Origin of the sequence: Streptomyces sp. NPDC052225, assembly GCF_040679615.1 — a bacterium.
In the GTDB taxonomy this organism is placed as follows: domain Bacteria; phylum Actinomycetota; class Actinomycetes; order Streptomycetales; family Streptomycetaceae; genus Streptomyces.
The window spans coordinates 385,151-433,203 of the sequence record NZ_JBFAVD010000003.1; the positions used below are offsets into that span (position 1 = coordinate 385,151).

45 protein-coding genes and 1 pseudogene (1 of these 46 cut by a window edge) are annotated in these 48,053 nt (G+C 70.5%); 33 read left to right on the forward strand and 13 right to left on the reverse strand.

The genetic code is table 11. The annotated features are described in order from the left end of the window. The 5 genes and pseudogenes from mqnC to AB0L37_RS07470 form a co-directional block, all read left to right on the forward strand. Nucleotides 1–1,100: the 3' portion of a cyclic dehypoxanthinyl futalosine synthase gene (gene mqnC / locus AB0L37_RS07450; protein ID WP_365501332.1), read on the forward strand. Its footprint begins 100 nt before the window's first position; only the last 1,100 of its 1,200 coding nucleotides appear in the window; its start codon lies beyond the left edge, outside the window; the stop codon is at nucleotides 1,098–1,100. Nucleotides 1,101–1,107: 7 nt separating this feature from the next. Then, nucleotides 1,108–1,704, forward strand: coding sequence for a hypothetical protein (locus AB0L37_RS07455; RefSeq protein ID WP_365501334.1), 597 nt, complete (start codon nucleotides 1,108–1,110; stop codon nucleotides 1,702–1,704). 33 nt (nucleotides 1,705–1,737) lie between these two features. Further along, nucleotides 1,738–2,427, forward strand: coding sequence for a demethylmenaquinone methyltransferase (locus AB0L37_RS07460; protein WP_365501336.1), 690 nt, complete (start codon nucleotides 1,738–1,740; stop codon nucleotides 2,425–2,427). A 134-nt stretch (nucleotides 2,428–2,561) separates the two neighbouring features. Then, nucleotides 2,562–2,630 (forward strand): annotated as a pseudogene (locus AB0L37_RS07465) (zinc-ribbon domain-containing protein); the annotation flags it as partial. 18 nt (nucleotides 2,631–2,648) lie between these two features. After that, on the forward strand, nucleotides 2,649–4,889 hold the full coding sequence (locus AB0L37_RS07470) for a hypothetical protein (protein WP_365501464.1): 2,241 nt from the start codon (nucleotides 2,649–2,651) through the stop codon (nucleotides 4,887–4,889). Here AB0L37_RS07470 and AB0L37_RS07475 read toward each other — a convergent pair. Next, entirely contained in the window at nucleotides 4,873–5,250 is a 378-nt protein-coding gene (locus tag AB0L37_RS07475) for a PASTA domain-containing protein (protein WP_365501338.1), read from the reverse strand. The genes AB0L37_RS07470 and AB0L37_RS07475 overlap by 17 nt on opposite strands. Before the next feature lie 60 nt (nucleotides 5,251–5,310). Continuing rightward, on the reverse strand, nucleotides 5,311–5,829 hold the full coding sequence (locus AB0L37_RS07480) for a GNAT family N-acetyltransferase (protein WP_365501340.1): 519 nt from the start codon (nucleotides 5,827–5,829) through the stop codon (nucleotides 5,311–5,313). 204 nt (nucleotides 5,830–6,033) lie between these two features. Between AB0L37_RS07480 and AB0L37_RS07485 the strand changes: the two genes are divergently transcribed. Together AB0L37_RS07485 and AB0L37_RS07490 are read left to right on the forward strand one after the other, a co-directional pair. Continuing rightward, nucleotides 6,034–7,335, forward strand: a complete 1,302-nt coding sequence (locus AB0L37_RS07485; protein WP_365501342.1) for a geranylgeranyl reductase family protein — start codon at nucleotides 6,034–6,036, stop codon at nucleotides 7,333–7,335. 58 nt (nucleotides 7,336–7,393) lie between these two features. Beyond that, the gene (locus tag AB0L37_RS07490; RefSeq protein ID WP_365501344.1) at nucleotides 7,394–7,720 is read left to right on the forward strand and encodes a putative quinol monooxygenase; all 327 of its coding nucleotides are present in this window, start codon (nucleotides 7,394–7,396) and stop codon (nucleotides 7,718–7,720) included. Nucleotides 7,721–7,825: 105 nt separating this feature from the next. Here the strand turns inward: AB0L37_RS07490 and AB0L37_RS07495 are convergent, their stop codons facing one another. Then, on the reverse strand, nucleotides 7,826–8,635 hold the full coding sequence (locus AB0L37_RS07495) for a C40 family peptidase (protein WP_365501346.1): 810 nt from the start codon (nucleotides 8,633–8,635) through the stop codon (nucleotides 7,826–7,828). Between the two features lie 684 nt (nucleotides 8,636–9,319). Here AB0L37_RS07495 and AB0L37_RS07500 point away from each other — a divergent pair. The 16 genes from AB0L37_RS07500 (at nucleotide 9,320) to AB0L37_RS07575 (ending at nucleotide 28,058) form a co-directional block, all read left to right on the forward strand. After that, entirely contained in the window at nucleotides 9,320–9,679 is a 360-nt protein-coding gene (locus AB0L37_RS07500) for an NADH-quinone oxidoreductase subunit A (RefSeq protein WP_007383963.1), read from the forward strand. 34 nt (nucleotides 9,680–9,713) lie between these two features. Then, entirely contained in the window at nucleotides 9,714–10,268 is a 555-nt protein-coding gene (locus AB0L37_RS07505; RefSeq protein WP_006133126.1) for an NADH-quinone oxidoreductase subunit B family protein, read from the forward strand. Next, nucleotides 10,265–11,005: an NADH-quinone oxidoreductase subunit C gene (locus AB0L37_RS07510; RefSeq protein WP_365501349.1), complete on the forward strand. Its 741-nt coding sequence runs from the start codon at nucleotides 10,265–10,267 to the stop codon at nucleotides 11,003–11,005. Before AB0L37_RS07505 ends, AB0L37_RS07510 begins: the two co-directional genes overlap by 4 nt. Then, complete coding sequence (locus AB0L37_RS07515) at nucleotides 11,005–12,339, forward strand: NADH-quinone oxidoreductase subunit D (protein ID WP_365501351.1); 1,335 nt, start codon at nucleotides 11,005–11,007, stop codon at nucleotides 12,337–12,339. Before AB0L37_RS07510 ends, AB0L37_RS07515 begins: the two co-directional genes overlap by 1 nt. Beyond that, the gene (gene nuoE, locus AB0L37_RS07520) at nucleotides 12,336–13,202 is read left to right on the forward strand and encodes an NADH-quinone oxidoreductase subunit NuoE (protein ID WP_365501353.1); all 867 of its coding nucleotides are present in this window, start codon (nucleotides 12,336–12,338) and stop codon (nucleotides 13,200–13,202) included. Before AB0L37_RS07515 ends, nuoE begins: the two co-directional genes overlap by 4 nt. After that, nucleotides 13,202–14,569, forward strand: a complete 1,368-nt coding sequence (gene nuoF, locus AB0L37_RS07525; protein ID WP_365501355.1) for an NADH-quinone oxidoreductase subunit NuoF — start codon at nucleotides 13,202–13,204, stop codon at nucleotides 14,567–14,569. The genes nuoE and nuoF overlap by 1 nt, the downstream gene beginning before the upstream one ends. Further along, nucleotides 14,566–17,070 carry an NADH-quinone oxidoreductase subunit G gene (locus AB0L37_RS07530; protein ID WP_365501357.1) on the forward strand — a complete coding sequence of 835 codons (2,505 nt, stop codon included), beginning with the start codon at nucleotides 14,566–14,568 and terminating at the stop codon, nucleotides 17,068–17,070. The genes nuoF and AB0L37_RS07530 overlap by 4 nt, the downstream gene beginning before the upstream one ends. Further along, nucleotides 17,067–18,440, forward strand: coding sequence for an NADH-quinone oxidoreductase subunit NuoH (gene nuoH, locus AB0L37_RS07535; RefSeq protein WP_365501359.1), 1,374 nt, complete (start codon nucleotides 17,067–17,069; stop codon nucleotides 18,438–18,440). The genes AB0L37_RS07530 and nuoH overlap by 4 nt, the downstream gene beginning before the upstream one ends. Continuing rightward, nucleotides 18,433–19,041 carry an NADH-quinone oxidoreductase subunit NuoI gene (gene nuoI / locus AB0L37_RS07540; protein WP_365501361.1) on the forward strand — a complete coding sequence of 203 codons (609 nt, stop codon included), beginning with the start codon at nucleotides 18,433–18,435 and terminating at the stop codon, nucleotides 19,039–19,041. The genes nuoH and nuoI overlap by 8 nt, the downstream gene beginning before the upstream one ends. Next, nucleotides 19,038–19,865, forward strand: coding sequence for an NADH-quinone oxidoreductase subunit J (locus tag AB0L37_RS07545; RefSeq protein WP_365501363.1), 828 nt, complete (start codon nucleotides 19,038–19,040; stop codon nucleotides 19,863–19,865). Before nuoI ends, AB0L37_RS07545 begins: the two co-directional genes overlap by 4 nt. Further along, nucleotides 19,862–20,161, forward strand: a complete 300-nt coding sequence (gene nuoK, locus AB0L37_RS07550; protein WP_004927567.1) for an NADH-quinone oxidoreductase subunit NuoK — start codon at nucleotides 19,862–19,864, stop codon at nucleotides 20,159–20,161. The genes AB0L37_RS07545 and nuoK overlap by 4 nt, the downstream gene beginning before the upstream one ends. Before the next feature lie 13 nt (nucleotides 20,162–20,174). Further along, nucleotides 20,175–22,088, forward strand: coding sequence for an NADH-quinone oxidoreductase subunit L (gene nuoL, locus AB0L37_RS07555; RefSeq protein WP_365501365.1), 1,914 nt, complete (start codon nucleotides 20,175–20,177; stop codon nucleotides 22,086–22,088). Between the two features lie 5 nt (nucleotides 22,089–22,093). Further along, nucleotides 22,094–23,692 carry an NADH-quinone oxidoreductase subunit M gene (locus AB0L37_RS07560; RefSeq protein WP_365501367.1) on the forward strand — a complete coding sequence of 533 codons (1,599 nt, stop codon included), beginning with the start codon at nucleotides 22,094–22,096 and terminating at the stop codon, nucleotides 23,690–23,692. Continuing rightward, nucleotides 23,689–25,338 (forward strand): NADH-quinone oxidoreductase subunit NuoN, encoded by a 1,650-nt coding sequence (gene nuoN / locus AB0L37_RS07565; protein ID WP_365501369.1) that lies wholly within the window; start codon nucleotides 23,689–23,691, stop codon nucleotides 25,336–25,338. The genes AB0L37_RS07560 and nuoN overlap by 4 nt, the downstream gene beginning before the upstream one ends. 173 nt (nucleotides 25,339–25,511) lie before the next feature. Beyond that, entirely contained in the window at nucleotides 25,512–27,470 is a 1,959-nt protein-coding gene (gene recQ / locus AB0L37_RS07570) for a DNA helicase RecQ (RefSeq protein ID WP_365501371.1), read from the forward strand. 18 nt (nucleotides 27,471–27,488) lie between these two features. Next, entirely contained in the window at nucleotides 27,489–28,058 is a 570-nt protein-coding gene (locus tag AB0L37_RS07575; RefSeq protein WP_365501373.1) for a TIGR03086 family metal-binding protein, read from the forward strand. A 59-nt stretch (nucleotides 28,059–28,117) separates the two neighbouring features. Here AB0L37_RS07575 and fahA read toward each other — a convergent pair whose 3' ends face one another. After that, nucleotides 28,118–29,401 (reverse strand): fumarylacetoacetase, encoded by a 1,284-nt coding sequence (gene fahA / locus AB0L37_RS07580; RefSeq protein ID WP_365501375.1) that lies wholly within the window; start codon nucleotides 29,399–29,401, stop codon nucleotides 28,118–28,120. Between the two features lie 233 nt (nucleotides 29,402–29,634). Between fahA and AB0L37_RS07585 the strand changes: the two genes are divergently transcribed. From AB0L37_RS07585 to AB0L37_RS07595, 3 genes are all read left to right on the forward strand, one after another. Further along, nucleotides 29,635–30,885: an ATP-grasp domain-containing protein gene (locus tag AB0L37_RS07585; protein WP_365501377.1), complete on the forward strand. Its 1,251-nt coding sequence runs from the start codon at nucleotides 29,635–29,637 to the stop codon at nucleotides 30,883–30,885. A gap of 55 nt (nucleotides 30,886–30,940) precedes the next feature. Further along, complete coding sequence (locus AB0L37_RS07590) at nucleotides 30,941–32,143, forward strand: FAD-dependent oxidoreductase (RefSeq protein ID WP_365501379.1); 1,203 nt, start codon at nucleotides 30,941–30,943, stop codon at nucleotides 32,141–32,143. Nucleotides 32,144–32,318: 175 nt separating this feature from the next. Beyond that, nucleotides 32,319–33,122 (forward strand): HAD family hydrolase, encoded by an 804-nt coding sequence (locus AB0L37_RS07595; RefSeq protein WP_365501381.1) that lies wholly within the window; start codon nucleotides 32,319–32,321, stop codon nucleotides 33,120–33,122. A gap of 51 nt (nucleotides 33,123–33,173) precedes the next feature. On the opposite strand, the gene AB0L37_RS07600 is transcribed toward AB0L37_RS07595, so the two are convergent. Together AB0L37_RS07600 and AB0L37_RS07605 are read right to left on the reverse strand one after the other, a co-directional pair. Further along, entirely contained in the window at nucleotides 33,174–35,183 is a 2,010-nt protein-coding gene (locus tag AB0L37_RS07600; protein WP_365501383.1) for a CocE/NonD family hydrolase, read from the reverse strand. 9 nt (nucleotides 35,184–35,192) lie between these two features. Beyond that, nucleotides 35,193–36,698: a peptide MFS transporter gene (locus AB0L37_RS07605; RefSeq protein ID WP_365501385.1), complete on the reverse strand. Its 1,506-nt coding sequence runs from the start codon at nucleotides 36,696–36,698 to the stop codon at nucleotides 35,193–35,195. Between the two features lie 224 nt (nucleotides 36,699–36,922). Here AB0L37_RS07605 and AB0L37_RS07610 point away from each other — a divergent pair, with 224 nt between their 5' ends. Then, complete coding sequence (locus tag AB0L37_RS07610; RefSeq protein ID WP_365501387.1) at nucleotides 36,923–37,933, forward strand: polyprenyl synthetase family protein; 1,011 nt, start codon at nucleotides 36,923–36,925, stop codon at nucleotides 37,931–37,933. A gap of 21 nt (nucleotides 37,934–37,954) precedes the next feature. Here AB0L37_RS07610 and AB0L37_RS07615 read toward each other — a convergent pair whose 3' ends face one another. Beyond that, nucleotides 37,955–38,485, reverse strand: coding sequence for a hypothetical protein (locus AB0L37_RS07615; RefSeq protein WP_365501389.1), 531 nt, complete (start codon nucleotides 38,483–38,485; stop codon nucleotides 37,955–37,957). Between the two features lie 339 nt (nucleotides 38,486–38,824). Between AB0L37_RS07615 and AB0L37_RS07620 the strand changes: the two genes are divergently transcribed. The 3 genes from AB0L37_RS07620 (at nucleotide 38,825) to AB0L37_RS07630 (ending at nucleotide 41,966) form a co-directional block, all read left to right on the forward strand. Then, a complete protein-coding gene (locus AB0L37_RS07620) occupies nucleotides 38,825–40,075 on the forward strand; it encodes a DUF2092 domain-containing protein (RefSeq protein WP_365501391.1) in 1,251 nt (416 codons plus the stop codon). 69 nt (nucleotides 40,076–40,144) lie between these two features. After that, the gene (locus AB0L37_RS07625; protein WP_365501393.1) at nucleotides 40,145–41,092 is read left to right on the forward strand and encodes an ABC transporter ATP-binding protein; all 948 of its coding nucleotides are present in this window, start codon (nucleotides 40,145–40,147) and stop codon (nucleotides 41,090–41,092) included. Continuing rightward, entirely contained in the window at nucleotides 41,079–41,966 is an 888-nt protein-coding gene (locus AB0L37_RS07630) for an ABC transporter permease (protein ID WP_365501395.1), read from the forward strand. Before AB0L37_RS07625 ends, AB0L37_RS07630 begins: the two co-directional genes overlap by 14 nt. Before the next feature lie 10 nt (nucleotides 41,967–41,976). On the opposite strand, the gene AB0L37_RS07635 is transcribed toward AB0L37_RS07630, so the two are convergent. From AB0L37_RS07635 to AB0L37_RS07655, 5 genes are all read right to left on the reverse strand, one after another. Then, nucleotides 41,977–42,603, reverse strand: a complete 627-nt coding sequence (locus tag AB0L37_RS07635) for an NAD(P)H-dependent oxidoreductase (RefSeq protein ID WP_365501397.1) — start codon at nucleotides 42,601–42,603, stop codon at nucleotides 41,977–41,979. A gap of 95 nt (nucleotides 42,604–42,698) precedes the next feature. Then, nucleotides 42,699–42,932, reverse strand: a complete 234-nt coding sequence (locus AB0L37_RS07640) for a hypothetical protein (protein ID WP_365501399.1) — start codon at nucleotides 42,930–42,932, stop codon at nucleotides 42,699–42,701. A gap of 69 nt (nucleotides 42,933–43,001) precedes the next feature. Next, nucleotides 43,002–43,451, reverse strand: coding sequence for a VOC family protein (locus AB0L37_RS07645; RefSeq protein ID WP_365501401.1), 450 nt, complete (start codon nucleotides 43,449–43,451; stop codon nucleotides 43,002–43,004). A gap of 68 nt (nucleotides 43,452–43,519) precedes the next feature. Then, entirely contained in the window at nucleotides 43,520–44,512 is a 993-nt protein-coding gene (rarD, locus tag AB0L37_RS07650; protein WP_365501403.1) for an EamA family transporter RarD, read from the reverse strand. 112 nt (nucleotides 44,513–44,624) lie between these two features. Next, the gene (locus tag AB0L37_RS07655; RefSeq protein WP_365501405.1) at nucleotides 44,625–45,482 is read right to left on the reverse strand and encodes an SDR family oxidoreductase; all 858 of its coding nucleotides are present in this window, start codon (nucleotides 45,480–45,482) and stop codon (nucleotides 44,625–44,627) included. Between the two features lie 90 nt (nucleotides 45,483–45,572). Between AB0L37_RS07655 and AB0L37_RS07660 the strand changes: the two genes are divergently transcribed. The 3 genes from AB0L37_RS07660 to AB0L37_RS07670 all read left to right on the forward strand — a co-directional run bounded on the left by AB0L37_RS07660 (nucleotide 45,573) and on the right by AB0L37_RS07670 (nucleotide 47,264). Beyond that, complete coding sequence (locus AB0L37_RS07660; protein ID WP_365501407.1) at nucleotides 45,573–45,974, forward strand: helix-turn-helix domain-containing protein; 402 nt, start codon at nucleotides 45,573–45,575, stop codon at nucleotides 45,972–45,974. Between the two features lie 220 nt (nucleotides 45,975–46,194). After that, entirely contained in the window at nucleotides 46,195–46,728 is a 534-nt protein-coding gene (locus tag AB0L37_RS07665; RefSeq protein WP_365501409.1) for a DUF6082 family protein, read from the forward strand. A gap of 299 nt (nucleotides 46,729–47,027) precedes the next feature. Continuing rightward, the gene (locus AB0L37_RS07670; protein ID WP_365501411.1) at nucleotides 47,028–47,264 is read left to right on the forward strand and encodes a hypothetical protein; all 237 of its coding nucleotides are present in this window, start codon (nucleotides 47,028–47,030) and stop codon (nucleotides 47,262–47,264) included. 63 nt (nucleotides 47,265–47,327) lie between these two features. On the opposite strand, the gene AB0L37_RS07675 is transcribed toward AB0L37_RS07670, so the two are convergent. After that, nucleotides 47,328–48,053: thiamine pyrophosphate-dependent enzyme (locus AB0L37_RS07675; RefSeq protein WP_365501413.1), on the reverse strand; the 726-nt coding region annotated here is incomplete at its 5' end.

Below are 48,053 nucleotides of genomic sequence, written 5' to 3' on the forward strand. Positions count from 1 at the left end.
TGCACGCCCTCGGTGCCGCCGCCGACGCCATCCGGCGCCGCAAGTACGCGGGCATCGAGCACATCGCCACGTACATCATCGAGCGGAACATCAACTACACGAACGTGTGCGTCACGGCGTGCAAGTTCTGCGCCTTCTATGCGGCCCCGAAGGACACCAAGAAGGGCTGGACCCGCGACCTCGACGACATCCTGCGCCGCTGCGCGGAGACGATCGAGCTGGGCGGCACGCAGATCATGTTCCAGGGCGGGCACCACCCGGACTACGGCGTCGAGTACTACGAGGAGCACTTCAGCGCCATCAAGTCCGCGTACCCGGAGCTGGTCATCCACTCGCTCGGCGCCTCCGAGGTCGAGCACATGGCCCGTATCTCCAAGGTCAGCGTCGAGGAAGCCATCCAGCGGATCCACGCCGCGGGCCTCGACTCCTTCGCCGGCGCCGGCGCCGAGCTGCTCCCCGAGCGGCCGCGCAAGGCCATCGCCCCGCTGAAGGAGTCCGGCGAGCGCTGGCTGGAGATCATGGAGACGGCGCACAACCTGGGGGTGGAGTCCACCTCCACCATGCTGATGGGCACCGGCGAGACCAACGCCGAGCGCATCGAGCACCTGCGCATGATCCGCGACGTACAGGACAGGACCGGGGGCTTCCGGGCCTTCATCCCGTACACGTACCAGCCGGAGAACAACCACCTCAAGGGCCGCACGCAGGCGACGCTCTTCGAGTACCTGCGGATGATCGCGATCGCCCGGATCTTCCTGGACAACGTCCAGCACATCCAGGGCTCCTGGCTGACCACGGGCAAGGAGGTCGGCCAGCTCTCCCTGCACTACGGCGCCGACGACCTCGGCTCGATCATGCTGGAGGAGAACGTGGTGTCGTCCGCCGGAGCCAAGCACCGCTCGAACCGGATGGAGATCATCGACCTCATCCGGAAGGCCGGCCGCGTCCCCGCCCAGCGCGCCACCACGTACGAGCACCTCGTCGTGCACGACGACCCGGCGAACGACCCGGTCGACGACCGTGTCTCCTCGCACATCTCGTCCACCGCGATCGAGGGCGGCACGGCCCACCCCGAGCTCAAGCTCGTCTCCTCCAACTGAGCGCGTTTTGACGACACTTCACACCACCGAGGCGGACGGTTCCGCCGTCCTCGTCGACGGTGAGCACGTCACCGCGCTCGGCCCGTACGAGGACCTGGCCGCCGCCCACCCGTCCGTACGGGTGCGGCGCTGGCCCGGCATCCTCACGCCCGGACTGCTCAACCCGTACGGCCCGGAGATCCTGGAGCACACGTACCACCCCGATCCGCGCGAGGCCGACACGTACGGGACCGTGCCGATCGGCGGCGCGCGGGCACGGGAGATCTTCCGCGCCGATCCGTCGCGGCTCGGCGCGAGTGCCCGGCGGGGCGTGCAGCGGCTGTTCGCGCACGGCACGGTGGCCCTGGCGGGGGAGTTGCGGGCCAAGCCCGTCCTTGAGGTCGCGCAGCGCTCCGGGCTCGTGTTCGCCGCCCGGCCCGACCGGCTGCCGGGGCCCGTCTCGCTCTCCCCGAAGCCGCTGGTGCTGCTGCCGGGACTCGCCGTCGGCGGGCCCGCGCGGTTCGCCGTGTTCGACGTCGCGGACCGCGCGGAACTGGTGCGGCGCGGGGCGTCGACCTGCGTCGCGACCGTGCTCGGCGGGCGGCTCGTGTACCGGGGGCGCTGACTCCGGCGGCGGCCCTGCTGCCACAATGGTCGGGTGACCCGAGCCTCCCTGGACAAGCAGCCGCACGAAGTCGCTTCGATGTTCGACGACGTCGCGGAGAAGTACGACCTCACCAACGACGTGCTGTCCCTGGGGCAGGCGCGGCTGTGGCGCAAGGAGGTCGCCAAGGCGGTCGACGCACGGCCCGCGCAGAAGGTCCTCGACCTCGCGGCCGGCACCGCCACGTCCTCGCAGCCCTTCGTGCGGGCGGGTGCGTACGTCGTGCCCTGCGACTTCTCCCTCGGCATGCTGCGCGTCGGCAAGAAGCGCCACCCGTGGATGCCGTTCACGGCGGGCGACGGGACGAAACTGCCGTTCAAGGACGACTCGTTCGACGCCGTCACCATCTCCTTCGGGCTGCGCAACATCCAGGACACCGACCAGGCGCTGCGCGAGCTGTACCGCGTCACCAAGCCGGGCGGCCGCGTCGTCATCTGCGAGTTCAGCCACCCCACGTGGGCGCCGTTCCGCACCGTCTACACCGAGTACCTGATGCGCGCCCTGCCGCCCGTCGCGCGCGCCGTCTCCTCGAACCCCGACGCGTACGTCTACCTCGCCGAGTCGATCCGCGCCTGGCCCACCCAGCCGGAGCTCGCCGCCCGCCTCCAGGGCGCCGGCTGGCGGAACGTGGCCTGGCGCGACCTGACCGGAGGGATCGTCGCCCTGCACCGCGGGACCAAGTAAGTCCCCTGCCGCACATTGCCGTTGACGGGAACCGGGCCGCGGGAAAGTGTGTCCGTTGATTACGTGTGATTACTGGGTGACCGCCGGTGACGGCGGGCCGCCCGATCGTCCCCGGATCATCACGGAGCCCGCCGATGGCGTCGAACTGCCCGCACTGTGGAGCCGAGGCTCCCGATGAGGCCCTCTTCTGCATGAGATGCGGGCGGGAACGGTCACCGGCCGTGCCCGCCGCCCCGCCGCTGCCGCCCCCTCCCGCCTACGCCCCGGGCCCCGCTCAGCCCTCGGCCGTCGGGCAGTTCCTCGGGCGTGCGCTGCGCGGCGACTGGGCCGGGGCCGCGCAGGCCGCGCTGTGGCCGGTCGGGTTCCTGCTGGTGAGCGCCTTCGCGTTCGCCATCCCCTCGTACGGGCAGGACGCGGACGACGTCGTGGTCGGCTTCACGGACCGTATGCGCATCGCCCTCGCCTCCCTGCTCCAGGGCGTCGGCGGCAGCCTGGAGATCTCGGGCTCCGCGTCCTCGTCGTCCTCCAACTCCTCCTTGTACGGCGACAGTTACGAGGCGACGGCATCCGGCAGCGCGTCGATCTCCCTCGTCCCGCTCCTCGTCACGGTGCTGTGGATCGTGCTGCTCGTGGTCGGCGTACGGATGCTGCGCGGACGGCTGTACGCGCGGGTCGTGCCCGGCGCGCCCGACGGCGCCACCGCCGGGCTCGAAGCGGCCGTGCGCGTCGCCCTGTTGGTGACCGGCGCGACCCTCGTGCTCGGCCTCATCGCGCAGCCCGAGATCCAGGGCGTCGAACTGTCCGCCGCTCCCTTCCTGACCGCCCTGTGGACGCTGCTGCTCTCCCTCGCCGTGGCCGGGGGAGTGCTGCACGCCGACGACCTGCGCTACCGGGTGGCCGGGGCGCGGCCCGGCGTACGGATGACCGTGCGTGCCTTCGGTACGGCCGTGCGCGCCATGGGCTGGGTGCTGCTCATCGCCGCCGTCCTCGGCTACGTCGGGCTCGCCCTCTTCGGCGAGGACGGCGGCAACAGCCCCTCCGACGCCGCGGACTCCGCCGACTTCGACGGGTCGGCCGCCGCGGCGCTCGGCGCGTTCCTGATGCTCCTGCCCAACCTCGCGCTCGCCGTGCTGGGCCTGAGCTGGGGCGCACCGCTCCAGGTGGAGGCCCGCGGCACGTCGTCGTTCGGCGGGGGCGGGTACGAGCGCGAGTCGTTCGGCCTGTCCCGGCTCGGCGACGAACTCGGCTCCGGCGCCGTCGTCTACGCCCTCGCCCTCGGCCTCGTCTGCGCCCTGACCGCGGGCGTGCTCATCGCCCGCCGCTCCCTCGACCGGCGCGAGCAACTCCTGTCCGCGGGGCTCTTCTTCGGCCTGTTCCTGCTGCTCGCCGGGGTCGGCGGCCTCGGCATCGACTCCACGGGCGGCCTCGACGTCCTCGGTGGCGGGAGCAGCGGCTCAAGACAGGTCGACATGGGCCTGAGCGTGCCGGACGCGCTGCTGTTCGGTCTCCTCTGGATCGGTGGGGCGGCGTTCGCCGGGCCGTATCTGTTGCAGGTGGCCGGGGTGGGTGCGGGGGCCGCGGTGGCGCCGCCGCTCCCTGGTCAACTGTCGTATCCCGGGGCCCAGTTCGCGCCTCAGCCGCCGCCCGCCCCGGCCGGCCCGTTCCCGCCGCAGCAGCCTCCGTCCCCGTACGATCCGCACACCGTCCACCTCGCACCCGCGCCGCCCGGCGGCCCGCCGCGGCCCAAGCGGCGCGTGGGGATCTGGGTCGGCACGATCGTCGGCGCCTTCGTCATCGGGGGCGGCGCCGCGGCCGGCGTACTCCTGCTCAGCGACGACGGCGACGGCGGCAAGGACGACGCCGGGAACGGCCGGCCGGCCGCCGCCCGGACGACGGAACCAGCCGCCTCCGCCTCCCCGGAGCAGCCGGCGTCCGAGCAGCCGACCGGGAGCGCGAGCCCGGACTCCGCCTCCGCCTCGGGCGAGCCCACGGACCTGCCGGACATCCCGGACGGCTACCACCAGGTCTTCGACGAGAAGGGCTTCTCCTTCGCCGTGCCGGAGGTGTGGCAGCGGCAGGGCGTCGAGAACGGCAGCCAGATCACGTACGCGGGCAGCACCGGCCAGGAGCACTTCCTCATCGGCGTCATCCCGGACGCCCCCTACACCTCGTACGACAACTTCCTCGCGATGGAGAAGCACCTCAAGGCCGACAAGAAGAAGAGCGGCTACCAGCGTCTGCGCCTGGAGAAGAACACCTTCCAGGGGCGTACGGGCGCGCTGTGGGAGTACACGTACGAGAACGAGGCCGGGCAGACCGTCCACGGCATCGACCAGGCCTACATCGCCGCGGACGGCACCGAGTTCGCGATCCTGCTGTCGGTGCAGGACGACGTGTGGAGCCAGTCCGAGGAGATCTACCGGGTCGCGCTCGACACCTGGCGGCTCACGGACACGGACTGAACGGCCCGACGGGCTCCACCGGCCCGACGGGTTCGGCCGGCTCGACGGGCTCCGGGAGTTCGCGGCGCAGGCCGCCGCCCCTGGGGCCCGGCTCGCGGGGTACGCGCACGCCCCCGCCGCCCTCGCCCTCACCGAGGTCGAACCAGACCGTGATCACGGCGTCCCTGGGCACCATGACGCCCGGATCGGGGTACTGGCGCACCACGTAGTCCACGGTGACCCGGTGGAAGTCGCGCCGGTCGGCCGCGGCGATGAGCACCCCGTGCTCATGGGCGGCCTGGCGCGCGTCGACCGCCATCAGGCCGACCAGCTTCGGTACGCGCACGTCCGGCGTCTCGGGTGTCTTGGGTGTCTTCGGCACGGATGTCACCCCCAGGCGGTACCGGAAGGGTAGCCCGGGGGCGTCGGCGCCGGAAGCGCGCTACAGCATCAACCGGAAGCAGTGGCCCTGCTTCCCGGTCGGCGTCACGAACGTCTCGGCCAGCTCCATGCCGAGGCGGCGGGTGACCGCGATCGAGCGGGCGTTCTCCGCGAGGACCATCGCGACGACGCTGCCGACGCCCGCCGCCCGTACCCGCTCGATCGTGGCGTGCGCGGCGGCCGTCGCGTACCCCTGGCCCCAGTACGCGCGGCCCAGGCGCCAGCCGATCTCGATCTCGCCGACCGGACCCCAGGTGCCCGGCCACGGCTGCGCGCCGGTGAAGCCGATGACGTCCCCCGCGGCGTCCGTCATCGTCCACAGACAGAAGCCGTGCTCCGCGTCGTGCCGCCGCTGACGCGCGGTCAGCTCCTCGTACACCGACAGCTCCGCCGAGGCGCCGCCGTGGAACTCCATGACGTCCGGGTGGTCGAACACGCGGTGCCAGGCGAAGGCGTCCTCATGGGTGGGGACCCGCAGCCGCACGGCGGGCGGCACGAACACATCGGCGACTTCGGTCATGGGCTGGCCCTTCGCTGGGAGATCGGTGCCGCTGCTGTTCCTACCCGGGGGACAACCCCCGGACCCCCGGCCGGGAAAACCCACGGCTCGGGGCGCGCGGACCGATCCGAGGGAGGCGATCGTCGGTGAATAGACTGCCCATGTCCGTGCCGGACGGCACACCGTTTTCGAGATCACCGTTTTCGAGTCTGGGGAGAACCCGCCGTGACCGAGCAGCCCAAGCCCCTCTCCGAGCACAGCGCAGATGTGATCGTCGTCGGGGCCGGGCCCGCCGGTTCGACGACCGCCTACTACCTGGCGAAGGCCGGCCTGGACGTCCTGCTCCTGGAGAAGACGGCGTTCCCCCGCGAGAAGGTCTGCGGCGACGGTCTGACCCCGCGCGCCACCAAGCAGCTCGTCTCCATGGGCATCGACATCTCCGAAGAGGCGGGCTGGCTGCGCAACAAGGGCCTGCGCATCATCGGCGGCGGCGTCCGACTCCAGCTCGACTGGCCGGATCTCGCCTCGTACCCGGACTACGGTCTCGTCCGCAAGCGCGACGACTTCGACGAGCAGCTCGCGCGCCAGGCGCAGAAGGCGGGCGCGCGCCTGTACGAGCAGTGCAACGTCGGCGCCCCCATCACCGACCCGCGCACCGGCCGCATCACCGGCGTGCACGCCAAGCTCGGCGACGCCGGCGAGAAGCGCGACGTCACCTTCCACGCCCCGCTCGTGGTCGCCGCCGACGGCAACTCGACCCGGCTCTCCCTCGCCATGGGCCTGCACCGCCGCGAGGACCGCCCGATGGGCGTCGCCGTCCGTACGTACTTCACGTCTCCCCGCCACGACGACGACTACCTGGAGTCCTGGCTGGAGCTGTGGGACAAGCGCGGGCCCGGCGAGGACCGGCTCCTCCCCGGCTACGGCTGGATCTTCGGCATGGGCGACGGCACGTCCAACGTCGGCCTCGGCATCCTCAACTCCTCCAAGGCGTTCAAGGAGTTGGACTGGCGCGAGGTCCTCAAGGCCTGGTGCGCCTCGATGCCGGAGGACTGGGGCTACACCCCCGAGAACATGACGATGCCGATCCGCGGCGCCGCCCTGCCCATGGCCTTCAACCGCCAGCCGCACTACACCAAGGGCCTGCTCCTGGTCGGTGACGCGGGCGGCCTGGTCAACCCGTTCAACGGCGAGGGCATCGCGTACGCCATGGAGTCGGGCCAGATCGCCGCCGACGTCATCGTGCAGGCCCACGCCCGCCCCACCGACGCCAGCCGTGAACTCGCCCTCCAGCGCTACCCGCAGGTCCTCAAGGACACCTACGGCGGCTACTACACGCTGGGCCGCGCCTTCGTGAAGCTCATCGGCAACCCGAAGGTCATGAAGATCGCGACGCAGCGCGGCCTGACCCACCCGGTCCTGATGAAGTTCACGCTGAAGATGCTGGCCAACCTGACCGACCCGACGGGCGGCGACGCGATGGACCGCATCATCAACGGCCTGAGCAAGGTCGCCCCGAAGGCCTGACCAGGTCTCCTACAGGCCCGGTTTTGCCGGTTTCGGCCGCTCGGGGCAGGGTGGACGCATGATTTTCATCGCCGTGAAGTTCACCGTCCGCCCCGAGCACGCCGAGTCCTGGCTGGAGAAGACCGCGGCCTTCACCGCCGCGACCCGCGCCGAGGAGGGCAACCTCTTCTTCGACTGGTCCCGCAGCGTCGAGGACCCGAACCAGTACGTCCTCATCGAGGGCTTCCGGGACGGGGACGCGGGCGCCGCACACGTCGGCTCCGCCCACTTCAAGGCGGGGCTCGACGCCATGGCCCCGCTCATCGCCACCACCCCCGAGATCATCAACGCCGAGATCCCGAACGAGGGTTGGGGCCCGATGGGGGAGCTCGCCCCGCAGGGCTGAACCGCTTGTGCACCGAAGCACAACGCTGTTCAACAGACTGCTCAACGGCGAAGGGCCGCCGCACCCGATACGGGAGCGGCGGCCCTTCGGCCGTTCACAGGTACCTCAGAGGACGCGGACCGCGCCGCTCGCCGGGTAGCCGGACAGGTCCTGGATGACAACGCCCTTGGAGGGGTTGGCGGCGTCCAGGTACTGGCCGTTACCGATGTAGACACCGACGTGGTACGCGGAGCCGGCGCCACCCCAGTACAGGAGGTCGCCCACCTGGATGTTGGAGAGGGAGACCGGGGTGCCGAAGGTCGACTGCTCCTGCGAGGTGCGCGGGAGGTCGACGCCGGCCTGCTTGAACGCGGCCTGGGTCAGACCGGAGCAGTCCCACGAGCTCGGGCCCGTGCCGCCCATCACGTACGCGTCGCCGACCTGAGCCTTCAGGAAGCTGATGACGGCCGCGACGGAGCCGCTGGCGGGCGCGGAGGCGGTGGAGGCCGTGGCGAGCGTCGTGCGCTCGCTGGAGCGGGACGCGGCGGCCTTCTCGGCGGCCTCGCGCTCGGCCTTCGCCTTGGCGGCGGCCTCGGCCTTCTTCTTGGCCTCCGCCTTCTTCTCGGCGGCGAGCTGGTCCTTCTTGGCCTGGTCGGCGGCCTTGGCGAACGCCTCTTCGCGCTCCGCCTGGAGCTGGTAGTTGGCCGCGGCCTGCTGGGTGGCGTCCGCGGACTGGGCGACCTGCGTGGACAGGTCGGCGGTGAGCGTGGGCAGCTCGATGGTCTGCGTCACCGGCTCGGCCGCGTTCGCCGCACCGGACGCACCGGCGACTGCCAGGGTGCTGAGGACGCCACCGGTAACTCCTGCGCGCAGGGCCATCTTCGAGGCGCTGCGGCGGGGCTTCCGGTGGCTGGGTATGTGAGCGGTGTGGGACATGAGTACAACCGCTATCAGGGCTTCACCGTTCCCTTCAAGAAACGTGTGGTGCGCCACAGTTGTGAAGCCGCCGCGTGAATCCCGTTACCGACGGCCCTTATTGACGCCGTAACGGGCAATACGGACACCCTTGATCAGGGCTGTGATCATGGGGTTTCAGTAATACGCCCGAATTGCCCCGGGCCTACCACTGGTTGAGGCCGTTGGCCAAGCCCGGTTTCCGGGACGTTACTTGGCGCGTGACGCAGGTCACACGGGACCCCTAGGGGTCGACCCTGGCGTCCACTTCCGTCCACACCTCTCCCTCTGATGTGTGAACGACGTCCACTATCAGCCAATGCCGTCCAGCGCCAATTTGCCTGCCGTGCAGCCCTCTTGATAGTGCGCCGAGCCTCCGACCTGCGGTAACCGGGCAAGTTGTCACCACTGGTGATCACTCAGGCGCTTCGAGTGTGAAGATCACCGCTCATCCGACTTCATGATCCTTCGTCAGGTGGTGGAGATCACAAAGTAGTTGGCGTACCCCGTGTCGCAGATCACAGAGCGGCAGGCATAGGATGCGGGGCAGTTGGGCTTGTGACCTGCTTCACATGTAAGCGATCTTCGACCGTTTGCAGGAGGGGCGGGAGCCGCGGGCCCGTGCAACCGCCAGCAGTCAGTGCCGACTGAGAGGAGCGAGGAGCGGTGAACGCGTATGCGCCCATCCTCGTACTGGGAGCCCTCGGGGCAGGCTTTGCGATCTTCTCCGTGGTCATGGCCACGCTTATCGGTCCAAAGCGGTACAACCGGGCCAAACTCGAAGCCTACGAGTGCGGTATCGAGCCGACCCCCACGCCGGCCGGCGGCGGGCGCTTCCCCATCAAGTACTACCTGACGGCGATGCTCTTCATCGTCTTCGACATCGAGATCGTCTTCCTCTACCCCTGGGCCGTCACCTTCGACGCCCTGGGGGTTTTCGGGCTCGTGGAGATGCTGCTCTTCGTGCTCACCGTCTTCGTCGCCTACGCGTACGTGTGGCGGCGCGGCGGCCTGGAATGGGACTGAGCCCCGTACAGGGGACGACAGGAGCCAGAGAGCAATGGGACTCGAAGAAAAGCTGCCGAGCGGATTCCTCCTCACCACCGTCGAGCAGGCCGCGGGCTGGGTGCGCAAGTCCTCCGTCTTTCCCGCCACGTTCGGGCTCGCGTGCTGCGCCATCGAGATGATGACGACGGGCGCGGGCCGCTACGACCTGGCGCGGTTCGGCATGGAGGTCTTCCGCGGGTCACCGCGCCAGGCGGACCTGATGATCGTCGCCGGCCGGGTGAGCCAGAAGATGGCCCCCGTCCTGCGCCAGGTCTACGACCAGATGCCCAACCCCAAGTGGGTCATCTCCATGGGGGTCTGCGCCTCGTCCGGCGGGATGTTCAACAACTACGCGATCGTGCAGGGCGTCGACCACGTCGTCCCGGTCGACATCTATCTGCCCGGCTGCCCGCCCCGGCCCGAGATGCTGATGGACGCGATTCTCAAGCTCCATCAGAAGATCCAGTCCTCCAAGCTCGGCGTGAACGCCGAGGAGGCGGCCCGTGAGGCGGAGGAGGCGGCGCTCAAGGCGCTGCCGACGATCGAGATGAAGGGGCTGCTGCGGTGAGCGACGCCCAGAGCAACGGGACCAATCCCGAGAAGGACCTCAGCGCCTCCAACCTTCCGGGGCAGCGCGGCGAGGGCGGCGAGGAGATCCGCGTCCAGCGCGGCATGTTCGGCGCCGACAACGGCGGGGACACCTCCGGCTACGGCGGCCTGGTCCGCTCGATCCGGCTGCCCGGCGAGGCCTCCCGCCCCTACGGCGGCTGGTTCGACGAGGTCGCCGACGAGCTGGAGGGCGCCCTGGAGGAACAGGGCCTCGTCCCCGAGAACGCCATCGACAAGACGGTCGTCGACCGCGGCGAGCTCACCTTCCACATCGAGCGCGAGCACCTGGTGCGCGTGGCGCAGACCCTGCGCGACGACCCGGCGCTGCGCTTCGAGCTCTGCACCGGCGTCTCCGGGGTCAACTACCCCGGCGACAAGGGCCGCGAGCTGCACGCCGTCTACCACCTGCGGTCGATCACCCACAACCGGCTGATCCGCCTCGAGGTCTCCATGCCCGACGCGGACCCGCACGTCCCGTCGCTGGTCTCCGTGTACCCGACGAACGACTGGCACGAGCGCGAGGCGTACGACTTCTTCGGCATCGTCTTCGACGGCCACCCCGCGCTGACGCGGATCATGATGCCGGACGACTGGCAGGGCTTCCCGCAGCGCAAGGACTACCCCCTCGGCGGCATCCCCGTCGAGTACAAGGGCGCCCAGATCCCGGCTCCGGACCAGCGGAGGTCGTACTCCTGATGACCACTCCTTCTTCTGCTCCCTCCGCTTCGCCGCGCGAGACCACCGAGGGCACCGTCTACACGGTCACCGGTGGCGACTGGGACGAGATCGCCCAGACCGCGGCCAAGTCCGACGACGAGCGCATCATCGTCAACATGGGACCCCAGCACCCGTCCACGCACGGGGTGTTGCGCCTGATCCTGGAGATCGACGGCGAGACGGTCACCGAGGCCCGCTGCGGCATCGGCTACCTCCACACCGGTATCGAGAAGAACCTCGAGTTCCGCACGTGGACGCAGGGCACCACGTTCGTGACGCGCATGGACTACCTGACACCGTTCTTCAACGAGACGGCGTACTGCCTCGCGGTCGAGAAGCTCCTCGGCATCGAGGACGAGATCCCGGACCGGGCGTCGATCATCCGCGTGCTCCTGATGGAGCTGAACCGGTTGTCCTCGCACCTGGTCTGCATCGCCACCGGCGGTATGGAACTCGGCGCGACCACGATCATGATCTACGGCTTCCGTGATCGTGAACTCATTCTCGACATCTATGAGTTGATCACCGGCCTGCGGATGAACCACGCGTACATCCGGCCCGGCGGACTCGCCCAGGACCTGCCGCCCGGCGCGGTGGACCAGATCCGCGAGTTCGTGAAGAAGATGAAGAAGAACCTTCCCGAGTACGACAAGCTCGCCACCGGGAACCCCATCTTCAAGGCCCGTATGCAGGACGTCGGTTACCTCGACCTCGCGGGCTCCATGGCCCTCGGCGCCACCGGACCGATCCTGCGCTCCGCCGGCCTGCCGCACGACCTGCGCAAGGCGCAGCCGTACTGCGGCTACGAGAACTACGAGTTCGACATCCCGACCGCCGACACCTGCGACTCCTACGGGCGCTTCCTGATCCGCCTGGAGGAGATGCACCAGTCGCTGCGCATCGTCGAACAGTGCCTGGACCGCCTGGCCCCCGGCCCGGTCATGGTCGGCGACAAGAAGATCGCCTGGCCCGCCCAACTGGCCCTCGGGCCCGACGGGCTCGGCAACTCGCTCGACCACATCAAGAACATCATGGGCACCTCCATGGAGGCCCTCATCCACCACTTCAAGCTGGTGACCGAGGGCTTCCGCGTCCCGCCGGGACAGGCGTACGCCGCCGTGGAGTCGCCCAAGGGGGAGCTCGGTGTGCACGCCGTGTCCGACGGCGGCACCCGCCCCTTCCGGGTCCACTTCCGCGACCCGTCCTTCACCAACCTGCAGGCCATGGCGGCGATGTGCGAGGGCGGCCAGGTCGCCGACGTCATCGTCGCCGTCGCGTCCATCGACCCCGTGATGGGAGGCGTCGACCGGTGACCACCAGTTCTGCTGAACCCGCAGGGCAGGGCGTCAGCCTGGGCATGCCCCAACTGCCCGCGCCCGCTTACCCGGACGACGTCCGAGCCCGGCTCGAGGCGGATGCGAAGGAGATCATCTCCCGCTACCCCGGCTCCCGCTCGGCGCTCCTTCCACTGCTGCACCTCGTGCAGGCCGAGGAAGGCCATGTCACGCGGACCGGCATGCAGTTCTGCGCGGACATGCTCGACCTGACCACCGCCGAGGTCACGGCCGTCGCGACCTTCTACACGATGTACCGGCGCAAGCCGAGCGGCGACTACCAGGTCGGCGTCTGCACCAACACGCTGTGCGCGGTGATGGGCGGCGACGCGATCTTCGAGTCGCTCCAGAAGCACCTCGGCGTCGGCAACAACGGCACCACGGACGACGGCAAGATCACGCTGGAGCACATCGAGTGCAACGCCGCTTGTGATTTCGCTCCCGTGGTGATGGTCAACTGGGAGTTCTTCGACAACCAGACGCCCGAGACCGCGAAGCGGCTCGTCGACGACCTGCGCGCGGGCACGCAGGTGTCACCCACGCGCGGCGCCCCCTTGTGCACCTTCAAGGAGACCGCGCGCATCCTGGCCGGGTTCCCCGACGAGCGCGAGGGCGCCGTCGAGGCGAGCGGCAGCGCGGGCCCGGCCTCGCTGATCGGTCTGCGTCTGGCCAAGGGCGAGACGCCGGCGCGCGTGGTCCACCAGCGCGCCGAGACGGTGAAGGGCGAACAGCCCCACGAACCGTCGCCCACCGAGCACTTGAGCTCGCACGACGCGCCGCAGGACACATCGGCCTCCGACCCGGCGCACCCCGCGGGTCCGACCGCCGAGGAGGGGGAGTGATGACCTTGGCAGCCGAGATCGACAACAACGACACCAGCCCGGAGAAACTGCTCGCTCCGGTCCTGTCGGCCTTCTGGGACGAGGACGAGTCCTGGTCCTTGGACGTGTATCGCCGGCACGACGGCTACGAAGGCCTGCGCAAGGCCCTCGCGATGTCGCCGGACGATCTCATCGCCTATGTGAAGGATTCGGGGCTGCGCGGGCGCGGAGGCGCCGGGTTCCCGACGGGGATGAAGTGGCAGTTCATCCCGCAGGGAGACGGCAAGCCGCACTATCTGGTTGTCAACGCCGACGAATCGGAGCCGGGGACCTGCAAGGACATCCCGCTCCTCTTCGCGAACCCGCACAGCCTCATCGAGGGCATCGTGATCGCGTGTTACGCGATCCGTTCGGAGCACGCGTTCATCTACTTGCGCGGTGAAGTGGTCCCCGTACTGCGGCGGTTGCACGAGGCCGTGCGCGAGGCCTACGCCGCGGGGTATCTCGGGCAGAACATCCTCGGGTCCGGTCTCAACCTTGAGCTCACCGTGCACGCCGGCGCAGGCGCGTACATCTGTGGTGAGGAGACCGCACTCCTGGACTCGCTCGAAGGCCGTCGTGGCCAGCCGCGACTGCGTCCCCCCTTCCCTGCGGTCGCGGGCCTCTACGCATGCCCCACTGTGGTGAACAACGTCGAGTCCATCGCGTCGGTTCCCGCGATCCTGAATCGCGGGAAAGACTGGTTCAAGTCGATGGGCAGCGAGAAGTCCCCGGGCTTCACGCTCTACTCGCTCAGCGGCCACGTCGCCTCGCCCGGCCAGTACGAGGCCCCGCTCGGCATCACGCTGCGCCAGCTGCTCGACATGAGCGGCGGCATGCGGCCCGGCCACCGCCTCAAGTTCTGGACACCGGGCGGCAGTTCGACCCCGATGTTCACCGAGGAGCACCTCGACGTCCCCCTCGACTACGAGGGCGTCGGCGCCGCCGGCTCGATGCTCGGCACCAAGGCGCTCCAGTGCTTCGACGAGACGACCTGCGTCGTACGCGCCGTCACCCGCTGGACCGAGTTCTACGCCCACGAGTCCTGCGGCAAGTGCACGCCGTGCCGCGAAGGGACGTACTGGCTCGTGCAGTTGCTGCGCGACATCGAGGCCGGCAAGGGCGCGATGGAGGACCTCGACAAGCTCAACGACATCGCCGACAACATCAACGGCAAGTCGTTCTGCGCCCTCGGCGACGGCGCCGCCTCGCCGATCTTCTCCTCGCTCAAGTACTTCCGCGAGGAGTACGAGCAGCACATCACGGGCAAGGGCTGCCCCTTCGACCCGGCCCGCTCGACTCTCTGGGCCGACCGGACCGACCAGCACCGCACGGAGGTGAACGCGTGACCGTCACGACCAACAACGCTCCCTCCGGGGGCGGTGAGGCGGCCGTACCGCCGGAGGACCTCGTCTCCCTCACCATCGACGGCATCGAGATCAGCGTCCCCAAGGGAACGCTGGTCATCCGGGCCGCCGAACTGCTGGGCATCGAGATCCCCCGGTTCTGCGACCATCCGCTCCTCGACCCGGCCGGCGCCTGCCGCCAGTGCATCGTGGAGGTGGAGGGCCAGCGCAAGCCGATGGCGTCCTGCACCATCACCTGCACCGACGGCATGGTGGTCAAGAGCCAGCTCTCCTCGCCCGTCGCCGAGAAGGCGCAGCGCGGCGTGATGGAGCTGCTGCTCATCAACCACCCGCTGGACTGCCCGGTCTGCGACAAGGGCGGCGAGTGCCCGTTGCAGAACCAGGCCATGTCGCACGGCCAGTCCGACAGCCGCTTCGAGGGCAAGAAGCGTACGTACGAGAAGCCGGTCCCGATCTCGACGCAGGTGCTGCTCGACCGTGAGCGGTGCGTGCTGTGCGCGCGCTGCACCCGGTTCTCGAACCAGATCGCGGGCGACCCGATGATCGAGCTGATCGAGCGCGGCGCGCTCCAGCAGGTCGGCACGGGTGAGGGCGACCCCTTCGAGTCGTACTTCTCCGGGAACACGATCCAGATCTGCCCGGTCGGCGCCCTGACGTCGGCGGCGTACCGCTTCCGCTCGCGCCCCTTCGACCTGGTGTCGTCGCCGTCGGTGTGCGAGCACTGCGCGGGCGGCTGCGCGACGCGGACGGACCACCGGCGCGGCAAGGTCATGCGCCGCCTCGCGGCCAACGACCCCGAGGTCAACGAGGAGTGGATCTGCGACAAGGGCCGCTTCGGCTTCCGTTACGCGCAGAAGCCCGACCGGCTCACCATGCCGCAGGTCCGCGACGAGGCGACCGGTGAGCTGCGGGCCGCGTCCTGGCCCGAGGCGCTGGAGGTCGCCGCGCGGGGGCTCGCCGCCGCGCGCGGGCGGGCCGGCGTGCTCACCGGCGGCCGGCTGACCGTCGAGGACGCGTACGCGTACAGCAAGTTCGCGCGCGTCGCCCTCGACACGAACGACATCGACTTCCGCGCGCGGGTGCACAGCAGCGAGGAGGCCGACTTCCTGGCAGCCCGCGTCGCCGGGCGCGGTCGCGATCTGGACGGCAGCGGCGTCACGTACACGAAGCTGGAGAAGGCCCCGGCCGTGCTCCTGGTCGGCTTCGAGTCGGAGGAGGAGGCGCCCGGCGTCTTCCTCAAGCTCCGCAAGGCGTGGCGGGCGCACGGCCAGAAGGTGTACTCGCTCGCCACGTATGCGACGCGCGGCCTGGAGAAGGCCGGCGGCACGCTGCTTCCGGCGGCTCCCGGCACCGAGTCCGAGTGGCTGGACGCGCTCGCCGCAGGCGTCGGCCTGGAGGACGCCGCGGGTGTGGCGGCCTCGGAGGCCCTGCGCGGCGAAGGTGCCGTGATCGTCGTCGGCGAGCGGCTCGCGGCCGTCGCGGGCGGGCTCACCGCCGCCGTGCGGGCCGCGACCGCGACCGGCGCGCAACTGGTGTGGATCCCGCGCCGCGCGGGTGAGCGCGGCGCCGTCGAGGCGGGCGCGCTGCCGTCGCTCCTGCCGGGCGGCCGTCCGGCGACCGACCCGCGCGCGCGTGAGGAGGTCGCCGCCGCCTGGGGTGTGGCCGAACTGCCGCACCGCTACGGACGCGACACGGGCCAGATCGTCGAGGCGGCTGCCTCCGGCGAACTGAGGGCCCTGGTCGTGGCCGGCGTCGAGGTCGCCGACCTCCCCGCACCGGCACGCGCGCGTGAAGCCCTTCACGAGGTCGGGTTCCTGGTCTCCCTGGAGCAGCGGCCGAGCGAGGTCACCGCCCACGCGGACGTCGTCCTGCCGGTGGCCGCGGTCGCCGAGAAGGCCGGCACCTTCCTCAACTGGGAGGGGCGGGCGCGGATGTTCGAGGCCGCGCTCAAGCCCGACCAGATGACGCGCCGGGTCGCCCCGACCGACGGGCGCGTGCTCCAGATGCTGGCCGACGCCATGGACGTACACCTCGGTCTTCCCGATCTGCGCGCCGCGCGCGGTGAGCTGGACCGGCTCGGCCACTGGGACGGTGCGCACGCCACCGAGCCACTGGAGACCGGGGCCCAGCTGCCGCGGCCCGCGAGCGGCGAGGCCGTGCTCGCCGGGCACCGGATGCTGCTCGACCTCGGCCGTCTTCAGGAAGGCGACGAGGCGCTGGCCGGCACCCGGCACGCCGCACACGCGCGCGTGTCCGCCGCGACGGCCGCCGAGGTCGGCGTGAAGGACGGCGACGCGCTGGCGGTCACCGGTCCGGCAGGAACCGTCGAACTGCCGCTCCAGGTCACGGAGATGCCCGACCGCGTGGTCTGGCTGCCGCTCAACTCCGTGGGCAGCGGCGTCGCTTCGGACGCGGGCGCCGTCCCCGGCGACCTCGTGAAGATCGGCCCGGCCGTCGCCGAGGCCCCGGAGGTGCAGTCATGAGTCCCCTGGCACTCGAAGACCTGTCGATGTTCGGCACCGACCCGTGGTGGCTCGTCGTCATCAAGGCGGTCTTCTGCTTCGCCTTCCTGATGCTGACCGTGCTGTTCTCCATCGTGTGGGAGCGCAAGGTCGTCGCCTGGATGCAGCTGCGCATCGGCCCCAACCGGCACGGCCCCTGGGGCATGCTCCAGTCGCTCGCCGACGGCATCAAGCTGATGCTGAAGGAAGACCTGATCGTCAAGCGCGCGGACAAGGTGGTCTACATCCTCGCGCCGATCATCGCCGCGATCCCCGCCTTCATGGCGATCGCCGTGATCCCGTTCGGCCCCGCGGGCAACGAGATCTCGATCTTCGGCACCCGTACGACGATGCAGCTCACCGACCTGCCGATCGCGATGCTCTACATTCTCGCGGTCGCCTCCGTCGGCATCTACGGCATCGTCCTCGCGGGCTGGTCGTCCGGGTCGACGTACCCGCTCCTCGGCGGCCTGCGCTCCTGCGCGCAGATGATCTCGTACGAGATCGCGATGGGCGCCGCGTTCGCCTCGGTGTTCCTGTACTCGGGCTCGATGTCGACCTCGGAGATCGTCGCCCAGCAGCACGACCGCTGGTACATCGTGCTGCTGCCGGTGTCGTTCCTGATCTACATCGTGACGATGGTCGGCGAGACGAACCGCGCCCCGTTCGACATGCCGGAGTCCGAGGGCGACCTCGTCGGCGGCTTCAACACCGAGTACTCGTCCATCAAGTTCGCGATGTTCATGCTCGCCGAGTACGTGAACATGGTGACGGTCTCGGCGGTGTCCGTGACGCTCTTCCTGGGCGGCTGGCGGGCTCCGTGGCCGATCTCCACGTTCTGGGAGGGCGCGAACCACGGCTGGTGGCCGATGCTCTGGTTCGTCATCAAGGTCCAGCTGCTGCTGTTCTTCTTCATCTGGCTGCGCGGCACGCTGCCGCGCGTGCGCTACGACCAGCTGATGAAGCTCGGCTGGAAGGTCCTCATCCCGGTCTCGGTGGTGTGGCTGATGGCCGTGGCGACGGTGCGCACGCTGCGCAACGAGAACTACGACTTCGGGTCGATCGTCCTGTACGTCGCCGGAGGCATCCTCGTCGTCCTGCTGCTGTCGTACCTCGTCGACATGTTCCTCGACCGGGGAGGCGAGCGGGACACGGCAGTCGAGGAGCCGGCCGCCTTCGACCCCATGGCGGGCGGATTCCCCGTGCCGCCGCTGCCCGGACAGACCCTGCCGCCCGTGCCGCGCCGACGGCCGCGCCACGAGCGGGAGTTGATTGTCAGTGGCGGCCCCGATACTGCGAGTGACGAATCACTTGGCGGATCTCGAGACGGAAAGGAGGCGTCCGATGGCTGACGAGAAGCATGAGAAGGACACCAAGCCCGGGTTCCAGAACCCTGTCGCAGGCTTCGGCGTGACCTTCAAGGCCATGTTCAAGAAGCGGCTGACCGAGCAGTACCCGGAGCAGCAGAAGACCACCGCTCCCCGCTTCCACGGCAGGCACCAGCTCAACCGCCATCCGGACGGCCTGGAGAAGTGCGTCGGCTGCGAGCTGTGCGCCTGGGCCTGCCCGGCGGACGCCATCTACGTGGAGGGCGCGGACAACACCGAGGAGGAGCGCTACTCCCCGGGTGAGCGCTACGGCCGCGTCTACCAGATCAACTACGCCCGCTGCATCCTGTGCGGTCTGTGCATCGAGGCGTGCCCCACGCGCGCGCTGACGATGACGAACGAGTTCGAGCTCGCCGACAGCAGCCGCGCCAACCTCATCTACACCAAGGAGCAGCTGCTCGCCGGCCTGGAGGAGGGCATGGTCGAGTCGCCGCACTCGATCTTCCCCGGCATGGACGAGCAGGACTACTACCGCGGCCTGGTGACGGAGGCGGCGCCCGGCACCGAGCGGCAAGTGGCCGTCTCCAAGGGCGAGAAGCCTGAAGAAGAGGGGGTGGAGGCATGAGCGCGCAGCTCGCCGCCGCAGCCACACTCTCGGCGGGGACCTCCACCGGTGAGGCCTTCCAGTTCTGGGTCCTCGGTACGGTCGCCGTCATCGGCGCGCTGTGCACGATCCTGATGAGGAAGGCCGTGCACAGCGCCCTCTGCCTGGCCGGCACGATGATCATCCTCGCGGTGTTCTACCTGGCCAACGGGGCGTACTTCCTGGGCATCGTGCAGATCGTCGTCTACACGGGCGCGATCATGATGCTGTTCCTCTTCGTGGTCATGCTCGTCGGCGTCACCGCCGCGGACTCCCTGAAGGAGACCATCAAGGGGCAGCGCTGGCTCGCGGCCCTGTGCGGTCTCGGCTTCGGGGTGCTGCTGATCGCGGGCCTGGCGAACGCGTCGCTGACGCAGTTCAACGGCCTCGGCAAGGCGAACGCCGGGGGGAACGTGGAGGGCCTGGCCGCCCTCATCTTCACCAAGTACGTCTTCGCCTTCGAGATCACCGGCGCCCTGCTGATCACGGCCGCCGTCGGCGCGATGGTGCTCACGCACCGGGAGCGCACCGAACGGGCCAAGACGCAGCGCGAGTTGGCCGAGCAGCGGGTGCGCGAGGGCAAGCACCTGCCGCCGCTGCCCGCCCCGGGTGTGTACGCCCGGCACAACGCGGTGGACATCGCAGGCCTGCTGCCCGACGGCACCCCCTCGGAGCTCACGGTCATGCAGACGCTGCGCGAGCGCGGCCAGGTCCGTGACGTCTCGGGTGAGGCGCTCAGCGACCTCAAGGCCCTCGAACAGCGCTCGGCCGAGCGCCTGGAGCGTTCAGAGGAGGCGTCGAAGTGAATCCGGTCAACTATCTGTATCTCGCCGCCTTGTTGTTCACGATCGGCGCCACCGGCGTGCTCATCAGGCGGAACGCGATCGTCGTGTTCATGTGCGTCGAGCTGATGCTGAACGCGTGCAACCTCGCGTTCGTCGCGTTCTCCCGTATGCACGGCAATCTCGACGGCCAGATCATCGCCTTCTTCACGATGGTCGTCGCCGCCGCGGAGGTCGTGGTCGGGCTCGCGATCATCGTGTCGCTGTTCCGTTCCCGCCACTCGGCCTCGGTCGACGACGCCAGCCTGATGAAGCTGTAAGGGGTCGCATCCAGTGGAGAACCTGATTGCGCTGCTGGTAGCGGCGCCACTGCTCGGAGCGGCCGTACTGCTGTGCGGCGGGCGGGCGTTGGACCGGGTGGGTCATCTGCTCGGCACGCTGCTCGCGGCCGTCTCCTTCGTGATCGCCGTCGTGCTCTTCTCCGATCTGCTCGGCAAGGGCCCGCACGACCGCACGCTCAGCCAGCACCTGTTCAGCTGGATCCCCGTCGAGGGCTTCCGGGCGGACGTCGCCTTCCAGTTGGACCAGCTGTCGATGACGTTCGTGCTGCTGATCTCCGGTGTGGGCACGCTGATCCACCTGTACTCGATCGGCTACATGGAGCACGACGAGCGGCGCCGCCGCTTCTTCGGCTACCTGAACCTGTTCCTCGCGGCGATGCTGCTCCTCGTCCTCGCCGACAACTACCTTCTGCTGTACGTCGGTTGGGAGGGCGTGGGCCTCGCCTCGTTCCTGCTCATCGGCTTCTGGCAGCACAAGCCCAGCGCGGCGACCGCCGCGAAGAAGGCGTTCCTGGTCAACAGGGTCGGCGACATGGGCCTGTCGATCGCGATCATGCTGATGTTCACGACGTTCGGCACGTTCGCCTTCACGCCGGTGCTCGGCACGCTGGAGCACCCCGGACTCGTCGACGGCACCTCCGAGGGCAAGCTCACCGCCGTGGGCCTGATGCTGCTGCTCGCCGCGTGCGGCAAGTCGGCGCAGGTGCCGCTGCAGTCCTGGCTCGGGGACGCGATGGAGGGCCCGACCCCGGTCTCGGCCCTCATCCACGCCGCGACCATGGTGACCGCGGGTGTGTATCTGATCGTGCGGTCCGGGGCGATCTTCAACGCCGCGCCGGACGCGCAGCTCGTCGTCACCATCGTCGGCGCGGTCACGCTGCTGTTCGGTGCGATCGTCGGTTGCGCGAAGGACGACATCAAGAAGGCCCTCGCCGGGTCGACGATGTCGCAGATCGGCTACATGGTCCTCGCCGCGGGCCTCGGCCCCATCGGCTACGTCTTCGCGATCATGCACCTGGTGACGCACGGCTTCTTCAAGGCCGGGCTCTTCCTCGGCGCCGGTTCGGTCATGCACGGCATGAACGACGAGGTGGACATGAGGAAGTACGGCGCCCTGCGCAGGTACATGCCGGTCACCTTCGTGACGTTCGGGCTCGGGTACCTCGCCATCATCGGCTTCCCCGGTCTGTCCGGCTTCTTCTCCAAGGACAAGATCATCGAGGCGGCGTTCGCGAAGGGCGGCACGGAGGGCTGGATCCTCGGCTCCGTCGCCCTGCTCGGCGCGGCCATCACGGCGTTCTACATGACCCGCGTGATGATCATGACCTTCTTCGGTGAGAAGCGCTGGCAGCCCGACGCGGACGGCCACCAGCCGCACCCGCACGAGTCGCCCTCGTCCATGACGATCCCGATGATCGTGCTCGCGGTCGGCTCGGTCTTCGCCGGTGGCTTCTTCTCCATCGGGGACCGCTTCCTGAACTGGCTGGAGCCCGTCACCGGGCACAGCCACGGGGACGCGCCGATCAGCGCGGGCGTCGTCACCGGCGCCACCATGGTCTGCCTGGTGATCGGTGTGGGCATCGCCTGGCTCCAGTACGGGCGTCGCGAGGTTCCCGTCGTCGCACCGCGCGGTTCGCTGCTCACCCGCGCGGCCCGTCGCGACCTGCTCCAGGACGACTTCAACCACGTCGTCCTCGTCCGCGGCGGCGAGCACCTCACGCGCTCGCTGGTCTACGTCGACCACACCCTGGTCGACGGGGTGGTCAACGGCACGGCGGCCTCGGTCGGCGGCCTCTCCGGCCGGCTGCGCAAGCTCCAGAACGGCTACGCGCGCTCGTACGCCGTCTCGATGTTCGGCGGTGCGGCGGTCATCGTCGCCGCGACCCTGCTGATGAGGGCGGTCTGATACCGATGTCCTTTCCTCTGCTGACAGCGACGGCGGTACTGCCGGCCGTGGGCGCCATCGCCACGGCCGCCGTACCGGCGAAGCAGCGCACCGCGGCCAAGTGGCTCGCGCTGCTGTTCTCGGTCGCGACACTGGTCGTCGCCGCGGTGGTCGCGGTCCGCTTCGACCCGGACGGCGACCGCTACCAACTCACCGAGTCCCACTGGTGGATCAAGGACTTCGGGGTCCGCTACGAACTGGGCGTGGACGGCATCGGGGTGGCGCTGATCGCGCTGACCGCGCTGCTCATCCCGTTCGTGATCCTGGCCGGCTGGCACGACGCCGACCCGCAGGAGACCGGCGCTGAGTCTCTCAGCAGCTTCGCTGCCGGGCGGTGGCGGCCGACGCAGGGCTTCTTCGCCCTGATCCTCCTGGTCGAGGCGATGGTGATCATCTCCTTCGAGGCCACCGACGTCTTCGTCTTCTACATCTTCTTCGAAGCCATGCTCATCCCGATGTACTTCCTCATCGGCGGCTTCGGCGACCGCGCGGGCCCGCACGGCGAGAAGGAGGCCGCGACGCAGCGCTCGTACGCGGCGGTCAAGTTCCTCCTCTACAACCTCGTCGGCGGCCTGATCATGCTGGCGGCCGTCATCGGTCTGTACGTGGTGGCCGGGAGCTTCTCGCTCTCGGAGATCGCCGAGGCCCGTGCGTCCGGCTCGCTCGACATGGCGACCAACACCGAGCGGCTGCTCTTCCTCGGCTTCTTCTTCGCCTTCGCGGTGAAGGCCCCGCTGTGGCCGCTGCACACCTGGCTGCCGAACGCGATGGGCGAGGCCACGGCCCCGGTCGCCGTACTGATCACGGCAGTTGTCGACAAGGTCGGCACGTTCGCGATGCTCCGCTTCTGCCTCCAGCTCTTCCCCGAGGCGAGCAAGTGGGCGACGCCGGTCATCCTGGTCCTCGCGCTCATCAGCATCGTCTACGGAGCGCTGCTCGCGGTCGGCCAGCGCGACATCAAGCGCCTGGTCGCGTACGCGTCGATCTCGCACTTCGGCTTCATCATCATGGGCATCTTCGCGATGACCAGCCAGGGCCAGTCCGGCGCGACGCTCTACATGGTCAACCACGGCCTGTCGACGGCCGCGTTGATGCTGGTCGCCGGGTTCCTGATCTCGCGGCGCGGCTCGCGGCTCATCGCTGACTACGGGGGCGTGCAGAAGGTCGCGCCGGTGCTCGCCGGCACGTTCCTGATCGGTGGCCTGGCGACGCTGTCGCTGCCGGGGCTCGCGCCGTTCGTGAGTGAGTTCCTGGTCCTGGTCGGCACGTTCTCGCGCTACCCGGTGATCGGCATCATCGCCACGTTCGGCATCGTGCTCGCCGCGCTCTACACGCTGGTCCTCTACCAGCGCACCATGACGGGCCCGGTCAAGCCGTCCAACGAGGGCATCGCGGATCTGCGGGTGCGTGAACTCGCGGTCGTGGTCCCGCTGATCGGCGTACTGATCTTCCTTGGTGTGTACCCGAAGCCGCTGACCGAGCTGGTGAACCCGGCGGTCAAGCACACGATGTCCGACGTCCAGAAGAAGGACCCGAAGCCGGAAGTGGAGGCGGCCCACAAGTGAGTGCATCAGCCGTCCACAGCCTGTGGACAACAGCCGCCGATCCGATCACCAAGATCGACGCACCGAAGATCGAATACGGGCAATTGTCCCCGACCTTGATCGTCATCGGTGCCGCCGTCCTGGGGGTCCTGGTCGAGGCGTTCGTGCCCCGTAAGTCCCGCTACTACGTCCAGGTGTTCCTGTCCGTCGTCGCGCTCGCCGCCGCCTTCGCCGCGGTCGTCGGGCTCGCGGCCGGCGGGTACGGCACCACCAAGGCGCACATCGCGGCCATGGGCGCGATCGCCGTCGACGGTCCGGCGCTCTTCCTCCAAGGGACCATCCTGCTGGCCGGGTTGGTCGCGATCTTCACCTTCGCGGAGCGGCGGCTCGACCCGGAGGCGCACGGCAACCGCGTCGACTCGTTCGCCGCGCAGGCCGCGTCCGTGCCCGGCAGCGACAGCGAGAAGGCCGCGGTCAAGGCCGGGTTCACCACCACCGAGGTGTTCCCGCTCGCGCTCTTCGCGATCTCCGGCATGCTGGTCTTCCCCGCGGCGAACGACCTGCTGACGCTGTTCGTCGCCCTGGAAGTCTTCTCGCTCCCGCTGTACCTGCTGTGCGCCGTGGCCCGCCGCAAGCGGCTCATGTCGCAGGAGGCCGCGGTCAAGTACTTCCTGCTCGGCGCCTTCGCCTCGGCGTTCACCCTGTTCGGCATCGCGCTGCTCTACGGCTACGCGGGCTCGGTCTCGTACGCCACGATCGCGAGCGTCGTCGACGGCTCGATCCAGAACGTGGACCCGGCGCTCGCCGACACCATGGGCAACGACGCGCTGCTGCTCATCGGCATGGCGCTGGTCGTCATGGGCCTGCTGTTCAAGGTCGGCGCCGTCCCCTTCCACATGTGGACGCCGGACGTCTATCAGGGCGCCCCGACGCCGGTCACCGGCTTCATGGCGGCCGGTACGAAGGTGGCCGCCTTCGGTGCGCTGCTGCGGCTCCTGTACGTGGTCCTGCCGGGGCTGCGCTGGGACTGGCGGCCGGTCATGTGGGCCGTCGCCATCGTCACGATGCTGGGCGGCGCGATCGTCGCGATCACGCAGACCGACATCAAGCGGCTGCTCGCGTACTCGTCGATCGCGCACGCCGGCTTCATCCTGGCCGGTGTCATCGCCACCTCGCCCGACGGCGTCTCGTCCGTCCTCTTCTACCTGGGCGCGTACTCCTTCGTCACGATCGGCGCCTTCGCCGTGGTGACGCTGGTGCGCGACGCGGGCGGCGAGGCGACGCACCTGTCGAAGTGGGCGGGGCTCGGCCGGCGCTCCCCGCTGGTCGCGGCGGTCTTCGCCGTCTTCCTGCTGGCCTTCGCGGGCATTCCGCTGACGTCCGGCTTCGCGGGCAAGTTCGCCGTGTTCAAGGCGGCGGCCGAGGGCGGCGCGGGCGCGCTGGTCGTGGTCGGTGTGATCTCGTCGGCCATCGCCGCGTTCTTCTACATCCGCGTGATCGTCCTCATGTTCTTCAGCGAGCCGAAGGCGGACGGCCCGACCGTCGCCGTGCCCTCGCCGCTGACCATGACGACCATCGCGATGGGCGTCGTCGTCACGATCGTGCTGGGCGTCGCGCCGCAGTACTTCCTGGACCTGGCGGGCCAGGCGGGCGTGTTCGTGCGGTAGCGCCCCCGTCGGGCGCGCGGGAGCCCGGTCCCCGGTCGGGGGCCGGGCTTCCGGCGTGTGCGGGGACGGTGCGCGCCCCCAGCCTGTGGATAACTTCGGGGGTTGTCGGTCCGGCCCCCTATGGTTGCTGGGGAAGTCGAGAGTGGACGAGAGCGGCAGGACGGGACTGGGGTATGAGCGAGGTGACCGAGAGCGAGGCGCTGGCTACGCTCCATCGCGTCTTCGGGTATGACGCCTTCCGCGGCGAGCAGGAAGCGATCATCGAGCACGTGGTGGGCGGCGGGGACGCCGTCGTCCTCATGCCGACCGGCGGCGGCAAGTCGCTCTGCTACCAGATCCCGGCCATGGTCAGACCCGGTACGGGCGTCGTCGTCTCGCCGCTGATCGCGCTGATGCAGGACCAGGTGGACGCGCTGCGGGCGCTCGGCGTGCGCGCCGGGTTCATGAACTCGACGCAGGACTTCGACGAGCGCAGGACCGTCGAGGCCGAGTTCCTCGCGGGCGAGCTGGACGTCATCTACCTGGCACCCGAGCGGCTGCGCCTCGACTCCACGCTCGACCTGCTCTCGCGCGGCAAGATCTCCGTCTTCGCCATCGACGAGGCGCACTGTGTGGCGCAGTGGGGGCACGACTTCCGCCCCGACTACCTGGCCCTGTCCGTGCTCGGTCAGCGCTGGCCCGACGTGCCGCGGATCGCGCTCACCGCGACCGCGACGCACGCCACGCACCAGGAGATCACCCAGCGCCTCGGCATGCCGGACGCGAAGCACTTCGTGGCGAGCTTCGACCGGCCCAACATCCAGTACCGGATCGTGCCCAAGGCCGACCCGAAGAAGCAGCTCCTGACCTTCCTCAAGCAGGAGCACGAGGGCGACGCGGGCATCGTGTACTGCCTGTCGCGCAAGTCGGTCGAGGCGACCGCCGAGTTCCTGTGCAGGAACGGGATCGAGGCGGTCCCGTACCACGCGGGCCTGGACGCGGGGACGCGGGCGCGGCACCAGTCCCGCTTCCTGCGCGAGGAGGGCCTCGTCGTCTGCGCGACCATCGCGTTCGGCATGGGCATCGACAAGCCCGACGTGCGCTTCGTGGCCCACCTCGACCTGCCGAAGTCCGTCGAGGGCTACTACCAGGAGACCGGGCGCGCCGGGCGCGACGGGATGCCGTCGACGGCGTGGATGGCGTACGGGCTCCAGGACGTCGTCCAGCAGCGGAAGCTGATCAACATGGGGGAGGGCGACGAGGCGTTCCGGCGCCGCGCCTCCGCCCACCTCGACTCGATGCTGGCCTTGTGCGAGACGGCGCAGTGCCGCCGCTCCCAGCTGCTCACGTACTTCGGGCAGGACGGCGCCGAGTCGTGCGGCAACTGCGACACGTGCCTGACCCCGCCGGAGACGTGGGACGGCACGGTCGCCGCGCAGAAGATCCTCTCCACCGTGGTGCGCCTCGAGCGGGAGCGGCGGCAGAAGTTCGGCGCGGGCCAGATCATCGACATCCTGCTCGGCAAGCGCTCCGCGAAGGTCATCCAGTTCGACCACGACCAGCTGTCCGTCTTCGGCATCGGCACGGAGCTCACCGAGAACGAATGGCGGGGCGTGGTGCGGCAGTTGCTCGCCCAGTCGCTCATCGCGGTCGAGGGCGAGTACGGGACGCTGGTGCTCACCGAGAGCAGCGGCACCGTCCTCGGGGGCGGGCGGGAGGTGCGGCTGCGCAAGGAGGCGCCGAAGCCCGCGACGACGCGTGCGGCGCGGGGCGAGCGCAAGGCCAAGACCGTCGCCGCGGACCTGCCGGCGGAGCTCGTGCCGGTCTTCGAGGCGCTTCGGGCCTGGCGCGGCGAGCAGGCGAAGGAGAACGGGGTCCCGGCGTACGTGATCTTCCATGACGCGACCTTGCGGGAGATCGCGCTCCAACAGCCCACGTCGCTCGGGCAGTTGGGGACAATCGGGGGTGTCGGCGAGAAGAAGCTGGCGACCTATGGCGAGGGCGTGCTGGCCGTACTGGCCGGTTCCGGCCCGGCCGGGGCGCCTGCGCAGGAGCCGAAGCGCGATGCCGGCCCGGAGCGCGATGCCGGCCCGGAGCCGGACTTCGGGCCCGAGCCGGACTTCGGCCCTGAGCCGGAGGACATCGACTGGTGAGCGTGACGAGGGGGGACCATGTCCGAGGTTGTGAGCAGGATCGACAAGGCCGTCGACATGATGGCGGGGGTCGTCGCCGTTCTCGGTGACGACGCGTGGGAGCGGCCCACGCCGTGCCGGGACTGGGATGTGCGCACGGAGCTCAACCACGTGGTGGGAGGCGCGCGGATCTTCGCCGCCGAGCTGACCGGGACCGAGGCCGGCGCCGCCCACGAGGCCGACTGGCTGGGGGAGGACCCGCACGGGGCGTTCGCCCTGGCCGCGCGGCTGGACCGGGCGGCCTGGGCGCGCCCCGACGCCCTGGACGGCACGGTGCGGCTGGGGTTCGGCACCGTGCCCGCGCCGATGGCGGCGCTGGTGCATCTCCTGGAGCTGGTGACGCACGGGGCCGACCTGGCACTCGCCGTCGGCAGGCCGGAGTTGATCGACGAGCAGGCCTGTGCGGACCTGCTCGCCGATCTGGACGGCATGGACTTCGAGCGGTTTCGCGGGCCGGGGCTGTTCGGGCCCGCGATACCGGCGCCCGGGGACGCCCCGGCGCACCGCCGGCTGCTGGCGTTCCTGGGGCGGGACCTTCCGGCGGGGTAGCGGTCGGCGCCGGGGCCCGGTGCGGACCGTGGCCGGTCGCGCGCGCTGTTCCCGTGCCCCTAGGGGGCGCCCACGATCCGCCCCGTGACCTCGCCCAGGCCCACCCGGGTCCCGTTCGGCCCGGGGGCCCAGGCCGTCATGGTCACCACGTCGCCGTCCTCCAGGAAGCCCCGCTTGCCGGTGGGGAGTTCGAGGGGATCGCGGCCGTTCCAGGTGATCTCGATCAGGGAGCCGCGTTCGTTGTCCTCGGTGCCGCTGATGGTGCCCGAGCCGTACAGGTCGCCGGTGCGCAGGGACGCGCCGTTGACCGTCATGTGGGCCAGCATCTGGGCGCCGGTCCAGTACATGCCGGAGAAGGGGGGTTCCGAGATGACGTGCCCGTTGAGGGAGACCGTGATGTGCAGGTCGTAGCCCGCGGGGTCGTCGGCCGACGCGGTGTCGTCGAGGTAGGGCAGGAGCGGCACGGTGCGCTCCGGCGGGGCCGTGCGCGCCGCCTCCAGGGCGTCGAGCGGCGTGATCCACGCGGAGATCGACGTGGCGAACGACTTGCCGAGGTGCGGGCCGAGCGGCACCGTCTCCCAGTTCTGGATGTCGCGCGCCGACCAGTCGTTGAGCAGGCAGAGCCCGAAGACGTGGTCGCGGTAGGCGGCGAGCGGGACCGGCGTGCCCTGCGCGGAGGGGACGCCGACGACGTAGCCGACCTCCGTCTCGATGTCGAGGCGGACGGACGGGCCGAAGACGGGAGCCGGGTCGGACGGGCCCTTGCGCTGCCCCGACGGGCGTACGACGTCCGTGCCGGAGACGACGACGGTGCCGGCGCGGCCGTGATAACCCACCGGCAGATGCTTCCAGTTGGGCTTGAGCGGCTCCTCGTCCGGGCGGAAGAGACGGCCCAGGTTCGAGGCGTGGTTCTCCGAGGCGTAGAAGTCCACGTAGTCCGCGACCTCGAAGGGGAGGTGCAGGGTGACCGAGGCGAGGGCGTGCAGGTGCGGGCGGACCGTCTCGCGGTGGGCCGGGACCGTCAGCCACGCGGTGAGCGCGCGGCGCACGTCCGACCACGCCGTACGGCCCGCGGCGAGAAGGGGGTTGAGGGTCGGCCGGGCCAGCAGGCCCGCGTACGGGGAGCCGAGGGCCGTCGCCGCCGCGCCCGCGTCCAGGACGTGGTCCCCGATGCGGACGCCGACCCGGGGGCCCTCGTCCGCGTACGAGAAGACACCGTACGGAAGGTTGTGCGCGCCGAAGGGGTGGCCTTCGGGGAGGTCGAGCGGGTCGGTGCGGCCGAGAGCGTCGAGCCGGGTGGGCTCGGACTCGGACGCGGACGCTGAGGTGGCTGCGGGTGCCATGCCTGCGGGCCTCACTTTCCATTCGGGGTGCGCCACACGTTACGTGGGTGACGGCAGTTGAGGCAGTGCCTAAAGAGTTCGCAATGTCCGAATGACCCGTTGATGGATCGGTGGGTTCCGGCTTAGCGTCATTGTCCGGTGGGCGCGGACGGGGTGGGTCCGGGTCCGATGGGGGACGCGTGGGGGGACCCGTGGCCAGGAGTGCCGGTAATGCGCGGAGCGGTAGCCAACGCGTGCCAGTCGCCGCGGACCGGGACGTGCCGGGCCTCATCGTCAAGTTCGGCGACTACCCCCTGCACCACGGCGGCGTCGGAGCCATCCGCAGCCTCGGCCGGCTCGGCGTGCCCATGTACGCGATCACCGAGGACCGTTACACCCCCGCGGCGGCCTCCCGGTATCTGCGCGGCGCCTTCCCCTGGCGGACCACCGGGGCGGAGGAGCCCGAGCGGCTCGTCGAGGGGCTCGTGCGGATCGCGCGGCGGATCGGGCGGCCCACGGTGGTGATCCCGACGGACGAGGAGGCGGCCGTCCTGATCGCCGAGCATCAGGGCCCGCTGGCGGACGCGGGGTATCTGTTTCCGCGCGTGGAGCGGGAGTTGCCGCGCCGGCTCGCCAGCAAGCAGGGGTTGCACGAGCTGTGCGTGGAGCACGGCATCCCCTCGCCGACGGCCGCGTTCCCGCAGTCGTACGCGGACATCGAGGAGTTCGCCGAGAAGGCGCGCTTCCCGGTGGTGGCGAAGAACCGGGAGGCGTTCACCCGCCGCTCGCAGCCCGCCGTGAACGGGACGACGAGGATCGCGACCCCGGACGGACTGCGCACGCTCGCTCGCCACTGGGGCGAGAAGCCCGGCGTGATCCTCCAGGAGTACCTGCCGCGCGAGCAGGCCGAGGACTGGATCGTGCACGCCTACTTCGACCGGGACTCCACGCCGCTCGCGATGTTCACCGGCGTCAAGGTCCGCTCGTGGCCCCCGCACGCGGGCATGACGGCGAACGCGTACGTCGTCGACAATCCGGAACTCGCGGACCTCGCCGCGCGTTTCATCAAGCAGATCGGCTTCACCGGCGTCATCGACCTCGACCTGCGCTTCGACCGGCGCGACGGGCAGTACAAGCTGCTCGACTTCAATCCGCGGATGGGCGCCCAGTTCCGCCTGTTCGAGAACGAGGCGGGGGTGGACGTCGTCCGCGCCCTGCACCTGGACCTGACCGGCCGCGCCGTCCCGGAGGGGGAACAGCGGGCGGGTCACCGGTACGTGGTGGAGAACATCGACCTGCCCGCCCTGCTCGCCTACCGGCGCAGCGGATACACGACCCCGCACGCCCCGTCCCGCGCGAGCGGCACGGAGCTGGCGTGGTGGGCGGCCGACGATCCACGGCCGTTCTTCACGATGCTCGCCCGGTTCGTACGGCCGGGTGCCAAGCATCTCTACCAGCTGTGGCAGACCAACCGCCGCGGCAGCACGACCGGTTCGGGTGCCTGAAGGGGTCCGCACCGGCACGGAGTAATGACGCTGCGTCGTCCTGGGGAGGGACTTCGTGATCCATCCGGTTGCCGTCATCGGGGCAGGCCCCTACGGTCTGTCCACCGCCGCGCACCTTCGGGCCCGCGGCATACCTGTACGGGTCTTCGGGGAACCCATGGTGAGCTGGCGCTCGCACATGCCCGAAGGAATGATCCTCAAGTCCGTGCCGTCGGCGTCGAGCATCGACGCCCCGCAGCGCGGCCACACCCTCGCCGACTACTGCGACGCGGCGGGCATGAAGCGCCTGGTCACGGACGAGGACCTGATCTCCGCCGAGACGTTCGTGGCGTACGGGGACTGGTTCCAGCAGAAGTTCGTGCCCGAGCTCGAGCGCGTGCGGGTCGTGTCGGTGGACCGGCGCGGCACGGCGGGCTTCGAGCTGAAGCTGGACTCGGGGGAGCAGTTCACGGCCCGCGCCGTCGTCGTCGCCACGGGCCTGTCCGGTCTTGAGCACCTGCCGCGCGAGTTCGCCGCGGCCGTGCCCGACGGGCCCACCCCCACGGGTCCGCTCTCGCACAGCGCGCAGCACCACGACCTGTCCCGGTTCGCGGGCAAGGAGCTGATCGTCGTCGGCGCGGGGCAGTCCGCCCTGGAGACGGCGGTCCTCGCGGCGGAGGCGGGCGCGAGGGTGAAGGTCGTCTCGCGCGGCAAGGGCCGGGTCCGCTTCGGGGCGCCGCCGTGGAACCAGCCGAGGTTCCGCCCCGAGACCCCGTTCGGCAACGCGTGGTCGCTGTACGCGTTCACGTACTACCCGCACCAGTACCGCCAACTGCCGCCGCAGGCACGGCACTTCCTCGTCAAGCGGGTGCTCGGCCCGCTCGGCGCGTGGTGGCTCAAGGAGCGGTTCGAGGGCACGGTGGCGGTGCGGGACGTGGCCGCCGTGGAGCGGGTGTCCGTGGCGGACGGCGCGCCCGTCCTCACCGTCCGCACGCACGGCGACCGGCTCACCGACCTGAGCGCCGACCACGTCATCGCGGCGACCGGCTACCGGGTCGACCTGGCCGCGATGCCGTTCCTCGGCGACGGCCTGCGCACCCGCCTCGCCACCAGCAGGGGCACGCCGCGGCTCGGCGCCGGCTATGTGTCGTCGATCCCCGGCCTGTACTTCACGGGCATGCTCGGCGGGTCCTCGTACGGCCCGGTGATGCGCTTCGTGTGCGGTACGGAGTTCGCGTCACCGCGCCTCGCCCGGCATCTGGCGGCGGCGCACGGGTAGTCGGATCGGGCCATGCGGACACCCGGGCGGGCTACCGCAACTGCCCTCCCGGGGCCGCTGGTTGGGTGCCGCTTAGCCCGAAGAGATGATGCCGTCCAGGCGCTGCGGGGCATACGGCCCAGGGCGGCCGGTACGCGTGGGGCCACCCGGGCTGCTGGTCCGTATTCTTCGGCTCATGGCCGCACCCGCATATGCACTCATCGCCACTGACCTGGACGGAACGCTGCTGCGCGGCGACGACACGGTCTCCGACCGGACCCGCGCCGCCCTCGCGCGCGCCGCCGCGGCCGGGGCCCGGCACATCGTGGTGACGGGCCGGCCCGCGCCCCGCGTGAAGCCGCTCCTCGACGACCTGGGCGGCAGCGGGCTCGCCGTGTGCGCGCAGGGGGCGCAGCTGTACGACGCCGGCGCCGACCGCCTGCTGTGGTCGCTCACCCTGGACCGGGAGCTGGCCGAGCAGGCGATCGGGAAGATCGAGGCGGAGGTCGGCCAGGTGTTCGCGGCCGTCGACCAGGACGGGGTGGAGGGCCTGACGCTGATCGAGCCCGGCTATCTGATGCCGCACCCCACGCTGCCCGCGGTCCGCGTCCATCACCGCGCGGCCCTGTGGACGGAGCCGATCAGCAAGGTGCTGCTGCGCCATCCGGCGCTGTCCGACGACGAGTTGGCGTCCGTGGCCCGCGCCGCGGTCGGCCCGCTCGCCACGGTCACCATGTCGGGCCCCGGCACCGTCGAACTCCAGCCGCGCGGCGTCACCAAGGCGACGGGCCTCGAACTCGCCGCGGAGCGCCTGGGCGCGGGCCCGGCCGACACGATCGCGTTCGGCGACATGCCCAACGACGTACCGATGTTCGCGTGGGCGGCCCGCGGCGTCGCGATGGCCAACGCCCACCCCGAGCTGAAGGCCGTCGCCGACGAGGTGACCGCGTCGAACGAGGAGGACGGGGTGGCGGTGGTGCTGGAGCGGCTCACCGGCTGACCGGAGCCGACCGGCTGAGGCGGGCCGGAGCCGCTCACCGGCAGCGGCGCCTCACCCCGCCGTCCGCGGAATCCGCTCCTCCCACGTCCGATGGAACACCACCTCGCCGCCGTCCCGGCACACCACCTCGCTGGACGTGACGAACTCCCGCTCCGTGCAGGCGATTTCGGAGCGGGTCTCGACCGTCGCGTCCCAGGCGAGTTCCGGCCGGTGCAGGCGGATCGACCAGTCGGAGCGGGTGCGCGCCGACAGCGGGTCGTGCTCGTCGATGACGTACGTCTCCAGGGCGTCCTCGGTGAACTCCAGGCCGTCCGGGTAGACGCGCGTGCCGCCGTAGCGCGGGTCGACCTCCAGCTTCCACTCGCCCTTGGCGACGTCCCGTACGACGAGACGCTCGGGCCGCTGCTCGTCGAGGGACGCCGGGTGGACGACGCCGAGCGGCTCCGACTGCTCCGGGGCGCCGAAGGTGATGGCGCCGCCCAAGTCGCCGGAGCGGACGGGGAGTTCGAGGGAGCTGCCGACGGGGGCGAGCGTGAACCCCGCCTCCGAGCCCGGCTGGGGCCAGATCCACGGCCAGTACGCCGACGACACCGCGAGGCGGATGCGATGGCCCGCGGGGAAGGTGTGGCCGATGCCGTTCAGCTCGAACGTGACGTCCTCGGTCGTGCCCGGCACCCACGGCACGTTCGCCGCACGCCCGTGCCGGGACGAGAGGTTGAGGACGCCGCGCGTGACCAGCGTCGACGATCCGTCCGGCGCCACGTCGCAGACCCGCGCCACGACCTGCCCGCGCGGCACCTGGGACGTCACCCGCAGCGTGACGCGCGGCCGCCCCAGCACCCGTACGTCGGACGGCACTTCGAACTCGAAGCAGGCCGACTTCGCGTCCTCGTCCCGCTGGTCGGGCGGCAGGTCGCCGTCGTTGCCGAACGGGAAGAAGCGGCCCGCGTCCAGGCCCGTGTGCTGCGGTGAACGGACGAGCACCGGCGCGCCCTGGAGCGCGTACGAGACCGGTGTGACATTTGGGGACGGCCAGGACGGGTCGCCGACCCAGTAGCCCGGCAGCTCGTCGTAGACGGTCGCGGGCGGGTGCGAGTCGCTGAGGTACGAGCGGAGCTTCGGCTCGGCCATCACCCCCGTGTCCTCGCCCTTGAGCCAGTGGTCCCACCAGCGCAGCGTCTCCTGGAGGAAGCCGATCGCGGGGCCCGGCGGCAGGCCGCGGTCCGGGTACTGGTGCGACCAGGGTCCGATGACGCCGCGGACCCGGTCGTCGGGGAGGTGCTCCACCAGGCGCAGCACGGTGTCGCGGTACGGGTCGTGCCAGCCGCCCACCGCGAGGACGCCGGCCTTGATCGCCGAGTAGTCCTCGCAGACGCTGCCGTGGCGCCAGTACGCGTCCCGTGTCTGGTGCTTCAGCCACGTGTGGATGAACGGGTCGACCGCCTCCAGGCGCGTCGTCCACATCTCGCGCCAGTCCTCGCCCACGAACTGCGGGTCCGGCGGGCGCGAGACGAACGCGAGCATCGTCGCCGCCCACGCGTGCATGTCCACGGCGAGCACGGAGCCGCCCATGTAGTGCACGTCGTTGTCGTAGCGGTCGTCCGTGGAGCAGACCGTGACGATCGCCTTGAGCGGTTCGGGGGCGAGCGCCGCGATCTGGAGCGAGTTGAAGCCGCCCCACGAGATGCCGAACATGCCGACCTTGCCGGACGACCAGGGCTGTTCGGCGAGCCAGTCGACGACCTCGACGCCGTCGCTGAGCTCCTGCTCGTCGTACTCGTCGCCCGGCATGCCCTCGCTGTTGCCGTGCCCGCGCACGTCCACGCGTACGGAGGCGTAGCCGTGACCCGCGTACCAGGGGTGACGCTGCCAGTCGCGCGGCGCCGTCCAGTCGGAGAGCCGGTACGGGAGGTATTCGAGGAGGACCGGGACCGGCTCGTCCGTCACCGGGCGCCAGACGCGCGCGAAGAGCGTCGTTCCGTCCGAGAGGGGTACGCGGATGTCCTCGCGGGTCGTCCCGTACGGGAACTCGGTCTGGATGCGGGGGGAAGCAGGGCTCATGGGAGTACCTCAGTGAACGGGGTGCATGGTGCGCCGCAGCCACGGCGCCAGGGCGATCACGGCGACACCGACGGCGACCGCGATGGCGCCGTTGACGCCGAAGTACGCGGGGTTCGAGACCTCGCCGTAGAGCTTCACGGTCTGTGCCTGGATGCCGTTGGCGAGGGCAAGGGACAGGAACCACAGCGACATGGTCTGGCTGGCGAAGGCCTTCGGGGCGAGCTTGGTCGTCGCGGACATGCCCGACGTCTCCAGGAGGACGTCGCCGAGCCCGAGCAGCAGATACGAGCCGACGATCCACCAGGCGGCCATCTTGTAGGTGTCACTGCTGTGGCCGGACGTCGGGATCACCATCAGCAGGAACGACAGACCGCCCAGGATGACGCCGATGGCGATCTTGTTGGAGGCGTGCGGCTGGCGCGGGCCCATCCGCGCCCACAGGCCGGCCACCACGGGCGCCAGGGCGACCTCGAAGGCGCCGAGCGCGGACGCGTACCAGCTGGCGGGGAAGTGGAAGCCGAGGATGGTCGTCTCGGCGTTCGTCGAGGCCAGCAGCATCATCGTCGAGTAGGCCTGGAAGAGGATGAAGTTGAAGGCGACCGATGCGACGAAGAGGACGAGATACGGCCGCAGCCGGCCGCGCTCCTCCGCCGTCACACGCGGGCTGCGGAACATCACCACGAAGTAGACGACCGGCGCGATCACCGAGATCACGGTGAGGACGTCCACGAAGCGGTCCATCGTCAGCCAGCCGGCCAGGGCGAGGACCACCGCGAGCGCCGCCACCACGAGCGCGCCGACGATCATCATCCGGACCGCGCGGCGCATCCCCTCGGGCGGCAGCGCGTACTCGGCGGCGTGCTTGCGCCCGGCCAGGTGACGGCGGCCCGCGACGTACTGGATCAGGCCGAAGGTCATGCCGATCGCGGCGGCCGAGAAGCCCCAGTGCCAGCCCTTGTGGTCGCCCAGCCAGCCGGTGATCAGCGGGCCCGCGAACGCGCCGATGTTGATGCCCATGTAGTACAGCGCGAACCCGGCGTCGCGGCGCTCGTCCTCGGTGCGGTAGAGCTTGCCGACCATCGAGGCCACGTTCGGCTTCAGGAGGCCGGTGCCGGCGCTGATCAGCCCGAGCCCCACCCAGGTCATCGTCGCCGTCGGGACCGCCATGGAGTAGTGGCCGCAGGCGATGAGGATGCCGCCCCACAGGACCGCCCGGTACGAGCCGAGGATCCGGTCGGCGAGCCAGCCGCCGCCGACGGAGACCAGGTACACCAGCGTGCCGTACGCGGCCGAGACCGATGCCGCGGTGCCCGGGTCCATCCCCATGCCGCCGTGCGCGACGGTGTCGGCGAAGTAGAGGACGAGGATGGCCTGCATGCCCAGGAACGAGAAGCGTTCCCAGACCTCCAGGCCCGAGAGCGTGAGCAGCCCGCGCGGCTGGCCGAAGAAGGCCGTATCGTCGCCGGGCGGCGGCTCTTCCGCAGCGGGCGCTGGGTCGGTGGCGGTGCGGGACAAAGTGCGTACTCCCGGTCGTATCGGCTGATCAAGAACATACCGGGGGTGTCAGCGGGCCGCCCGGGCTGGGGTGACCGGGCAGGCGCCACCTGTGATCGAAACAGGACCGGATACGCTGACTTGAGTGATGGCAACGACACATCGACAAACCGTGTCATCGACCAAATGATCGACCGAGTTCGCCATGTGAGCGTCGTGATCGTCAGCAGACAGGAGAACCTCTCGTGACCGTCGTCGGGACTTTCGGTCTTAGCGTGCGGGACCAGGCTCTCGAAGCCGATGTCCAGGCCGGTTTGGCGGCTGTCGAGGAGGGACTGCTCGAAGCCACCAAGAGCGAGGTCCCCTTCATCACCGAGGCCGCCCAGCATCTGGTGCGCGCCGGGGGCAAGCGCTTCAGGCCGCTTCTCGTGACGCTCGCCGCGCAGTTCGGCGACCCGTACGCGCCGGGCATCGTGCCCTCCGCCGTCGTCGTCGAGCTCACCCACCTCGCGACGCTCTACCACGACGACGTGATGGACGAGGCGGACGTGCGCCGCGGGGTGCCGAGCGCCAACCAGCGCTGGGGCAACTCCATCGCCGTTCTGACCGGTGACTTCCTCTTCGCGCGCGCCTCGCACATCCTGGCCGACCTCGGCCCGGACGCCGTCCGGATCCAGGCCGAGGCGTTCGAGCGCCTCGTCACCGGCCAGATCCTGGAGACGGCGGGCCCGGCCGACGGGCGCGACCCGGTCGACCACTACCTGGACGTGCTCGGCGGCAAGACCGGCTCACTGATCGCGGTGGCGTGTCGTTTCGGCGCCATGATGTCCGGCGCCGACGAGACCGTCGTCGACGTCCTCACCCAGTACGGGGAGCGGCTCGGCGTCGCCTTCCAGCTCGCCGACGACGTCCTCGACATCGCCTCCGACGGGCACGAGTCCGGCAAGACGCCCGGCACCGACCTGCGCGAGGGCATCCCCACGCTGCCGGTCCTGCGCCTGCGCGAGCGTGCCGAACTCCTCGGGCTGCCCGAGGACAAGGAGCTCGTCGAACTCCTCGACTCCGACCTCGCGGACGACGACCGGCTCGCCGAGGCGATCTCCCGGCTGCGCGTCCACCCGGCCCTGGAGCAGGCCCGCAGGGACACCGTGCGCTACGCCGAGGAGGCGCGCGCCGCCCTCGCCCCGCTCCCGGAGTGCGAGGCGAAGTCGGCGCTTGTGGAACTCTGCGACGCGGTCGTGCACCGCGCCGGGTGAATTCAGGCCCTTTCGGGTCCGTCAGTACCCGGAGCCGCCGCTCTCGCCCGACGCCTTGCCCCCGTCGGGCGTGATCGCGAACCATGTGCCGTCGACGCCCTGCCCGTACGCCTCGCGGGGCTCGTCGTCCTGGGCGTACCGGTACAAGGGCCATCCGGCGAGCGTGAGTTGGGTGGTCCCGTCCGTCCGCCTCACGGTCGACACCAGCGTGCGGTCCACCCCCTTCACGGTGATGTCGCCCTTCGGGGCGGCCGCCGGCCAGAGCGTGGCGCAGGTGCCGTGACAGGTCACCTTCGTCGGCTTCGCCGAGTCCTCGTCGAACCGGTACAGGACGTATCCGTCGGCGTCGGTGACCACGGTCCCGTCGACTTTCTCGGCTGTCGAGACGGCGAGGGTGGCCGTGCCGCGGGAGGGAGCGCTGCCGCTCTCCTTGCCGGTGCCCCCGACGCCGTCGTCTCCGCCCCCGTCGCCGCTTCCGCACCCCGCGAGCGCGAGCGCCGCGACCGCGGCCCCCGCCGCGGTGAAACCACTGAGATACCTGATGGCGAGCATGGCCACCCCCTGGTCCGTGCCGTGTCGCTGTCACCCTCCGGTACGGATCCGGCGCCCGGAATCCAGGCTTCCCCGCCGCATGTGACGCAGGTCACATCACTTCTCGGGCGGTGCCTCCCCTACGGGGTGGGGGGAGCTGCGGACCCCGTGTGTCATCCCGTAGGCGTACACGGAGTTGATCCCGCGGTCTGACGCTTCGTGGTGGCCGGTTTGGTCAGATTGAGAACACCACTCCTGACCAATTCGGGTGAGAATGGCGGCTTGGGGTGGACGCACACCAGCAGGGACGAGTGCACAGGACGGTAGGCCGCCGCCGAACACGGAGGTAGGGCAACAGACATGGCACCGTACGCATCCGAAGACAGCCAGAGCCAGGACCAGGGCCCGGGCCAGAGCGCCCGGCGCCGCAAGGCGGCCAGGTACGCCGTTCCCGTGGCCGTGCTGGGGGTGGCCGCGGCGACGATCGGGCTCGTCCCGGCGCTCGCGGACTCCGGTGACCCGGAGCTGCCGAAGATCACCGCCCAGGAACTCATCGAGAAGATCGCCGCGTCGGACACGCAGCAGCTGTCCGGCACCGTCAAGATCCACACGGATCTGGGCCTGCCCTCGTTCGGCGGCGCCGCCGCGGGCGGCCTCCTGGGCGGCGGGGCGGGTGGCGGCGAGGACGGCGGTTCCAGCGCCGACCCGAAGGAGAAGCTCCCCGAGCTCGCGTCCGGCACGCACACGCTGCGCATCGCGGCGGACGGCGAGACCAAGCAGAAGCTGTCGATCCTCGACGACGCGTCCGAGTACAGCCTGATCCACAACGGCGACGACGTCTGGGCGTACGACAGCAAGTCGGACCAGGCGTACCACGCGAAGGACACCGGCGCGGGCGACCACGGGAAGAAGGAGCGGTCGGGCGAGGTCCCGGCCACGCCCAAGGAGCTCGCCGACGAGGTGCTCAAGGCGTCCGGCGACACCACGTCCATCACCGTCGACGGCACGGCGCAGATCGCGGGCCGCGACGCGTACCGGCTCCAGATCAAGCCCAAGCAGTCCGGCTCGACGGTCGGCGCGATCACGGTGTCCGTGGACGCGAAGACCGGTACGCCGCTGAAGTTCTCGCTGACCCCGGCGAGCGGCGGCGCCGCCGTCATCGACGCGGGCTTCACCAGCGTCGACTTCGGCAAGCCCGCGGCGTCCACCTTCGACTTCAAGCCGTCGAAGGGCACGAAGGTCACCGAGGCCGACGACCTGGCGAAGCAGGGCGGCGCCGACAAGGCGGCGCCGAAGGGCGCCGAGGAGCTCGACGGCCTCGAAGGCATGGACGGGCTGAACGTGATCGGCGAGGGCTGGACCACCATCGCCGAGCTGAAGCTCCCGAAGGAGGCGGGCGACCTCGCCTCGGGCTCCGCGGCCGGCTCCGCCGACCTGCCGCCCGACGCGCAGAAGTTCCTGTCCTCCCTGGGCGACCAGGTCAAGGGCGACTTCGGCTCGGGCACCGTGTACTCGACCCGTCTCGTGAACGTACTGATCACCGAGGACGGGAAGGCCTACGCCGGAGCGGTCACCAAGGACGCGCTGGTGAAGGCGGCCGACGCGGGCTGACGGCAGCGAAGTCGACGAGGTGAGGGGGCGGTGCGCACCGCCCCCTCACCTCCCGTATGCGGGAGGGGCATGGCGCCGGGCGGAGCGGTCATCGAGACCACGGAACTCACCAAGCGGTACCGCGGCGGGCAGCTGGCGGTCGACCGGTTGAGCCTCACCGTCCCCGAGGGGGCGGTCTTCGGCTTCCTCGGGCCGAACGGCTCGGGCAAGACCACCACCATCCGCATGCTGATGGGCCTGATCGAGCCGACCGGCGGCACCGCCCGGGTCCTCGGCCGCCCGATGCCCCGCGGCGCACGGGCCGTCCTGCCGCACGTGGGCGCGCTCATCGAGGGCCCGGCCCTGTACGGGTTCCTGTCCGGCCGCGACAATCTGCTGCGCTACGACTCGGCGGACCCGACCGCTGATCCCCGTACCCGCGGGCAGCGGGTCGCCGCCGCCCTGGACCGGGTGGGCCTGACGGCCGCCGCGGCCAAGAAGGCGAAGGCGTACTCGCTCGGCATGAAGCAGCGCCTCGGGCTCGCCGCCGCCCTGCTCCAGCCGCGCCGCCTGCTCGTCCTGGACGAGCCGACCAACGGCCTCGACCCGCAGGGCATGCGGGAGATCAGAACCCTGGTGCGGGAGCTGGCGACCGACGGCACCACCGTCTTCCTCTCCTCGCACCTCCTCGACGAGATCGAGCAGGTCTGCACGCACGCGGCCGTGATGGCGCAGGGCCGGCTCATCACCCAGGGCCCGGTCGCCGAACTGGCCGCGGGCGTCCACGGAAAGCTCGTGGTCACCACCCCCGACCCGGCCGACGCGGCCCGCGTCCTGAAGGAGCACGGCATCACGGTCACCGAGACCACCGACGACCGCGTGGTCGCCGAACCCCCGCTGCCGGGCACCGAGTTGGCGGACCTCAACGCCGCACTGGTCACGGCGGGCGTACGGGTACGCGGCTTCGGCGTCGAGCGGGCGTCCCTGGAGGACGCGTTCGTCGCGCTGACGGGGGAGGGCTTCGATGTCGCAGGCTGAAGCGCAGGCCGCGCCGGCTCCCCGGCCGAGTCCGCTGTGGACCCTCGGCCTGTTCCGCAGCGAGCTGACCACCACCTTCCGCCGCTGGCGCACGCTCGCACTGCTCGCGGTCCTGGCCGGCGTGCCGATCCTGATCGGTGTCGCCGTGAAGATCGAGACGAGCGACGGTTCGGCGCTCGGCGGGGGCGGGCCCGAGGGCGGCGGTCCGGCGTTCATCGCGCAGATCACCAACAACGGCCTGTTCCTGGTGTTCACGTCGCTCGCCGCGACGCTCCCGTTCTTCCTGCCCATGTCCGTCGGCGTCGTCGCGGGCGACGCGGTGGCGGGCGAGGCGAACGCGGGAACGCTGCGCTATCTCCTCGTCGCCCCCGCGGGCCGCACCCGGCTGCTGCTCACCAAGTACGCGACGACGATGACGTTCTGCCTGGTGGCGACGGTCGTCGTCGCCGTCTCGGCACTGGCCACCGGCGCGATCCTGTTCCCGCTCGGCGACGTCGTCACCATCTCCGGTACCACGATCGGCTTCGGCGAGGGCCTGTGGCGGGCCTTCCTGATCGCGCTCGCGGTGGCGGCGTCACTGACCGGGATCGCCGCGCTCGGCCTGTTCGTCTCGACGCTGACGAACAGCGGCATCGCCGCGATGGCGACCACGGTCGGCCTGCTGATCACCATCCAGATCCTCGACCAGATCCCCCAACTGCACGCGCTCCAGCCGTACTTCTTCTCCCACCACTGGCTGTCCTTCGCCGACCTGATGCGCGAGCCGGTCTACTGGGACGACCTGGTCAAGAACCTCGAAGTGCAGGCCCTCTACGTGGCGGTCTTCGGCTCGGCGGCCTGGGCCCGCTTCACGGCGAAGGACATCACCACCTGACGGGAGGGGGCTACGCCTGCTCGTCCAGCTCGTCCAGCTCGTCCCGCTCGTACGGGAACCGGGCGAGCGGCGCCTCCCGCTCGAAGAACGTCTTGGCGTTGGCCAGCGCGGACTCGTCCTTCAGTACGTCACCGGGCTTGCTGCCGTTGCCGAGCAGTACGCCGCCGAAGCGCATGCCCATGTACGCCGCCGAGTTGTTGAGCGTGCCGATCAGCGGGTCGGCGACATCGAACTCCTCGTGCGCGAGCGCGGTGACGCCCCACAGGGTGCGCCCGGCGAGGGTCGCCTTGAAGTCGACGCCCGGCGTGCGCAGCCAGCCCGACCAGTAGTCCAGGTAGCGCTTGGTGGAGGCGGAGACCGAGTACCAGTACAGCGGCGACACGATGACGATGTCGGTGGCGGCGAGCGTCGCGTCGAGCAGCAGCGCGACGTCGTCGCCGTGCGGCCGGGTGTGGTCGCTGTCGTGCCGCAGGTCCTCGAAGTCGGGCAGCGGGTGCGCGGCCAGGTCGATCCAGCGCTGCCCGGTGCCGGCCGGCAGCTGCTCGGCGGCCCGGCGGGCGAGGATCTCGGAGTTGCCGTCGGGCCGGCTGCTGCCGAGCACGAACAGGAAGTCGCGGGTGGTCGCGGTCGCGGACATGGGTCCCCCAGGGCAGGTAGGCGCTCACTTACTTGCGCATGCAGTATATGCATACGCAAGTAAGTAGGGGAATGGCAGGAACTCCCCTCGGCGGCCTACTCGTCGGAACGCTCCAGAATCCCGAGGCCCGCGTCGGGCGCCCGCTCCGCGCGTCCCCGGGTGAGCCGGACGGCCACCCAGGTCAGCGCGGCCAGCGCGGCGAGCAGGAAGAGGAACCCGAGGATCAGGAAGACGGCCCCCCACGCCCCGAACCTGGCCAGCACCCAGGGAAGGTTCTCCTCCCCGCACCCGCACGCCACGACATCCCGCACGCCCCGTCCCCCCGTCATGAGCTGCGCCCCCGTCATGAGCCGTGTCCCCTCATACGTCGAGCATCCCCCGGTGCCGGTGCTTCCGGGTCACTGCAGACAGAACTCGTTCCCCTCCGGGTCGGCCATCACCACCCACGCGCCGCCCTGCGACTTCACGGTGTCGAGCACCCGCGCCCCGAGCCCGGTCAGCCGCTCGACCTCGGCCTCGCGCCGCTCCGGGCCGACATGGACGTCGATGTGCAGCCGGTTCTTGCCGGCCTTCGCCTCCGGCACCCGCTGGAACAGGATCCGCCGCCCCTGCCCGGTCCCCGTCCCCTCCTCCACCGGGTCCTCGGGATGCCGTACGGCGATGAGGTCCCGGAAGGCCCGCCGGCCCCGGAACTCCACGGTCTCCGCCTCGCTCAGCGCACCGAAGCCCAGCAGTCGCTCGATCAGCGCGGCGTTGTCCTCCACCTCGTACTCGAGGACGGCGGACCAGAACTCGGCCTGGGCATGCGGATCGGCCGAGTCGACGACAAGCTTCCAGTGAAAGGTCATGCGCTCATTGAACCGGACGCCACTGACAGTCCCGCGGCCCCAAGTCCGCGCGCTCCTGGGGCAGATGCTCAGACGGCGGAAGCGGACCGGGGGGTTTCCTCATCCTGAACCACAGCCCCGGCAGCCCGGGCCAAGGCCACCCGCCCGGCGCGGGCGGAGCGCAGCGCGTCCCACGTGAGAACGCACAGCGCGACCCACACGAGCGCGAACCCGGCCCACCGCTCCGCCGGCATCTCCTCGTGGAAGTACAGGATCCCGAGCACGAACTGGAACACCGGGGCCAGGTACTGGAGCAGCCCCAGCGTCGACAGCGGCACCCGGATCGCGGCCGCGCCGAAGCAGACCAGCGGGATCGCGGTGACGAGCCCGGTCGACGCGAGCAGGGCCGCGTGCCCGGCGCCCTCCGTGCCGAACGTCGAACGGCCCTGCGCGGTCAGCCACACCAGGTAGCCGAGGGCGGGCAGGAACTGCACGGCGGTCTCGGCCGCGAGGGACTCCACGCCGCCGAGATTGACCTTCTTCTTCACGAGCCCGTACGTGCCGAACGAGAAGGCGAGAGTGAGCGAGATCCACGGCGGCTGCCCGTAGCCGATGGCGAGCACGAGCACCGCGAGCAGCCCGACGCCGACGGCCGCCCACTGCGCGGGCCGCAGCCGCTCCCCGAGCAGCAGCACGCCGAGCGCGATGGAGACGAGCGGGTTGATGAAGTAGCCGAGCGAGGCCTCCACGACATGGCCCGAGTTCACGGACCAGATGTAGACGCCCCAGTTGACGGTGATCACGGCGGCGGCGACGGCCACGAGCCCCAGCCGCTTCGGCTGGCGCACCAGTTCCCGCGCCCAGTCCCACTTCCGTACGAAAAGGAGCGCGACGCCCACGAAGACCAGCGACCACACCATGCGGTGGGCAAGGATCTCGACCGAACCGGCGGGCTTGAGCAGCGGCCAGAACAGCGGGACGAGGCCCCACATGCCGTAGGCGGCGAACCCGTTGATCAGTCCGACCCGCCCGTCGTTGGCCTTCTTCGCCGCTGTTTCCTCTGCCGCCCCGGCGTCCCGCACGGACCCTCCTCATGACACACGGCAGCCCCGCGGCGGCCACTGACGAAGGTAGCGCCGCGGGGCGGTGCGTGTCATGCCCGTATCGACATACGGTCCTGACGCCGGTGAAGGGCTACTTCAGGGCCTCGGCGACGGCGTCCGCGAGGGGGGTGGTCGGGCGGCCGATGAGCCGGGCGAGGTCGCCGCTGCGGTGGGCGAGGAGGCCCTGCCCGATGGCGGTGTCGACGCCGACGAGGATGTCGGCGAAGGGCGCGGGCAGCCCGGCGCCGAGCAGCACCTCGCGGTTCTCCTCCGGGGTGACGGCGCGGTAGACGACGTCCTTGCCGGACTGCCGGGCGACCTCGGCGGCGTACTCCGCGAGCGACCAGGCGGCGTCACCGCTCAGCTCGTACGCGCGCCCCTCGTGGCCCTCGCCGGTCAGGACGGCGACGGCGGCCGCGGCGTAGTCGGCGCGCGACGCGGAGGCGACGCGGCCGTCACCGGCGTTGGCGACCACGGCGCCGTGGGCGAGGACCGGGGCCAGGTTCGCGGTGTAGTTCTCGTGGTACCAGCCGTTGCGCAGGAACGTGTACGGCAGGCCGGAGTCGAGGATCGCCTGCTCGGTGGCCTTGTGCTCGTCGGCGAGCGCGAAGTCGGCGGCGGGTCCGCCGAGCACGCCGGTGTACGCGAGCAGCGCGACGCCCGCGGCCTTCGCGGCGTCGATCACGGCCTGGTGCTGGGGGAGGCGCCGGCCGACCTCGCTGCCGGAGATGAGCAGCACCCTGTCCCCGGCCCGGAAGGCGCCCGCGAGGCTCTCCGGCACGCTGTAGTCGGCGACGCGCACCTCGACCCCGCGCTCCGCGAGGTCCGCGGCCTTCTCCTTGCTGCGTACGACAGCCGCGATCTCCCCGGCGGGCACGCCCGCGTCGAGCAGCCCTTCGACGACGAGACGGCCGAGCTGGCCGGTGGCACCGGTGACGACGAGGCTCATGTCTGAAATCTCCTTCATTGGGCGGTTCTCCCTCACCGTACGTCCAGCACTGTCGATTCGTAAGTACCCACTTTGAAGTAAGGTACTGGCATGGGAGTAAGTACGGTCAGGCAGTGGACGTCCGGCGGTGGCGGCGAGGGACTCTGCCCGCAGCGCCTGATCCTGGAGCACGTCACGAGCCGCTGGGGCGTTCTCGTGCTGCTGGCCCTGGAGGAGCGCTCGTTCCGCTTCAGCGAGCTGCGCCGGGAGATCGGCGGGGTGAGCGAGAAGATGCTGACGCAGACCCTCCAGACCCTGGAGCGCGACGGCTTCGTCCATCGTGACGCCAAGCCGGTGATCCCGCCCCGCGTCGACTACTCCCTGACCGGGCTCGGCCGGGAGGCGGCGGGGCGGGTGCGGGAGCTCGCGGAATGGACCGAGCGGCGCACGGCCGAGGTGGCGGCGGCGCGAGCGAGGTACGACGAGGTCCGGGCGTCCGGGTCGTCATCCTGACGTAACTGACCCTTGTGGCCCGGTACTTGGGGCACCCGGTGCCGGTCGGCCCGGCATGCGCACGGCACATAAGGGGCACACACCCGATAGGGCGCCGGTCTACACCAAACCCGCCATCCACCTGTGCGCCCCCTGTCCGCCTCCCACGCCGCCCGGACCCGCTCGGCACTCTGGAGGTGGAACGTTCCGCCCGTTGCGCCGACCGGGGGGTCTCCTTGACATGGCCACACTGACATCGCCCCTGCGAGGGGTCGGAACCTGGCTGAAGGCCGGGTTCGACCGCCGTCGCCACCGAGACGAACTGCTCGAACGGCTCGTCGAGGAGATGCGCCGCGCGAACACCCTGCGCCAACACTCCCTCTTCATCGACCAGTTGGACCGCGCCATCGCCGATCCGGACCTGGCGGCGGCCCTGAGCACCCTCCCGGACCTGACCGTGCGGGAACGACGGCTGATGCTGTGGGCGAACCGGGAGTACGCGGTGCTGTTGCTGGCGCACCGGGTGGGCACGTTCTGCTGGGACGAGCTGATCGGGAACCTGCGGGTGCTGTGCACGAACCAGGTCTTCAAGGACTACTGGCAGCGGACCGTGGAACACCGGCGCAGTCTTCCCGACGGGTCGCTGGACGCCAGGGTGTGCGCGGTCATGGACGGCATGATGGAGGAGCTGGAGTCGGACCCCGACGAGTGGTGGGTCGTGGGACGCGACCTGGGCTCGGAGGCCGACCCCTGCGAGGGCGAGGCGCCGAGTTGACCGAACGGCCGTACAAGAGGGGAAAGTGCGGCGTTCGTACGGGGGGACCGCCGGCCGGCGACCGTGTTGACGCGTCGCACACTCCGAACGTCACGGAACGGCAAAGCGTCGGTCGCCGAGGGGGCGGTCTCTGAAACCCTCGCCCTCAAGGGCGGGGACTGTAGACGCGGCCGGTCAGGTGACGCAAGCCGCGTGTCATTGACGTGAGTAACTGCGACGACGGCTGCCCATGGTCGGATTCCGCCTGTTAATGTGCCGCGCCCTGTGCGGCCGGGTGGATACGTCGAGGGGTCCAGGCTGTGAAGATCGTCCGTCGCATGGGAGATTCCCCTCGGCTGAGGGGCTGCGGTACGGGCGAGACCTGTCCGGACATCTTCGAGCTGAGCGACAGCAACTTCGCGGTGATCGGCACGGAGGCCACCGAGGCCCTGCGCGGCGAACTGCCCGCCGGTGTCACGCTCGGCCCCGGTGAGCGCCTTGTCGTCATCACCCGCAAGACCCTCATCCGGGCCAAGCGCGACCTTCCCGACGCCTGATCGTCGTGACATGACGGAGGGCCGGGACCCGAGCGGGTTCCGGCCCTCCGCCATGCGGGCGGGTCAGCCCACCACGGTCCAGGTGTCCCCGCCGGCCAGGAGTGCCGCCAGGTCCCCCTTGCCGTTCTGTTCGATCGCCGCGTCCAGCTGGTCGGACATCTGGACGTCGTAGACGGGGCGTTCGACGCTGCGGAAGACGCCGATGGGCGTGTGGTGCAGGGTGTCGGGGTCCGCGAGGCGGGAGAGGGCGAAGGCCGTCGTCGGGGACGCGGTGTGGGCGTCGTGGACGAGGATGTCGGCCTTGTTGTCCTCGGTGACGGCGACGACCTTCAGGTCGCCGGTCGCCGGGTCGCGGACGACGCCCTTCGAACCCTCGGCGCCGAAGACGATCGGCTGCCCGTGCTCCAGGCGGATGACCGCTTCTTCCGCCTGCTGTTTGTCCTTGAGGACTTCGAAGGCGCCGTCGTTGAAGATGTTGCAGTTCTGGTAGATCTCCACGAGCGCGGTGCCGGGGTGGTCGGCTGCCGCGCGCAGTACCGATGTGAGGTGCTTGCGGTCGGAGTCGACCGTGCGGGCGACGAAGGACGCCTCCGCGCCGAGGGCGAGCGAGACCGGGTTGAAGGGTGCGTCCAGTGAGCCCATCGGCGTCGACTTGGTGATCTTGCCGACCTCTGATGTCGGGCTGTACTGGCCCTTGGTGAGGCCGTAGATCCGGTTGTTGAAGAGCAGGATCTTCAGGTTGACGTTGCGGCGCAGCGCGTGGATGAGGTGGTTGCCGCCGATGGAGAG

Excerpts from the sequence above, each read along its gene's own strand:
- AB0L37_RS07480 (WP_365501340.1), bottom strand. The coding sequence starts at position 5,829 with ATGACCGAAGTCGCCGATGTGTTCGTGCCGCCCGCCGTGCGGCTGCGG.
- AB0L37_RS07490 (WP_365501344.1), top strand. The coding sequence starts at position 7,394 with ATGATTTTCATCGCCGTGAAGTTCACCGTCCGCCCCGAGCACGCCGAG.
- AB0L37_RS07495 (WP_365501346.1), bottom strand. The coding sequence starts at position 8,635 with ATGTCCCACACCGCTCACATACCCAGCCACCGGAAGCCCCGCCGCAGC.
- AB0L37_RS07505 (WP_006133126.1), top strand. The coding sequence starts at position 9,714 with ATGGGACTCGAAGAAAAGCTGCCGAGCGGATTCCTCCTCACCACCGTC.
- AB0L37_RS07515 (WP_365501351.1), top strand. The coding sequence starts at position 11,005 with ATGACCACTCCTTCTTCTGCTCCCTCCGCTTCGCCGCGCGAGACCACC.
- nuoF (WP_365501355.1), top strand. The coding sequence starts at position 13,202 with ATGACCTTGGCAGCCGAGATCGACAACAACGACACCAGCCCGGAGAAA.
- nuoH (WP_365501359.1), top strand. The coding sequence starts at position 17,067 with ATGAGTCCCCTGGCACTCGAAGACCTGTCGATGTTCGGCACCGACCCG.
- nuoI (WP_365501361.1), top strand. The coding sequence starts at position 18,433 with ATGGCTGACGAGAAGCATGAGAAGGACACCAAGCCCGGGTTCCAGAAC.
- AB0L37_RS07545 (WP_365501363.1), top strand. The coding sequence starts at position 19,038 with ATGAGCGCGCAGCTCGCCGCCGCAGCCACACTCTCGGCGGGGACCTCC.
- AB0L37_RS07560 (WP_365501367.1), top strand. The coding sequence starts at position 22,094 with ATGTCCTTTCCTCTGCTGACAGCGACGGCGGTACTGCCGGCCGTGGGC.
- recQ (WP_365501371.1), top strand. The coding sequence starts at position 25,512 with ATGAGCGAGGTGACCGAGAGCGAGGCGCTGGCTACGCTCCATCGCGTC.
- AB0L37_RS07575 (WP_365501373.1), top strand. The coding sequence starts at position 27,489 with ATGTCCGAGGTTGTGAGCAGGATCGACAAGGCCGTCGACATGATGGCG.
- fahA (WP_365501375.1), bottom strand. The coding sequence starts at position 29,401 with ATGGCACCCGCAGCCACCTCAGCGTCCGCGTCCGAGTCCGAGCCCACC.
- AB0L37_RS07595 (WP_365501381.1), top strand. The coding sequence starts at position 32,319 with ATGGCCGCACCCGCATATGCACTCATCGCCACTGACCTGGACGGAACG.
- AB0L37_RS07600 (WP_365501383.1), bottom strand. The coding sequence starts at position 35,183 with ATGAGCCCTGCTTCCCCCCGCATCCAGACCGAGTTCCCGTACGGGACG.
- AB0L37_RS07615 (WP_365501389.1), bottom strand. The coding sequence starts at position 38,485 with ATGCTCGCCATCAGGTATCTCAGTGGTTTCACCGCGGCGGGGGCCGCG.
- AB0L37_RS07620 (WP_365501391.1), top strand. The coding sequence starts at position 38,825 with ATGGCACCGTACGCATCCGAAGACAGCCAGAGCCAGGACCAGGGCCCG.
- AB0L37_RS07625 (WP_365501393.1), top strand. The coding sequence starts at position 40,145 with ATGGCGCCGGGCGGAGCGGTCATCGAGACCACGGAACTCACCAAGCGG.
- AB0L37_RS07630 (WP_365501395.1), top strand. The coding sequence starts at position 41,079 with ATGTCGCAGGCTGAAGCGCAGGCCGCGCCGGCTCCCCGGCCGAGTCCG.
- AB0L37_RS07635 (WP_365501397.1), bottom strand. The coding sequence starts at position 42,603 with ATGTCCGCGACCGCGACCACCCGCGACTTCCTGTTCGTGCTCGGCAGC.
- AB0L37_RS07640 (WP_365501399.1), bottom strand. The coding sequence starts at position 42,932 with ATGACGGGGGGACGGGGCGTGCGGGATGTCGTGGCGTGCGGGTGCGGG.
- AB0L37_RS07645 (WP_365501401.1), bottom strand. The coding sequence starts at position 43,451 with ATGACCTTTCACTGGAAGCTTGTCGTCGACTCGGCCGATCCGCATGCC.
- AB0L37_RS07655 (WP_365501405.1), bottom strand. The coding sequence starts at position 45,482 with ATGAGCCTCGTCGTCACCGGTGCCACCGGCCAGCTCGGCCGTCTCGTC.
- AB0L37_RS07660 (WP_365501407.1), top strand. The coding sequence starts at position 45,573 with ATGGGAGTAAGTACGGTCAGGCAGTGGACGTCCGGCGGTGGCGGCGAG.
- AB0L37_RS07665 (WP_365501409.1), top strand. The coding sequence starts at position 46,195 with ATGGCCACACTGACATCGCCCCTGCGAGGGGTCGGAACCTGGCTGAAG.